The organism is Cyclobacterium sp. SOCE241, assembly GCF_056867545.1.
The window spans coordinates 1,153,429-1,211,099 of sequence record NZ_CP149779.1 but is presented as its reverse complement, the minus strand read 5'-3'; the positions used below and the strand labels follow the sequence as shown (position 1 = coordinate 1,211,099).

56 protein-coding genes and 8 pseudogenes (2 of these 64 only partly in view) are annotated in these 57,671 nt (G+C 36.4%); 48 read left to right on the top strand and 16 right to left on the bottom strand.

The window, feature by feature from the left end; translation table 11 throughout:
* The 13 genes and pseudogenes from WG932_RS05835 to lepB all read left to right on the top strand — a co-directional run.
* A protein-coding gene (locus tag WG932_RS05835; RefSeq protein ID WP_483087302.1) for a T9SS type A sorting domain-containing protein crosses the window boundary here: on the top strand, positions 1–1,241 show its 3' portion. It extends 934 nt beyond the left edge of the window; only the last 1,241 of its 2,175 coding nucleotides appear in the window; the start codon falls outside the window, past its left edge; the stop codon is at positions 1,239–1,241.
* Between the two features lie 799 nt (positions 1,242–2,040).
* A complete protein-coding gene (locus WG932_RS05830; protein ID WP_483087301.1) occupies positions 2,041–2,622 on the top strand; it encodes a hypothetical protein in 582 nt (193 codons plus the stop codon).
* A 38-nt stretch (positions 2,623–2,660) separates the two neighbouring features.
* Positions 2,661–7,133 carry a malectin domain-containing carbohydrate-binding protein gene (locus WG932_RS05825; protein WP_483087300.1) on the top strand — a complete coding sequence of 1,491 codons (4,473 nt, stop codon included), beginning with the start codon at positions 2,661–2,663 and terminating at the stop codon, positions 7,131–7,133.
* 290 nt (positions 7,134–7,423) lie between these two features.
* A complete protein-coding gene (locus WG932_RS05820) occupies positions 7,424–7,969 on the top strand; it encodes a hypothetical protein (protein ID WP_483087299.1) in 546 nt (181 codons plus the stop codon).
* The gene (locus WG932_RS05815) at positions 7,924–8,259 is read left to right on the top strand and encodes a fumarylacetoacetate hydrolase family protein (protein ID WP_483087298.1); all 336 of its coding nucleotides are present in this window, start codon (positions 7,924–7,926) and stop codon (positions 8,257–8,259) included. Before WG932_RS05820 ends, WG932_RS05815 begins: the two co-directional genes overlap by 46 nt.
* 191 nt (positions 8,260–8,450) lie before the next feature.
* Positions 8,451–10,073, top strand: a complete 1,623-nt coding sequence (locus WG932_RS05810; protein ID WP_014022389.1) for a CTP synthase — start codon at positions 8,451–8,453, stop codon at positions 10,071–10,073.
* Between the two features lie 51 nt (positions 10,074–10,124).
* A complete protein-coding gene (gene yidC / locus WG932_RS05805; protein ID WP_483087297.1) occupies positions 10,125–11,945 on the top strand; it encodes a membrane protein insertase YidC in 1,821 nt (606 codons plus the stop codon).
* Between the two features lie 489 nt (positions 11,946–12,434).
* Positions 12,435–13,118, top strand: coding sequence for a metal-dependent hydrolase (locus tag WG932_RS05800; RefSeq protein WP_014022387.1), 684 nt, complete (start codon positions 12,435–12,437; stop codon positions 13,116–13,118).
* A 6-nt stretch (positions 13,119–13,124) separates the two neighbouring features.
* A complete protein-coding gene (locus WG932_RS05795; protein ID WP_014022386.1) occupies positions 13,125–13,904 on the top strand; it encodes a ParA family protein in 780 nt (259 codons plus the stop codon).
* Between the two features lie 13 nt (positions 13,905–13,917).
* Positions 13,918–14,840, top strand: a pseudogene (locus tag WG932_RS05790) (ParB/RepB/Spo0J family partition protein).
* A 143-nt stretch (positions 14,841–14,983) separates the two neighbouring features.
* On the top strand, positions 14,984–15,448 hold the full coding sequence (locus WG932_RS05785) for a DUF5683 domain-containing protein (RefSeq protein WP_483088583.1): 465 nt from the start codon (positions 14,984–14,986) through the stop codon (positions 15,446–15,448).
* A gap of 1 nt (position 15,449) precedes the next feature.
* A pseudogene (dapB, locus tag WG932_RS05780) lies at positions 15,450–16,174 on the top strand (4-hydroxy-tetrahydrodipicolinate reductase).
* Positions 16,175–16,234: 60 nt separating this feature from the next.
* On the top strand, positions 16,235–17,260 hold the full coding sequence (lepB, locus tag WG932_RS05775; protein WP_483087296.1) for a signal peptidase I: 1,026 nt from the start codon (positions 16,235–16,237) through the stop codon (positions 17,258–17,260).
* A gap of 137 nt (positions 17,261–17,397) precedes the next feature.
* On the opposite strand, the gene ung is transcribed toward lepB, so the two are convergent.
* Positions 17,398–18,060, bottom strand: a complete 663-nt coding sequence (gene ung / locus WG932_RS05770) for a uracil-DNA glycosylase (protein ID WP_014022381.1) — start codon at positions 18,058–18,060, stop codon at positions 17,398–17,400.
* 72 nt (positions 18,061–18,132) lie between these two features.
* Between ung and apaG the strand changes: the two genes are divergently transcribed.
* The 6 genes from apaG to rplI all read left to right on the top strand — a co-directional run bounded on the left by apaG (position 18,133) and on the right by rplI (position 21,886).
* Positions 18,133–18,519 (top strand): Co2+/Mg2+ efflux protein ApaG, encoded by a 387-nt coding sequence (gene apaG / locus WG932_RS05765; RefSeq protein ID WP_149394129.1) that lies wholly within the window; start codon positions 18,133–18,135, stop codon positions 18,517–18,519.
* Positions 18,520–18,658: 139 nt separating this feature from the next.
* Positions 18,659–19,264, top strand: coding sequence for an O-methyltransferase (locus tag WG932_RS05760; RefSeq protein ID WP_483087295.1), 606 nt, complete (start codon positions 18,659–18,661; stop codon positions 19,262–19,264).
* Positions 19,265–19,781: 517 nt separating this feature from the next.
* A complete protein-coding gene (locus tag WG932_RS05755) occupies positions 19,782–20,705 on the top strand; it encodes a coiled-coil domain-containing protein (protein WP_149394127.1) in 924 nt (307 codons plus the stop codon).
* A gap of 79 nt (positions 20,706–20,784) precedes the next feature.
* The gene (gene rpsF / locus WG932_RS05750; protein ID WP_014022377.1) at positions 20,785–21,156 is read left to right on the top strand and encodes a 30S ribosomal protein S6; all 372 of its coding nucleotides are present in this window, start codon (positions 20,785–20,787) and stop codon (positions 21,154–21,156) included.
* Complete coding sequence (gene rpsR / locus WG932_RS05745; RefSeq protein WP_014022376.1) at positions 21,153–21,404, top strand: 30S ribosomal protein S18; 252 nt, start codon at positions 21,153–21,155, stop codon at positions 21,402–21,404. Before rpsF ends, rpsR begins: the two co-directional genes overlap by 4 nt.
* A 38-nt stretch (positions 21,405–21,442) precedes the next feature.
* Positions 21,443–21,886, top strand: coding sequence for a 50S ribosomal protein L9 (gene rplI / locus WG932_RS05740; RefSeq protein ID WP_014022375.1), 444 nt, complete (start codon positions 21,443–21,445; stop codon positions 21,884–21,886).
* Between the two features lie 49 nt (positions 21,887–21,935).
* Here rplI and WG932_RS05735 read toward each other — a convergent pair whose 3' ends face one another.
* Complete coding sequence (locus tag WG932_RS05735) at positions 21,936–22,184, bottom strand: hypothetical protein (protein WP_014022374.1); 249 nt, start codon at positions 22,182–22,184, stop codon at positions 21,936–21,938.
* Positions 22,185–22,419: 235 nt separating this feature from the next.
* Between WG932_RS05735 and WG932_RS05730 the strand changes: the two are divergent.
* From WG932_RS05730 to WG932_RS05660, 15 genes and pseudogenes are all read left to right on the top strand, one after another.
* Positions 22,420–23,228: pseudogene (locus tag WG932_RS05730) on the top strand (GSCFA domain-containing protein).
* On the top strand, positions 23,225–23,404 hold the full coding sequence (locus WG932_RS05725) for a hypothetical protein (protein WP_483087294.1): 180 nt from the start codon (positions 23,225–23,227) through the stop codon (positions 23,402–23,404). The pseudogene WG932_RS05730 and the gene WG932_RS05725 overlap by 4 nt, the downstream one beginning before the upstream one ends.
* 17 nt (positions 23,405–23,421) lie before the next feature.
* Positions 23,422–24,243: a thioredoxin domain-containing protein gene (locus WG932_RS05720; RefSeq protein WP_483087293.1), complete on the top strand. Its 822-nt coding sequence runs from the start codon at positions 23,422–23,424 to the stop codon at positions 24,241–24,243.
* Positions 24,216–25,448: a thioredoxin domain-containing protein gene (locus WG932_RS05715; RefSeq protein ID WP_483087292.1), complete on the top strand. Its 1,233-nt coding sequence runs from the start codon at positions 24,216–24,218 to the stop codon at positions 25,446–25,448. Before WG932_RS05720 ends, WG932_RS05715 begins: the two co-directional genes overlap by 28 nt.
* 15 nt (positions 25,449–25,463) lie before the next feature.
* Positions 25,464–27,976 (top strand): annotated as a pseudogene (gene priA, locus WG932_RS05710) (replication restart helicase PriA).
* A 570-nt stretch (positions 27,977–28,546) separates the two neighbouring features.
* Entirely contained in the window at positions 28,547–29,092 is a 546-nt protein-coding gene (locus WG932_RS05705) for an alpha/beta fold hydrolase (protein ID WP_483087291.1), read from the top strand.
* On the top strand, positions 29,092–29,517 hold the full coding sequence (locus WG932_RS05700) for a hypothetical protein (RefSeq protein WP_483087290.1): 426 nt from the start codon (positions 29,092–29,094) through the stop codon (positions 29,515–29,517). Before WG932_RS05705 ends, WG932_RS05700 begins: the two co-directional genes overlap by 1 nt.
* A 50-nt stretch (positions 29,518–29,567) precedes the next feature.
* Complete coding sequence (locus WG932_RS05695; RefSeq protein ID WP_483087289.1) at positions 29,568–30,455, top strand: acetoacetate decarboxylase family protein; 888 nt, start codon at positions 29,568–29,570, stop codon at positions 30,453–30,455.
* 89 nt (positions 30,456–30,544) lie between these two features.
* Positions 30,545–30,967 (top strand): hypothetical protein, encoded by a 423-nt coding sequence (locus WG932_RS05690; protein ID WP_483087288.1) that lies wholly within the window; start codon positions 30,545–30,547, stop codon positions 30,965–30,967.
* A gap of 14 nt (positions 30,968–30,981) precedes the next feature.
* A complete protein-coding gene (locus WG932_RS05685) occupies positions 30,982–31,371 on the top strand; it encodes a patatin (protein WP_483087287.1) in 390 nt (129 codons plus the stop codon).
* Between the two features lie 74 nt (positions 31,372–31,445).
* Complete coding sequence (locus WG932_RS05680; RefSeq protein ID WP_483087286.1) at positions 31,446–32,729, top strand: patatin-like phospholipase family protein; 1,284 nt, start codon at positions 31,446–31,448, stop codon at positions 32,727–32,729.
* A 14-nt stretch (positions 32,730–32,743) separates the two neighbouring features.
* Positions 32,744–32,884: a hypothetical protein gene (locus tag WG932_RS05675; protein WP_483087285.1), complete on the top strand. Its 141-nt coding sequence runs from the start codon at positions 32,744–32,746 to the stop codon at positions 32,882–32,884.
* A complete protein-coding gene (locus WG932_RS05670) occupies positions 32,874–34,001 on the top strand; it encodes a metallophosphoesterase (RefSeq protein WP_483087284.1) in 1,128 nt (375 codons plus the stop codon). Before WG932_RS05675 ends, WG932_RS05670 begins: the two co-directional genes overlap by 11 nt.
* Positions 34,001–34,516, top strand: a complete 516-nt coding sequence (locus WG932_RS05665; protein WP_483087283.1) for a hypothetical protein — start codon at positions 34,001–34,003, stop codon at positions 34,514–34,516. The genes WG932_RS05670 and WG932_RS05665 overlap by 1 nt, the downstream gene beginning before the upstream one ends.
* A 75-nt stretch (positions 34,517–34,591) precedes the next feature.
* Entirely contained in the window at positions 34,592–36,931 is a 2,340-nt protein-coding gene (locus WG932_RS05660; RefSeq protein WP_483087282.1) for a GMC family oxidoreductase N-terminal domain-containing protein, read from the top strand.
* A 30-nt stretch (positions 36,932–36,961) separates the two neighbouring features.
* On the opposite strand, the gene WG932_RS05655 is transcribed toward WG932_RS05660, so the two are convergent.
* The 8 genes from WG932_RS05655 to WG932_RS05620 are packed head-to-tail and all read right to left on the bottom strand — an operon-like array spanning position 36,962 to position 42,233.
* Positions 36,962–37,825: a hypothetical protein gene (locus WG932_RS05655; RefSeq protein WP_483087281.1), complete on the bottom strand. Its 864-nt coding sequence runs from the start codon at positions 37,823–37,825 to the stop codon at positions 36,962–36,964.
* 14 nt (positions 37,826–37,839) lie between these two features.
* Positions 37,840–38,613: a DUF4230 domain-containing protein gene (locus tag WG932_RS05650; protein ID WP_483087280.1), complete on the bottom strand. Its 774-nt coding sequence runs from the start codon at positions 38,611–38,613 to the stop codon at positions 37,840–37,842.
* Positions 38,556–39,056, bottom strand: a complete 501-nt coding sequence (locus WG932_RS05645; RefSeq protein ID WP_483087279.1) for a hypothetical protein — start codon at positions 39,054–39,056, stop codon at positions 38,556–38,558. The genes WG932_RS05650 and WG932_RS05645 overlap by 58 nt, the downstream gene beginning before the upstream one ends.
* On the bottom strand, positions 39,053–39,463 hold the full coding sequence (locus tag WG932_RS05640) for a DUF4230 domain-containing protein (RefSeq protein ID WP_483087278.1): 411 nt from the start codon (positions 39,461–39,463) through the stop codon (positions 39,053–39,055). The genes WG932_RS05645 and WG932_RS05640 overlap by 4 nt, the downstream gene beginning before the upstream one ends.
* A 14-nt stretch (positions 39,464–39,477) precedes the next feature.
* Positions 39,478–39,681, bottom strand: a complete 204-nt coding sequence (locus WG932_RS05635) for a hypothetical protein (protein ID WP_483087277.1) — start codon at positions 39,679–39,681, stop codon at positions 39,478–39,480.
* Entirely contained in the window at positions 39,669–40,409 is a 741-nt protein-coding gene (locus WG932_RS05630; RefSeq protein WP_483087276.1) for an N-acetylmuramidase family protein, read from the bottom strand. The genes WG932_RS05635 and WG932_RS05630 overlap by 13 nt, the downstream gene beginning before the upstream one ends.
* A complete protein-coding gene (locus tag WG932_RS05625; RefSeq protein WP_483087275.1) occupies positions 40,373–41,392 on the bottom strand; it encodes a hypothetical protein in 1,020 nt (339 codons plus the stop codon). Before WG932_RS05625 ends, WG932_RS05630 begins: the two co-directional genes overlap by 37 nt.
* Positions 41,393–41,429: 37 nt before the next feature.
* Positions 41,430–42,233 carry a DUF5675 family protein gene (locus tag WG932_RS05620; RefSeq protein WP_149394115.1) on the bottom strand — a complete coding sequence of 268 codons (804 nt, stop codon included), beginning with the start codon at positions 42,231–42,233 and terminating at the stop codon, positions 41,430–41,432.
* Between the two features lie 357 nt (positions 42,234–42,590).
* Between WG932_RS05620 and WG932_RS05615 the strand changes: the two genes are divergently transcribed.
* The 11 genes and pseudogenes from WG932_RS05615 to WG932_RS05565 all read left to right on the top strand — a co-directional run bounded on the left by WG932_RS05615 (position 42,591) and on the right by WG932_RS05565 (position 50,625).
* A complete protein-coding gene (locus WG932_RS05615; protein ID WP_483087274.1) occupies positions 42,591–43,052 on the top strand; it encodes a (2Fe-2S)-binding protein in 462 nt (153 codons plus the stop codon).
* Between the two features lie 2 nt (positions 43,053–43,054).
* Positions 43,055–45,210 (top strand): annotated as a pseudogene (locus WG932_RS05610) (xanthine dehydrogenase family protein molybdopterin-binding subunit).
* A gap of 465 nt (positions 45,211–45,675) precedes the next feature.
* On the top strand, positions 45,676–45,951 hold the full coding sequence (locus WG932_RS05605; RefSeq protein ID WP_483087273.1) for a hypothetical protein: 276 nt from the start codon (positions 45,676–45,678) through the stop codon (positions 45,949–45,951).
* Between the two features lie 17 nt (positions 45,952–45,968).
* Positions 45,969–47,360, top strand: a complete 1,392-nt coding sequence (locus WG932_RS05600; protein ID WP_483087272.1) for a malate synthase — start codon at positions 45,969–45,971, stop codon at positions 47,358–47,360.
* Positions 47,360–47,764, top strand: coding sequence for a hypothetical protein (locus WG932_RS05595; protein ID WP_483087271.1), 405 nt, complete (start codon positions 47,360–47,362; stop codon positions 47,762–47,764). Before WG932_RS05600 ends, WG932_RS05595 begins: the two co-directional genes overlap by 1 nt.
* A 31-nt stretch (positions 47,765–47,795) precedes the next feature.
* Entirely contained in the window at positions 47,796–48,647 is an 852-nt protein-coding gene (locus WG932_RS05590; RefSeq protein WP_483087270.1) for an L-lactate permease, read from the top strand.
* A complete protein-coding gene (locus WG932_RS05585) occupies positions 48,647–48,802 on the top strand; it encodes a hypothetical protein (protein WP_483087269.1) in 156 nt (51 codons plus the stop codon). The genes WG932_RS05590 and WG932_RS05585 overlap by 1 nt, the downstream gene beginning before the upstream one ends.
* Complete coding sequence (locus WG932_RS05580) at positions 48,781–49,512, top strand: L-lactate permease (RefSeq protein WP_483087268.1); 732 nt, start codon at positions 48,781–48,783, stop codon at positions 49,510–49,512. The genes WG932_RS05585 and WG932_RS05580 overlap by 22 nt, the downstream gene beginning before the upstream one ends.
* Before the next feature lie 92 nt (positions 49,513–49,604).
* Positions 49,605–50,219, top strand: a complete 615-nt coding sequence (locus WG932_RS05575) for a SatD family protein (RefSeq protein WP_483087267.1) — start codon at positions 49,605–49,607, stop codon at positions 50,217–50,219.
* Positions 50,216–50,356 (top strand): DUF3307 domain-containing protein, encoded by a 141-nt coding sequence (locus WG932_RS05570; protein ID WP_483087266.1) that lies wholly within the window; start codon positions 50,216–50,218, stop codon positions 50,354–50,356. Before WG932_RS05575 ends, WG932_RS05570 begins: the two co-directional genes overlap by 4 nt.
* An 11-nt stretch (positions 50,357–50,367) precedes the next feature.
* A complete protein-coding gene (locus WG932_RS05565; protein ID WP_483087265.1) occupies positions 50,368–50,625 on the top strand; it encodes a DUF3307 domain-containing protein in 258 nt (85 codons plus the stop codon).
* A gap of 306 nt (positions 50,626–50,931) precedes the next feature.
* Here WG932_RS05565 and WG932_RS05560 read toward each other — a convergent pair whose 3' ends face one another.
* The 3 genes from WG932_RS05560 to WG932_RS05550 all read right to left on the bottom strand — a co-directional run bounded on the left by WG932_RS05560 (position 50,932) and on the right by WG932_RS05550 (position 53,252).
* On the bottom strand, positions 50,932–51,627 hold the full coding sequence (locus WG932_RS05560) for a 5-oxoprolinase subunit C family protein (protein WP_483087264.1): 696 nt from the start codon (positions 51,625–51,627) through the stop codon (positions 50,932–50,934).
* A gap of 165 nt (positions 51,628–51,792) precedes the next feature.
* Positions 51,793–52,512: a 5-oxoprolinase subunit B family protein gene (locus WG932_RS05555; RefSeq protein WP_483087263.1), complete on the bottom strand. Its 720-nt coding sequence runs from the start codon at positions 52,510–52,512 to the stop codon at positions 51,793–51,795.
* 2 nt (positions 52,513–52,514) lie between these two features.
* Entirely contained in the window at positions 52,515–53,252 is a 738-nt protein-coding gene (locus WG932_RS05550; protein WP_483087262.1) for a LamB/YcsF family protein, read from the bottom strand.
* Between the two features lie 139 nt (positions 53,253–53,391).
* Between WG932_RS05550 and WG932_RS05545 the strand changes: the two genes are divergently transcribed.
* A complete protein-coding gene (locus WG932_RS05545; protein ID WP_339677996.1) occupies positions 53,392–53,970 on the top strand; it encodes a DUF4136 domain-containing protein in 579 nt (192 codons plus the stop codon).
* Between the two features lie 135 nt (positions 53,971–54,105).
* On the opposite strand, the pseudogene WG932_RS05540 reads toward WG932_RS05545, so the two are convergent.
* A pseudogene (locus WG932_RS05540) lies at positions 54,106–54,692 on the bottom strand (Maf family nucleotide pyrophosphatase).
* Between the two features lie 308 nt (positions 54,693–55,000).
* On the opposite strand from WG932_RS05540, the gene WG932_RS05535 reads away from it, so the two are divergent.
* Both WG932_RS05535 and WG932_RS05530 read left to right on the top strand, forming a co-directional pair.
* On the top strand, positions 55,001–56,251 hold the full coding sequence (locus WG932_RS05535; protein WP_014022347.1) for an aminotransferase class I/II-fold pyridoxal phosphate-dependent enzyme: 1,251 nt from the start codon (positions 55,001–55,003) through the stop codon (positions 56,249–56,251).
* A gap of 96 nt (positions 56,252–56,347) precedes the next feature.
* Positions 56,348–56,521 carry a histone H1 gene (locus WG932_RS05530; protein WP_014022346.1) on the top strand — a complete coding sequence of 58 codons (174 nt, stop codon included), beginning with the start codon at positions 56,348–56,350 and terminating at the stop codon, positions 56,519–56,521.
* 60 nt (positions 56,522–56,581) lie between these two features.
* Here WG932_RS05530 and dapA read toward each other — a convergent pair.
* Together dapA and WG932_RS05520 are read right to left on the bottom strand one after the other, a co-directional pair.
* A pseudogene (gene dapA / locus WG932_RS05525) lies at positions 56,582–57,474 on the bottom strand (4-hydroxy-tetrahydrodipicolinate synthase).
* A 1-nt stretch (position 57,475) separates the two neighbouring features.
* Positions 57,476–57,671: pseudogene (locus WG932_RS05520) on the bottom strand (DUF6913 domain-containing protein); it runs 298 nt beyond the window's last position.

The following is a 57,671-nucleotide window of genomic DNA, read 5'->3' as shown; positions in this document are numbered from 1 at the left end:
CCCAATGTAATACCTGCCCTCCTTCGCTGCATCAAATAATTGAAAATATAGCACCCTATGCCCTGTACGGAGATATTAAAGGTAACTATCTGGGTTATAATTTTTTACCGGGAGATTATAAGTTTACTGCCACTCCTTATCAATTTAGAGGTCAAACTGGTAATCAAGGAGTAAGATCTTCAATCAACTTTGAAATATTTTATGATAGCATGATTGAGAGTTTTACCCTTGTCAATGCGACGGATGATAAAGATATTGTGACATTAAAAGACGGTGCCACCATTGATTTGTCAACTTATAAAGATAAAAAATTTAACATCAGAGCCAATGTGCCACATAACCAAACCCAAGGCGGTGTAGAGATTTCAATCAGCGGGCCTGTCAATCTTTCACAATTTGAAAAAGTTGAGCCTTTGGCGCTTTTTACGGATGTTGGTGGAGATTATACCGGGAAAGAATTGCCAGAGGGAGAATATACATTGTCTGCATCTGCTTATCCATTTCCTTCAAGTAGTTTTAGAGGAATAGGAGGAGAATCCTATACTATAAAGTTTAATGTGATTCATAACAGCAAAGTGGATAAGCTGACTTTAGTAAATGCCGATACTGATGAGGATATTATGCCTTTAATTGAGGGAAGTAATATTGATCTCAATCGGTATAAAGATGTAAAGTTGAATATTAGAGCTGAGGGAAAAGGGGAGCAATTAGCTGCTATTGCCTTCCAATTATCAGGAGCAAAGAATTATGTTTGGACTGAAAGAAAGGCCCCATATGCCATTTTTGGTGACTTCCAAGGTGTTGACTATAATGGAAAATACCTTCAAGAAGGCGTTTACAATTTAATGGTGACTCCTTTTAATAGTAATAATGAAAAAGCTGAACCCTTCACGGTAAACTTTACTGTTGGCTATGGTATTGGAGAAAATTTGAGAAAAAGTTACGAAGACCTCAGTCAGAAAGAGGGGATTTTTGATGAAATTGTTGATCAGCATGATATAGAGATCGAGCAGCTCACCATTTTTCCTCAGCCATCTAAAAACTTGGTTCATATTATTTATCCATCCCATATAAATGAAGATGCAATGGTATTGATTTACAAAGGCAATGGCCAATTGATTCATGGTTCCCAAAAGGGTAACACATCCAGCTTTAATTTTGAACCTTTTGGATCTGGCTTGTATTTGATTCATGTAAATAATGAAAAAGAAATAATATCTAAAAAGATTTTTATCCATTAAAAAGTTTTTTCAGTTATAGTTTATTACAGGCTCCGAACAGATGTTCGGAGCTTTTTTATGACCGGATACATATTACCCATTGTTTTTCAATGCCTTGCTCTATTAGGTTTTACGGGAAAAGTAAACGATAGCCGCTACCTCCCAATCGTGTCAAAATAATATGTTTGGTTCAGCTTGAGTGGTTTAAAAATAGAAGTGGGTAGGGATGTTATGGTAGAAAAAGCTATTGATTCACCGGCTGTAAGTCTTTTGAATACATTTATTAGATTGTGTAATGCATCTTTATCATAAGGCTAATGATAAATTGTTTTTTATATACTTAAAAAAGTTTTAAATAATTATATTATTTACTATCTGTTTTTAGATAGTATGAAATATATACAAGTTTTAAGTTTATAGATTAAAAGTTAATTGACACGATATTAAATTTTAATATAGTTAAATAAAATTTTTTTAATTTTTTTTCTTGTCACTTTTTAAGATTACCTGCAAAATTAAGACTTCCAAAAGCAATATCTCAATTACCTGTTGAAATTGTTCAATTTGAAGTCATTTTTCAATAGAGTTGAGATTATCTAAATATTTGTTTTTAAGTATATTATATCGTTAATTATTGAAATGAGATTCATATTTAGAATTTCATTTTGATATATATGAAAATCAAAAAACAAGATTCTTTTAATTGAAATACCGTTTTTAGTTTTCATAAATCAAAAAAAGTAGGATAAAATAAACAAGGCCTTGAATAACAAGGCGAATCCTATTAAGCGAAGAAATATAAACTTTAAAATATTTTACCATGAAAGCTTCACTTTTTACTCTCGTTATTTTGATTTCGTTAGCAATGTCAATTAGTCAGGGATATGCTGCAAATTATTATATTTCTCATGAAAAAGGGGATGATAATCGGACTTCTAAAGAAGCGCAAAACCCAAACACTCCTTGGCGGTCAATTGATAAAATTAATTCTATATTTAATTATTTAAAGCCAGGTGATGCGATTCTATTTAATAGAGGAGAAGTGTTCTATGGTACATTACATATTAAATCTTCGGGGACTACAACTTCTCCTATTAAAATTGGAGCTTACGGTTCCGGTTCCAAACCTGTCATCACTTCATTGAAAACCTTAAGCGGATGGAAATCCATAGGAAACGGTATTTACGAGAGTACAAAGTCTATAGATACTAAATCTGTTGAGGTGGTTTTAATTAATGGTGAAATTCATGAGTTGGGAAGGTATCCAAATAGTGATGTAGCTAATGAAGGGTATTTAAAAATTGAAAGCGTTAATGGAAATTACCTGCTTTCTAGCAGTGAGCTGGGTGGATCACCGAGTTGGAATGGTGGTGAAGTGGTTATCAAAAAAATCAATGGGTAATTGATACCCATGAAATTACTTCACATAGTGGGGGACAGGTGAAGTTTAATGCTAGCAATAGTGCATATCCTGTTGAGAAGGATTTTGGTTTTTTTATCCAAAATCATATCAAAACACTTGACACTTTTGGAGAATGGTATTTTAACCCAACCACTAGAAAAATTAACATCTACTTTGGAAACCAAAACCCATCTTCAATGAAGGTGGAAGTAAGTACACTTGATAACCTATTGATTAAAGACTATAGGGATGCAAATATTACAATAGAGAATTTAAATTTTAAAGGAGTTAATGCTGATGCCATTAGATTAGAAGGAGGAAAAAACATTAAAATCTTTGATTCTGAAATCAATTTTGTAGGAGTAAATGGTATTCTCGCATTAAGTGTGGTTGATTTACAAATAGAGCGAAATAACTTTACTAATACTTATAACAATGGCATGTACCTTAGGTATGGTAATGACAATGCAATCATAAAAGACAATGAAATTAGAAAGACTGCTTTAATAGCGGGTAGGACCCAAAATCAGGATGCTGCAGGAATTGGTATTTTCGCTTATGGAGAGAAAGTATTGGTTCAAAACAATATTGTAATCAATTCAGGGTTTAACGGAATCCAATTTAGTGGTAACTATTCCATTGTTAAAAATAATTATATAGATACTTTTTGCCAGATAAAAGGTGATGGTGGCGGGATTTATACTTTTGGAGGTGTTAAATACCAAGGGTTTAAAGGAAGAAAAATAGAGGGAAATATTGTAGTGAACAGTATTGGTAGTAGAGGTGGAATTCCGGACAAAGGAATGAATTATAGGCCTTTGGCAGAAGGTATTTTTCTAGATGACCATTCTAATAATATTGAGATTACGGGAAATACTGTGGGTAATACTGAGAACAATGGCTTGAAAATGTCAAACGTCAACAATATCCTTGTTGAGAACAATACTTTCTTTAATTCACATACATCCATTACTTTAGGAAATAATGTTATTGGAGATGATACCAGAGGAGTTACCATCAACAATAACCAACTTTTTGCTAAGACTGCAGATCAAAACACCTACAATATCAACACCCACAAAGATGATCTGGAAATAATGGCTGAATTTGATAGAAACTTTTTCAGACCTTTGGGTGATGCCTTCAGTATTTATAATGAATATACTAAAAACGGAAAATCTATAGCTTCCATTGACAACTTAAAACAATGGACTGAAAAATTTGGTAAAGACAAAAATTCTGTAAGCAATTCAGTAGACTTGGCCACTTATTCTATAGATAAAAAAATTGGATCAAGCCTTTACTCTAATTCTTCATTCGATAAGAATACGAATGGTATTTCTTGCAGCAATTGCTCTCAGAAATGGGATGCAAATAGTAAAATGAATGGTGGAAGTATTAAAGTTACTAATTCTGGAAATGGTGCTTTAAAATTGAACTTAGGGAAATTAAAAAAAGACAAAACGTATTTGTTAAAGTTTAAAGCTTTGGCCAATAAAGAAGCAAATATTCAAACTTATTTGAGGTATACCGGAACTCCTTGGGAAAAATTATCCGGGGTGACTACTTTCCAAATTAGGAAGGACCTAGATACTTTTGAGGTATTGGTATCTCCATTTATAGATGCTGAAGAGGTATCCCTCCTGATTACTGCTTCTGAGGATGATTTAACTTATTGGATAGATGACCTAGAGTTTGTGGAAGTTGAAGCGTCTTTTGTTGACCCTGATGAGGAAATTATATTTGAATTTAATCCTACCAAAAACAGCAAGACTATTGCTTTATCCGGTGAATATGTGAATGCTAAACTCGAAAAATTCTCAGGTAAAGTAACCATCCCTGCGTACGGGTCTGTAGTGCTATTGCGTGTTTCCAAAGATCCTCAGGTTGAGAAAGTGGAGGAGGAAGAAAAAAATACAGCAGAAGTTGAGGCTTTTTATTACCATTTTGGAGATAAAGGAGCAATCACTTATAAAGGAAATGTGTTTGAAAAACTAAGCACGGAATACTTTCTTACTTCCGGATCAAATGTTTCCAATGTTATAAATGGAAGTGATGAAAGCCTGTTTCAATCAGAAAGGTTTGACAATGAGCTTCAATTTGAGATCCCTGTTGGAAATGGCAGCTACACGGTGGTGACCTATCACAATGAGTTGTATTATGGTCAAAATGGAAGGTCTCAAAAAGCAGGTCAAAGGGTTTTTGATATTGTGATGGAAGGTGAATTAGTAAAAGATAACCTTGATCTTTTCTTGGAAAATAGTAACCAAGAAACCACACTTTCTTTCGATAAAATACAAGTAGTTGATGGTTATTTAAACCTTGACCTTAAAGCATCTGTCAACAATGCTTCTATTTCTGCGATTGCCATTATTCCGGAAAGCAAAGAGATATTAAAACCTAGTATAAGCTTATCCATTAAAGAGAGTACCTCTCAACTAACCGAAGGCGATAAACTTACCTTGATTAGTGAAATTTCTAACTTGGATGATAATGTAGAAAAAGTTGAATTCTATTGCGGTTTGAAATTGGTTGGTACATGTGTTGAAAAGCCTTTCCAAGCTGTTATTGAAGAAATACCTTCAGGAGAAAATTATGTATGGGCTACAGTTACAGATAAAATGGGAAATGTTAATACCTCTGAAGAAGTGGAATTTACAGCCAAAGAAAAAGTTGTAGTAGTTGAAGAAAACAATTCGAGTGAATTGGTTGAAGGACAATTTTATCATTTTGGTTTTGGTGGAAACATCGTATATAATGGTCAGGACTTTATTAATTTAAATCGGGACTATTTATTGTCTTCAGGATCAAATGTTTCCGTTTATGAGGAAGGAAGTAAGGAAAAATTGTTTCAATCTGCAAGGTTCAACGATGAGCTTTTATTCAAAATTCCTGTAGAAAATGGCACGTATACCGTAGTTACGTATCACAAAGAATTGTATTTTGGTGAAAATGGAAGGGATGAAAAAGCCGGTCAACGTGTTTTTGACATTAGCATTGAAGGTAAAGTTGTAAAAGATAACTTGGACCTTTATTTGGAAAATAATAATCAAGAAACTGAACTCATTTTCAATTCAATAGAAATAATAGACGGTTATTTAAACTTAGATCTTAAGGCTTCTTCCAATAATGCTTTGATTTCTGCCATAGCCATTGTTCCAGAATCAGCAACTCCTCAGGACTTGGGAGGTTTTACGATGCATCTTAACACAAGTGAACAAAGTGAAGTTCTTTACCAGGAAAATAGTTTTGTCTCCGGTGCCAAATATATCAGTTCATCAAGTAGCAATACTTCAAGCAATACAAGTGCGAGTAGTGAAAAACTTTTCCAATCTGAAAGATATGCCAAGCAAATAAATTTTGATATCCCTGTAGCAAATGGCACCTATACTATAAAAACCTACCACAATGAGTTGTACTTTGGTAAAGGTGGTGCTACAGCTAGAGAAGGTAGAAGGGTATATGACATCTTTTTAGAAGACGAAATAGTAGCTGACAATTTTGACATCTTTAAATACAATAATAATAACCAAACCATTCTTACTTATGAAGGTATTGAAGTAAAAGATGGTGTTTTAAATCTTGATTTAATTGCAAGTGTAAACAATGCTTCTATTTCCGGGATATCTATTATTGAAGAGTCTAATAATTCAACCCTACCTACCGGTTCTGATCACATGTTTTTCTTAAATACCGGAAGTGATTCGGATGCATCCTTGAGTGGCATAACATATCTCGCAGAATCAAAGACTGATAAATATTATAATGATGGTACCGGTAGCTACAACAACACCAAAGCAAATGTAGAAAGCCTATTTCAAACTGAAAGAAGTGGAAAAAACTTGGTGTACACCATTCCTGTTCCAAATGGTACTTATACGGTATTTACTATGCACCATGAGGTATGGTTTGGATATGGAGGAGGAACTGCCAAAGCCGGTAAAAGAGTTTTCGATATCGCTTTGCAGGGTGAAGTTTTAAAAAATAATTTTGATTTGTTTGTTGAAAATAAAAATGCTCCCACAATGTTGGCTTTTGAAAACATCCAAGTTACCAATGGTCAGTTGACTTTGGAATTGAATGCATCTGTCAATAACGCAAGTATCTCTGGTATAGCAATCGTAGGAAGTGCTGCCAAAGGTGGAGAAATTGCGGCAAATCTCAGAACTGCTCAGGATGGTTATTCTAGAGGATATAAAGAAATGGGAGAAAGAGGTTATAAAGAAATGGATGTTTATACTGAAACTATTACTCGTGACGAGGTTAGAATTTTTCCAAATCCGGCCAAAGGAAGAGCTACTTTAGAACTTAATGCTGAAATAGGATTGGGAAGAGTGATTATTCACAATATGAATGGTCAATTGGTTAGCCATTTTGATTTGGCAAGCATTAAAACTGGTGATAATCAGTTTAACATTCCTCTTGATAATCTTTCTCAAGGCGTATATCTTGTAAGTATAAGTAATGAGCAGACAGTCATCAATAAACAACGACTTATCGTAAATCCATAATTTTCAGTTTAATTATAGCAAAAAAATGTCCCGAATTCTTTTGGGACATTTTTTTGCTATCAGAAATATTGATGCCAAAATCACCATAAAAACTCAGTCTTCACATTAGCTAATTTTAATGTAATTAGACCACTCCCTACGAGCCCTAGAGTAAAACTCGAGCTAAAAAGTTATTATTAGGACATTTATAAATTATATGACCTATAAAGAAAGAATAAATAGAAAATAAGGAATGGTATAAATCAAATTTAATTCGCTTTTTTACACGACATATTTTAAGTTTGTTCATTATGAAAGTTTATAGAACCAAAAAGGGGATTGTAATAGAAAAAAGCAATCATTTTTATACTTTGCCTGATGAGGATTGGGATGCATTTATCAATGATGACAATCTATATAATAAGGTCAACCATATTATCCAATCTTCTGAGATTTCCAACGATGGCCATCATTGGATCAAGGATGGTTTATTGGCTCCTGTTGACAATCAAGAAGTATGGGCAAGTGGAGTGACCTATTTTAAAAGTAAATTGGGCAGACAAGAAGAATCAAAAGACAGTGGGGGAGGGACTTTTTATGAAAAAGTTTATAATGCTGCTCGACCGGAATTGTTTATGAAAGCCACGGGCCCCAATGTTAGAGGACATTTGCAAAAGGTGCGCATCAGAAAAGATTCTACTTGGGATGTTCCTGAACCTGAATTAACCTTACTCATAAGTTCTACAGGAAAAATTTTGGGCTATACCATAGGGAATGACATGAGCTCTAGAAGTATAGAGGGGAAAACCCCTTGTATCTTCCACAGGCTAAGGTATACAAAGGGAGTGCTGCCATAGGCCCTTGTATACTGGTCACCGATCAACCTTTACCAAGAGATACAGAAATTAAATTAGAGGTTATCAGAGATAGTAATTTGATTTTTAGTGATACCATTACCATAGATCAGATTAAGAGGGAACTCAATGAGCTGGTGAAATATTTGTATGCAGAGTATGATTTTCAATCAGGTTCATTTTTAATGACAGGAACAGGGATTGTACCGGGAAGTGACTTTACTTTGGCCTCTAAAGATGTTGTTAAAATTCAAATAAGTGGAATTGGTACCTTAATAAACCCTGTAGAATAAAAAACAAGTAAATATAGCTTTGATTTGTGCCTAGGATGCTAAAGCTTTGCTAGTGGGCTAGTTAATTTTAGGTGACAACTAAATCACTTTTGAAATCAAAATTTTAAAGCAATTCTAAGCCTTCAAGTCAATTATTTTACCTAATTTTGAATCCCATAAGAATATAAACAAAATTTCATATAACCATTCTTATGGCTGCGTCTACAAAACATATATTTATTACCGGAGGAGTTACTTCCTCACTTGGAAAAGGAATAATAGCTGCCTCATTGGCCAAGCTTCTTCAATCAAGAGGAATTTCTGTTACAATCCAAAAATTTGATCCTTACCTAAACATTGATCCAGGGACTTTGAACCCCTACGAACATGGTGAATGCTATGTTACGGAGGATGGCGCAGAAACTGATTTGGATTTAGGACACTATGAAAGATTCTTAAATTCAACAACTTCTCAAGGAAACAATGTAACCACAGGAAGGATCTATAATAATGTCATCACTAAAGAACGGAATGGTGAATTTTTAGGCAAAACCGTGCAAGTGATTCCACATATTACAGATGAGATAAAAAACAATTTTTATAAACTTGGAAATGATGGAAAGTATGATGTAATCATTACTGAAATCGGAGGGTGTGTAGGGGATATTGAATCCCTTCCATTTGTGGAAGCAGTAAGGCAAGCAAGATGGGATCTAGGCCCCAATAACTTTTTGGTAATCCATCTCACATTAATCCCATTTCTCTCAGCTGCCAAGGAATTAAAAACCAAACCTACACAACATTCTGTAAAGCAATTATTGGAAGCAGGTGTACAACCGGATATTCTTGTTTGTAGAACAGAACACCATTTACCTGTAGATGTTAAAAAGAAAATAGCCCAATTCTGTAATGTTCAATTGAATTGTGTAATAGAGGCAATGGATGCTGACTCTATTTATGATGTTCCATTATTGATGAAAAAAGAGCGTCTAGATGAACGGGTGATGACCAAATTAAAAATCACCTCTAAAACCAATACTGAATTAGAACAATGGAAGGAATTTTTGGGTAAGCTCAAAAACCCTACCATGGAGGTGGATATTGCACTAATTGGAAAATATGTTTCTCTACCTGATGCCTATAAATCCATCATCGAATCATTTATTCATGCTGGAACCTCTTTAGAATGTAAAGTAAACTTACATTTGGTGTCTTCTGAGGAATTGAATGAGGTGAATATTGGAAAAAAGCTGGAATTAATGGATGGTGTTTTAGTGGCGCCTGGTTTTGGAGTTAGAGGGCTGGAAGGAAAACTTATTGCTACAAAGTATGCAAGAGAGAATTTAATTCCTTTCTTTGGCATTTGTTTAGGGATGCAGGTAGCTGTTATTGAGTTTGCCAGAAATGTTTTAGGAAAAGCAGACGCATCTTCCAGTGAATTGGAACCTGATTGTAAAGATCCGGTTATTTTCCTAATGGAAGAGCAAAAAGGAGTTAAACAAATGGGAGGAACCATGCGTCTTGGGGCATATCCATGTGAAATGAAAAAGGGATCTAACGCCTATAAGGCTTATGGAAAACCTAAAATCACAGAGAGGCATAGACACCGATATGAGTTCAATAACAAGTACCTTAAGGAATTTGAAGAAAAGGGAATGTTAGCTTCCGGAAAGAATCCTGATAAGGGTTTAGTTGAGATTATAGAATTAAAAGATCATCCTTGGTTTGTTGGAACCCAATTTCATCCGGAATACAAAAGTACTGTTTTGAACCCCCACCCATTATTTGTGCGGTTTATCAAGGCAGTGAGTGACAATAAAAGGAATAAATCTTAAAATAATTAATTAGTGACAGGTATTTACCTGCATCAAACAACCGATTGAATTATGGATAAAAATCAAGCGACAGGACTAATTCTTTTCGCAGCGGTAATTTTGGTTTATTCGCTCTTTTTTGCGAGTGATCCACAACCAGTTATCGAACCCCAAAAAAGCAATGGAAGTACACAAGTACAATCTAGTGCTGGAGAAACTGAGCAAGGTATTGAGGCAAATGATAATGTAAATGTTGATAGTCTCCAAAATGTTGCAGCAATGCAGAAATATGGTGACTTTTCGAACCTTGTAAATGGACAGGAAAGTGAAACAGTACTTGAAAATGATGATGTAAAAATTACATTGTCAAACAAAGGTGGTGAAATTCAACAAGTCGAAATCAAAGGTTTCAAGACCTATGACCAGAAACCACTTATAATTTTTGATAGCGAAACAGGAACGATAGATTATAGAATTAAAGCTGCAAAAGGAGAGTTAAGCTTAAACGATCTTTTCTTTGAGGTAAATGAATCTAGTGAAGTTATTGACGAAGTAAAGGTTAGTACTGTAACTTTTACTGCCAATGCCGGTTCAGGAACGATAGTAAGAAAATACCATTTACCTGCAACAGGTTACCAGCTTTCTCATAAAATAGAAGGCCAAGGATTGAATAACTTGATTAATGATGATGTATTGACCATCAACTGGCAGAGTGAACTCAAAAGGCTGGAAGAGGATATGGGAGAATCCAGAAGGAAAACCTATATGAATTTTTATACATCTGATGAAACCTACGATTATTTATCTACCGGCGAAGGTGATGATTCAGAACAGGTCGGAGAACCAATAAAGTGGGTGGCTTTTAAGCAGCGATTTTTTACTTCCGGTATAATTGCCAAAGAGCAGTTTAACAATGGTAATTTAGCCCAGGAGACTCCTATAGACTCGTCGTATGTTAAAAACATGTCGGCAACTTTACAACTTCCTATCAATGGAGAGGTGAGTTATTATTTTGGGCCTAATAATTATAAGGTGCTCAAAAATGTTACACCGGAGTTTGATAAAAATGTAGACATGGGCTATATTTTTGTTAGTTGGGTAAATAAATACATCATAGTGAACTTGTTTCATTGGCTTGAGAATTTCTTCAATAACTATGGAGTAATTATCATATTGATTGTATTCATTATTAAGTTGTTCTTATTGCCTTTGACTTATAAGTCCTATATTGGTATGGCTAAAATGAGGGTGATTAAGCCTGAAATAGATGAGTTAAAAGAAAAATACGGGGAAGATCAAACCAAAATGCAACAAGAGCAAATGAAGCTCTTTAGCCAACTAGGTGTAAGTCCTATTTCTGGTTGCTTGCCTATGGTGCTTCAAATGCCCTTTTTATTGGCGATGTTCTTTTTCTTTCCTAATTCCATTGAATTAAGACAGGAGTCCTTTTTGTGGGCACATGATCTTTCTACTTATGACTCAATAGTCAACCTGCCCTTTACCATACCCTTTTATGGTTCACATGTAAGTTTATTTACCTTACTAATGACTGTGTCTCAAATTGCCTATACGCATTTCAACAACCAGTTGACTACTGCCCAAGGGCCTATGAAGAACATTGGCTACGTAATGCCTGTAGTGTTTATGTTTGTTTTAAACTCATTCCCCGCAGCACTTAGTTTCTATTATTTTGTATCCAATATGGTTACTTTCGGTCAGCAATATTTGATCAAACAGTTTGTAGATGATGATAAAATCAGAGCCAAAGTGGAAGAAAGTAAACTTAAAAATGCAAATAAGAAAAAATCTAAGTTTCAGATGAAAATAGAGCAGGCAATGAAAGCTGCAGAAAATAATAAGACTGAAACCAAAAAAAGAAAAGGGAAGAAATAAAAAGATCTTTTCGAATAAATAACAAAAAGGCATGGAAAACACCATGCCTTTTTTTGTTATTTCCAAGTTCGGTTTTACTAAACATTAAATTAAGCATTAAAGATCCTCTATACCATTGCTCTACCTAATGGTAAAATCGGCAAATGCATATAATGTAAATCAGTATTAAATACAACTTGGTATGTTAAAGGTTAAGCATTAGAGTGAAAGCCAATATTCCTTTTGTTGTTTTGGAATAAAATCTGGTGGAATTACTGATTTAATTTAAGTTTTTAAGAGCCCGCTAATGGTTAAGCAAATTCACCACCAATGTAAATCTTTTATGCTAGTGTTAAACCACTAATTATTAAATGGTTACTCTAGTTTTTCTGTTGATTATTCCTTCAATTCCCAATTATTAACTACCGGATCGTTTGGGCTTGCTGGTCATAGTTCGGATTAAAATGATATATTTGTAATCGCATGAAAAATCGAAATTCAATATAATCTATGATTGAACTGAAGTATTTTGGTCATTCGACTTTCTTGGTAACAATAGGAGGAAAATCATTGATATTTGATCCTTTTATTTCACCCAATCCACTTGCCTCCAACATTGAAATAGATAAGATCAAAACGGATTATGTTTTGGTCAGTCATGGACATGAAGATCATGTATTCGATGTGGAAACAATTGTTACAAACAATGAGGCCACTTTGGTTTCAAATTTTGAAATAGTTACTTGGTTTCAGAACAAAGGGGTGAAAAATGTTTGGGGGATGAATCATGGTGGTTCCAAAGTATTTGATTTCGGAAAAATTAAATATGTGAATGCCGTACATAGCAGTGCTCTTCCGGATGGTACAAATGGTGGCAATCCGGGAGGTTTTGTAGTTGAATCGGAGCATGGTACTTTTTATTATGCTGGAGATACTGCATTAAGTTATGATATGAAATTAATTGGAGAATCCTTTGACGTTGATTTTGCAATTTTACCAATTGGGGATAACTTTACCATGGGTATTACCGATGCCTTAAAAGCTGCTGATTTTGTCGGGACTGATAAAATTATTGGCATGCACTATGATACCTTTGAACCAATTATAATTGATAGAGTTAAAGTAAAAAGAGAGGCAGAAAAAAGTGGGAAAGAATTGATTTTGCTAAACATAGGAGAAAGTATTTCGCTATAAAAGACAATGGGAAAAGTAATCGCAATAGCCAACCAAAAAGGAGGCGTAGGAAAAACCACTACTGCCATGAATCTTGCAGCCAGCTTGGCTGTATTAGAATATAGAACTTTGGTGATCGATGCAGATCCCCAGGCAAATACCACGTCTGGGCTGGGCTTTGATCCTAAGGAAATAGAAACAAGCATTTATGAGTGCATGGTCAATGAAAGTGATATTAATGAAATCATCATATCCACTGAAATTGACCATTTGGATTTGGTACCATCACATATAGATCTGGTAGGAGCGGAAGTTGAGATGGTGAACCTAGAGGAAAGAGAGGAGAAAATGCGGAGTGTAATCCAGGAAGTAAGGGATCGTTATGATTTTATCATCATAGATTGTTCACCTTCTCTTGGACTAATCACAATCAATGCTTTGACGGCTTCTAACTCAGTAGTAATTCCCGTACAATGTGAATATTTTGCATTAGAAGGTTTAGGTAAATTATTGAATACCATCAAAATTATTCAAACCAGATTAAATCAAGAACTTGAGATTGAAGGTATACTATTAACAATGTATGACGTTAGACTAAGACTATCGAATCAAGTTGTGGAAGAGGTTCGAATGCATTTTAAAGACATGACTTTTGATACCATCATTCCCAGGAATGTAAAATTGAGTGAGTCACCTAGCTTTGGTATGCCCGTAGTGGCTTTTGATGCTACAGGAAAAGGAGCTGTTGCCTACTTAAATTTGGCCAATGAGATAGCCATTAAAAATGGTATGGCGAAAGAAAATTGAATAAATAATAACAATGGCTGTTAATAAATCAAACATTAAAAAAAGAAGTGCCTTGGGTAAAGGCTTAGGTGCCTTGCTGAAAGATTCTCCGGGAAAGGAGAAAAGTGGTGAGAATAATGAAAAACAAAATCCTGTAGCAGGGATTTTTGAAGTGCCTTTGGATGAGGTTCAAGTAAACCCTTATCAACCAAGGACTCATTTTGACAAGACGGCCTTAGAAGAGCTGTCGGACTCTATAAAAGTACAAGGGATAATTCAGCCCATTACAGTGAGAAGGCTAGCTGATAATGAATACCAGCTGATTTCCGGTGAAAGAAGATTTCAAGCTTCCAAACTCGCAGGTCTTAAGCAAATACCCGCTTACGTTCGTACTGCCAATGACCAGCAAATGCTGGAAATGGCCCTAATAGAAAACATTCAAAGAGAAAACCTTAATGCTTTAGAAATTGCCCATTCTTATCAAAGGTTATTGGCTGAATGTGAACTAAAGCAAGAACAACTAGGAGATAGGGTAGGTAAAAATCGTACAACAGTAAACAATTACCTTCGACTTTTGAAATTACCACCGGATATTCAGGCCGGTATCAGGGATCAAAAAATCAGTATGGGACATGCCAGAGCCTTGATTAATGTTGAGGATGTAGACAAACAACTTGCCATCTTTAAAAAGACGGTGGACGAAGAGTTGAGTGTGAGAAAGGTGGAAGCTTTGGTTAAGGAGTTGAATGACGGATCACCTAAAAAAGCAGATAAAGAAAAAGATTCTTTAGACCCCGTCAAAAAGTATGAAATCAATAAGCTTCAGCAGAAACTGGCTTCTCATTTTGGTACTAAGGTTTCTTTAAAATCAGATAAAAAAGATAAGGGGAAATAAAAATTCCTTTTCACTCGACAAGTGACCTTAACAGGATATTGGAAATTCTAGAATTGATCTAAGTGAAATGCCTAATTTTCTTTATGGCAAATAAAAATAATCCTAAAACAAAGCATTTGCATATTGTTTTAGGATTTTTATGTCTTTTTCTGGTTCATTCCGCAACTGCACAAGAAATAGATTCCAATGACTCTTTAACTACTCCATAGGTTTTGAAGCCCCTAAAAATGTTAAAGATCCTAAAAAAGCGATCTATTTATCTTTAATTTTCCCTGGAGCAGGGCAGGTTTATAATGAAAAAGTCTGGAAATTACCTTTACTTTACAGCGGTGTTTCCACGGCAATTTATTTTTTGAATTTTAACAATAGAAGATACAAAGAATTTATTGCTGCACTTGAGATTGTAAGAGAGGGTACAGAAACCAACCCTTTTCCTAATTTAAATGAAGATGGTATTATAAGAAACGTCAATTATTGGAGGAGAAATAGGGATGCCATGTACATGGTTTTTGGAGCCATTTATGCACTAGGTGCTGTAGATGCATTTGTAGATGCTCATCTCTCCGGATTCGATGTAAGCGATGACCTTACCTTCAAACTTGAACCCAGTATGGAGCCAATGTTGGCAAATAATAATGCCATTGGGCTTTCATTAAAAATAAAATTTTAATATGAATATACTGATATTAGGCTACGGTAAAATGGGTAAAATTATCTCCCAAATGGCAGAGGAAAGAGGCCACCGTATTGTTGCCAAAATTAATATTGAAAATGTAGCAGATCTGGATCATTTGAATACAGATGACATTGATGTAGCCATTGAATTTAGCCAACCGAGTTCTGCGGTGGGGAACATTACCTGGTGCATGCAACACAACGTCCCCGTGGTGGTAGGAACTACCGGATGGATGGAAGAAAAAGAAGCGATGACAGCACTTTGTACCCAAAAGAATGGGGCCTTGTTCTATGCTTCAAATTTCAGCATCGGCGTAAATATCTTTTTAAGGTCAATGCCTTTCTTGCAAAATTAATGAATGAGCAGACGGCCTACCAAGCAGATTTGGAAGAAATCCATCATACAGAAAAGAAAGATGCGCCAAGTGGAACAGCCATTACTTTGGCTGAAGGATTGATTAATAATAACAATAGGTATTCCAAGTGGAAATTAAAAGAAGGGGAGGAAAAAACTGAAGAAGGGGTGCTACCCATTACTTCTAAAAGAATTGACCCGGCACCCGGTACACATATCGTATCCTATACTTCTGACATTGATGATATTACCATCAATCATACAGCACATAATAGAAAAGGCTTTGCTTTAGGTGCGGTATTGGTAGCTGAATGGTTGCCCGGTAAGAAGGGTGTTTTATCAATGAATGATTTTTTGGATTTTTAATAAATAGAAAATGAGTCAAGAAAAAACAAAAAATCAGCCTCCAGAGAATGGATTGATGCATTGCTTTTTGCCGTTATTGCAGCAAGTTTAATCAGGTGGTTATTACTGGAACCTTTTACAATTCCTACAGCATCAATGGAGAAATCTCTGTTAGTGGGTGATTTTCTATTTGTAAGTAAAATGCATTATGGTACCCGAGTGCCAAAAACCATTCTTCAAGTTCCATTAACCCACCAAAAAATTTGGGGTACAGAACTTAAGTCTTATTCTGAAGCCATTCAGTTGCCTTATTACAGGTTACCCGGCTTCACTTCCATCAAAAGAAATGATGTGGTTGTGTTTAACTTTCCGGAGGAATTTCAATACCCTGTGGATTTGAAGACCAACTATATCAAACGAGCCGTTGCTATTCCGGGAGATGTATTGGAAATAAAAGAAGCCCAACTGTTTGTCAATGGTAAGGCCAGTGAAAACCCGGAAGAAATGCAGTTTTCTTACGACGTTATTGTTAATAGACCATTGAATGCTGAGTTTTTTGACAGGTATGGCATCAATCCGGATAGCTACTATCCCTTTTCTGATAATTCAGGGTATTTTGTTTTTGCAACCGATGCAATGATCAAAGAGCTTGAACAATCTCCAGCCATTTCTTCCATCCAAAAAAGAATCAGTAAACCGGGGCAGGGGGATGCAAATATATTCCCGGATGGGGCCTATTTTAAATGGAATAAAGATAATTTTGGCCCCTTAGAAGTACCGGCAAAAGGGCAAACCATTACGCTAAATGAAGAGAATGTCCGAAAATATGCTTTCACCATTGAAAAATTTGAAGGGCATGAAAATGTTACGGTAGAAGACAATAAATTGTTTATCGATGGGGAGGAACAACAGTCCTATACATTTAACCAAAATTATTATTTCATGATGGGGGATAACAGACACGATTCCTTAGATTCAAGGTTTTGGGGATTTGTGCCTGAAGATCACGTAGTAGGTAAAGCTTGGTTTCTCTGGTTGTCTTTAGAAAAACACAAAACCATGTTTAACAAAATCAGATGGGACCGATTCTTCAAGCCCATCAATTAAAAACTTTTTCTCTGGGATATCAAATCAAAAGGTCATTGTGAGAGTTAATGACTGACTAAAAAAACAATCCCCGGGCTATTTAATGGTTCGGGGATTGGTGTTTTATTACTTTTTAACTTTACCCTCAACAGTATAAATTACCATTGAATAGGGGTTAAACCATTTTTGGCCAAGTAAGTATTGGTTTGGCTGAAATGTTTGCAACCCAAAAAGCCTCGATGTGCAGATAGTGGGCTTGGGTGAGGAGATTGTAATTTGAAGTGTTTATTTGCCGGTATTACTACTGCCTTCTTTTGGGCATAGGCCCCCCATAGTAAAAAAACAAGGTTTGATTTATGTGCTGCTAGCTTTTCAATCACCGCAGTAGTAAAGGTTTCCCAGCCTTTCTTTTGGTGGCTTCCAGCCTTGTGGGCTTCCACAGTAAGGGTAGCATTAAGTAACAATACTCCTTGCTTTGCCCACCTTTCCAGATTTCCATTGGAAGGAAATGGTAGATTAAGGTCGCTCTTTAGCTCTTTAAAAATATTTAGCAGAGATGGCGGAAAAGGTACGCCCTCATTTACAGAAAAAGCTAAACCATGAGCTTGTCCGGGACCGTGGTAAGGATCTTGTCCCAGAATAACTACTTTGACTTTTTCTACCGGACACAAGTCAAAAGCCTTAAATATGGAATCACCTTTGGGATAGATCGTTTTGGTTTCATATTCTGATTTAACAAAACTCACCAAAGATTCAAAGTAGGGCTTTGAAAATTCATCTCCCAATAAATCTTTCCAACTATTTTCTATTTTGACGTTCATAAAAAGGTTTTCTATTGGTATATTTGACTTTAGGATTCAAATTTCGGATAAGTTTTGTATTTAAAAAACTAAATGGCTACTGCAATAACAGAAGGGATAAAAATAAGTGTGGAAGCAAGCTACCAGAAAGAGTTTTCGAACCCTAATATGCATCATTTTGTATTTACCTATAAGGTTACCATTCAAAACTGTAATCCCTTTACCGTACAATTGCTTAGAAGAAGATGGGAAATACATGATGCTGCAGAAAGCCTTAAACTTGTGGAAGGAGAAGGTGTGGTTGGTCAGCAACCTGTATTGGAGCCTGGAAATTCACACACTTATTTATCCGGATGTACCATCAAATCCGGAATGGGTAAAATGAAAGGGTATTTTTATGTTGAAAAGTTAAATGATGGTAAAATGCTTACCGTAACAATTCCTGAATTCCAGTTGATAGCCAATATTTTCAACAATTGATTTTTTAACAATGCTTTTCCATATTCGGGAATATTTTCTTTATTTTTTAAACAAAGAAGATCAACACAGTATACATTCTCCCTATTATTTTAATCTGTATAAAGATCTAAAATTATACCTGAAAGAGAATAAGAAGGGTATGCAAAAAATTGAATTGGTGAGAAAGAAATTTCTTGTCTCTAATCAAGAAATTTTGAGAATTGATTTCGGAGCAGGTTCCCGGTGGAGTCGTGGAAATAAGCAAAAAATAAGCGCTATTGCAAAGCATGTAAGTTCTCCACTGAAATTTTCACTGATTTATCAGTTTCTTTGTAAACTTAGCCCTGCTCATACTGTCTTAGAATTAGGAACATCTTTAGGAATCAATACAGCGTACCTGTCAGCCGTGACCAAAGGAATGCTGTATAGTTATGAAGGAGACCCTGCTTTGGTGGATTTAGCACGTGAGCATCTGAGCAAAGAATCAAATATAAATCTTGTGTCAGGAAACCTAAATGAAACCTTGAATATATCACTAAGAGCTTTGAAAAAAGTAGATTTTGTATTGATAGATGCCAACCATAGATATGAACCAACAATTAATTATTTTAATCAAATAGTTCCAAAATTGCATGCGGAAAGTATTCTTGTAATTGCAGACATTCATTGGTCTAATCAGATGAAAAAAGCCTGGCAAGAATTGAAAACTCACTCTTCAGTAACAGGCAGCATGGACTTTTTGATTGTGGGGTTTTTTTTTTGGTAACCATGGGGTAAGAAATGATTTTATTCTTGAAATTTAAATTAGGCAAGATTAAATCTCACATTGCAAATTAGGTGCAATTGCTACTTCCAACTAACAGTTTTGAGCACAATTTAAAAATGTTTGAGCCCGGATCAGGTAATAGGGAAAGTAGTTGTGTCATTTTTCATATTTTGTGTTTATATCAGGCCATGAACATGACAAGACTTTGGAGAACCTTATGGGCCTTCTTTTCATGTATATGGACAAGCCAACCTAACTTGGCTTTAATGGTAGTTGCAATCTATATAAAATCATTATAATTTGGTCATTTTAGCTTGATTCCTTGATATCCTATGTAAATTGCTATTTATTCAAAAGGCCATTTTTGTGCTAAGTAGGAACAAAAGGAAGAGAATTTTAACACAGAAAGTGAAATAAATATTGGTCTGATAATTGATAGGCTTAGTAAGTTATATATGGACGTAAATAAATGTCGTGCTAAAAATGAAATATGCAATTGTAAAGTGTTTTTATTTGTATGAGTGAAGGAGAAAGAAATAATAAAAGCAGTATAAATGTCGACAAAGGAAAAAACATTCTAATTATCGTTTTGGTAATTTTAGTAATTCTTAGTGGCTGGAGACTTCTAAATGATCATAGGGAAAAATCTAGAATTAATGAAGAGGTATCACATTTAACTGACGAAAATAATCAGCTGAATACCAGGCTTGACTCTATTACCAGAGAATTGGATGTCAGAATTAACGAAATAACAAGCCTGAATGGGGATGTAGAGGCACTGGTGAAAGTCAGAGAGCAGTTGGAAAAGGAGCGCAAGCTTGATAAAAACAGATCAGCGAATGATATTGCCAGATTGAATGCGCAAATCGACAGTTATTTAACCTTATTAGAAGAGAAAGATGCTGATATTGTTCGATTAAAAGCTCAGAATGTCCAGCTCTTTTCTGAGAATAAAGAATTGAAAACGGATAAGTTTGAGATTGAGGAGGAGATGGCTAAAATCAGTAAGAAGACAGACGATCTCGAAAAGAAAGTGAATTTAGCGTCTCAATTGAAGGCAGAAAATATTGTGGTGGCTGCGGTTAATTCTAGGGGGCGAGAAAGGGAAGGAGAATTTAGAAACAGGCAACTTTCAAGATTGAAAGTGTCGTTCAATATTTCTGACAATAAGGTGGCAGAGCCGGGTATGAGAGATGTTTTTATTCAGGTACTTTCTCCAAATGGACAAGTGATATTTGACATCGCAAAGGGTTCCGGTACCTTTGAATTGAATGGAAAAGAACATTTTTATACTTTAAAACAAGATTTCGTTTTTAATAACACCCGGCAACAATTGACCTATTTTTATGAGAAAGGCTCCGACTATGTCAAGGGGAATTATGTGGTTAAAATTTTTTCTGATGGATGGGAAATAGGTGAAAGTAGATTTGAAATAAAATAAAAGTGTATTCTTTTGATTATTTGGGCATTTAGCTTAATTTTGCAAACTGTTTTAAATTATTAAACAAAAGTTAAAAAGAATGTTCCAAAAAAATTATGAAACGGTATTCATCCTTACTCCCGTTTTGTCTGAAGTTCAGATGAAGGATACCGTAGACAAGTATGTAGGCTTGTTAAAGGAATTGGGAGCAGAGGTAGTAAATGTTGAAAACTGGGGCCTAAAAAAATTGGCTTACCCTATTCAAAAGAAAACTACCGGGTTTTATGTATTGGTTGAGTACAAAGCTGATCCATCTGCAATTAAAAAGTATGAAGTAAATTTCAGAAGAGACGAGACTGTATTAAGGTTTCTAACAACTGTAATGGACAAACATGGTTTGAAATACGCAGAAAGAAGAAGAAAAGGTGAATTCAATAAAAAATCTGAAGCTAAGGAGGAGCCAGCAAAATGACATTAAAAAACGAACCAATCAACAGAGAGCAAAACAGAAAAAAATACTGTAGGTTTAGAAAATTAGGTATCAAGTATATCGATTACAAAGATCCTAACTTCTTGCTTAAATTTGTGAACGAACAAGGTAAAATTCTTCCTAGAAGATTGACAGGTAACTCTGCGAAATTTCAGAGAAAGGTTGCTCAGGCCATTAAAAAAGCCAGACATTTGGCATTATTGCCTTACGTAGCAGACGGCTTGAAATAGTTAGTCTGTAATCCTTCACCTAATAAAATATTATAACAATGGAAGTTATCTTAAAAACAGATATAAAAGGACTAGGGTATAAAAATGACTTGGTAGATGTGAAACCAGGTTACGGAAGAAATTACCTAATTCCTCAGGGCTTTGCTTTACTTGCAACCTCTTCAAACAAGAAGATCTTGCAAGAAAATATAAAGCAAGCGGCTCATAAAGCAGAAAAAATTAAAACTGAAGCAGAAGCTGTAGCGGCTAAGTTAGAAAGCATCACTTTAGAAATTAAAGCGAAAATAGGCGATTCCGGAAAGATTTTTGGAAAAGTTACTACTTTGCAACTTTCTGATGCTTTGGCAGAAAAGAGCATTGATATCGATCGTAAGAAAATCTCTATCAATCAGCCGGTTACTACTTCAGGAGAATATGAAGCTGAAATTGACCTTCACAGAGAAGTTAAAACCAACGTGAAGTTTGTAGTTGTAGCTGAATAGTTATTTCTAACAATATTAATTAGAAAAAGCCAGGTTTTTCCTGGCTTTTTTAGTTTACAATAGCTTTCTCCAGATCCGCTATTAGCTTTTTTGAAACAGAACGACTGCTCTTACTTTTTACCTCCTTCAAAAGTTCCAATGCAAGCATTGATTTCATTTTTAGACCATCAGGATTGTGGTCAAACCGATAACTACCCAAGCACCATTTTAACTCAGCTGCTAAATCTTCATTGATTTTTAATTTGTTAAGTTTTTCGATGGTGTGCTCTACAGATTTTTCTAAAAGTGCTGAATCCATTTTCTTAATTTGTTAAAGGTTATAGTAAATCTTTCAACAATATTATCAATAATTATTAAATATTGAAATTTTACGTAAAAAATATTTATTATCTATATTTATTACAGGATATGGTTGTTGATAATATAAATAAAGATTCCTTTTTAACTTTGGTTTCCATTCCCTCATATTTTCGTTAATTTGATCATTGATTCTTACCCTAAGTTTAGGTCATTTTATTTAATTGATTGTACCAATGAAAAGTTTTAGAACTACTTTCCGCTTTAAGGAATGTGAAAAAGGAATTAACCATTCGTCAAATATAATTACCATAGGATCTTGCTTTTCAGAAGTAATAGGAGAAAGGTTACTTCACAGTAAATTCAATACTTTGGTAAATCCTTATGGGACAACATTTAACCCGGATTCTATTTTTAATCTCTTGGTAAAGACAATTACGGGTAAGCCTTTAGATGCCGACTTGTACTTGAATAGACATGATCATTTTTTTCATTACCAGCTTCATTCTTCCTTCAGTGATACTTCAATCGAAGCACTGGAAAAAAAATTGAGGAAACTCAGTCAAAGGTGAATGCGAAACTTGAATCTGCTACTCATATATTTATAACCTTAGGTACCGCCTTTGTTTATCGCTTATTAGAAAATGGAAGTTCTGTGGCAAATTGCCACAAACAGCCCCAAAAATATTTCTCAAAAAGCCTATTGGGTTTAAGTGAAATGCTGGATGGTTTCAATGCTTTTTACCAAAGGATTCTCCTGATCAATCCAAAAATTCAGGTGGTTTTAACAGTGAGTCCGGTGAGGCATATCAAAGATGGAATTACACAAAATCAGCTGAGCAAAAGCCTATTAAATGTCCTTTGCCACCAATTGGTCGCAGCCTATCCGGAGATTTACTATTTTCCAGCCTATGAAATTATGATGGATGATCTCAGGGATTACCGCTTTTATAAAGATGATATGATTCATCCTAGTACCATGGCCGAGGAGTATATTTGGGAGCAATTTCAGACTGCTTTTTCAACGACGAAACCAAAGAATTGATTCAGCATGTAGATCAAATCCAACGTAACCTTAATCATCGTCCATTCAATCCTCAATCTCAGGCGCATTATAGTTTTCTATTAAAACTACAAGAATTGATTTCTTTGATGCCTGAAAACCTTGATTTTACTTTGGAAAAACGATCCATAAAAGAACAACTTATGTTGTTTAAATGATTAGACATACCGAAGTTATGAAAGCGAATCATCTCATAAATAGTAAAAGTATATATTTACAACAACATGCCTATAATCCGGTGGAATGGTACCCTTGGTCAAAAGAAGCCCTAGAAAAAGCGAAACTTGAGAACAAGCCTATACTCGTTAGTATTGGATATTCAGCTTGTCATTGGTGTCATGTTATGGAAAGGGAAAGCTTTGAAGCCAAAGATGTAGCTAAGTTGATGAACGCACATTTTATTTGTATAAAAATTGATAGGGAAGAACGCCCCGATTTGGATAATATATATATGGAGGCTGTACAAGTCATGGGCTTGCAGGGGGGCTGGCCACTAAATGTATTTTTGCTTCCCAATCAGAAACCTTTTTATGGTGGAACCTATTTTTCAAAAGAACAATGGATACAAGTGCTTTCAGGAGTTGCTCAGGCTTTTTCCCAACAATACGATGATCTAGTAAAGAGTGCAGAGGGTTTTGGCCAAAGTATTGAGCGTTCTGTGATAGAAAAATATGGTTTAAAGAAAGGAAAATCAAAATTTTTCCCTGAAACCATAAGGCAGATTGCCAAAGACCTTATAGGTAAAATTGACCCGGTATGGGGAGGGATGAAAAGAGTACCTAAGTTTCCAATGCCTGTTATATGGAGTTTTTTATTGGACATGGCCATTTTAGATGATCATGAAGACTTGGGTGAAAAGGTTTGTTTTACCTTGGAAAAAATGGCTATGGGAGGCATTTATGATCACCTTGGGGGAGGTTTTTGCCGGTATAGCGTAGATGGAGAGTGGTTTGCCCCTCATTTTAAAAAATGCTTTACGACAACGGGCAGTTGCTAAGCCTGTATAGCAAAGCTTACCAATACAGTGCGAATGCACTTTTTAGAGAAAAAATTACTGAAACGATAAGCTGGTTACTTAATGATATGTGTGGCCCTGAAATGGGTTTTTATTCAGCATTAGATGCCGACAGTGATGGTGAAGAAGGGAGGTTTTATACTTGGACATTCTCTGAGTTGAAGGATCTGTTAGGGGATGATTTAAATTGGTTTTGTCAATTATACGGTATTAAAGAGCAAGGGAATTGGGAAGCCGGAAAAAATATACTTTATCAGACCCTACCTTATGTTGAAGTTGGTGAAAACTTTGGTTTTACGCAAGAAGCTTTGCTTTCAAAATTGCGAGAAGTAAAACTAAAACTCAAAGTAAAAAGGGAATCAAGGACCCGGCCGGGATTGGATGATAAAATCATTAGTGGATGGAATGGTTGGGTAATCAAAGGCTTGTGTGATGCCTACTTGGCCTTAGGTGAGGAAGAAATTAGAAATACCGCTGTAAGAACCGGTAATTTCATTTGGCATCATATGGTTATTGAAAATGAATTGTATAGAAGTTACAAAGGGGGACAAGCCTATACCCCGGCTTTTTTGGAGGATTATGCGGCTGTTATTCAATCCTTTATTTCGCTTTATAAAATTTCATTTGACTCATTCTGGCTTAGAAGAGCAGAATTATTGGCACAAAGGGTTTTGCGTAATTTTCACGATGAGGAAGATGAGATGTTTTATTTTAACGATCCTAAAATTGAAAAGTTGATAGCCAATAAGAAGGAACTATTTGACAATGTAATCCCCTCCTCTAACTCAGTAATGGCAAGAAATCTTCACCAGTTGGGGCTTTATTTATACAATGATACTTATCTTGCGCAAGCAAAAAGCATGTTACAGTTGGTCAGCGATATGTTGATAAAAGAACCTGATTTTCTAGCCAATTGGGCAAGCTTTTATTTAGAGCAATCAGTACCGACGGCTGAAATTGTAATTGCAGGCAAGGAGGCAAGTACTCTGGGCTTATCATTTCAGAAAACCTATCACCCCAATATTATTATTGCTGCTGAAGTTAAAACAACTGATGTACTTCCAATATTGGCGGATAAAGTGGGAGGTAAAACCACTTTTTACGTTTGCTTTAACAAGACCTGCAAACAACCTGTTGAGACCATTGATGCTGCCATTCGCCAACTGCCAAAATTGCCCAACACTTAAACAATAAGACTAATAGTGGAAGATCTCTTTGGACATAGCTACCCTTCAACAAATAAAACCCTGTTTGCAGACATTATCCTTCCTGTACCTATACCTCGTTCATTCACTTATAGTGTGGATCCTGAAATTCAGGATGAGATTGGAATTGGATATAGAGTAATGGTTCAATTTGGAAAAAAAGGATTCTAACGGGGATTGTGGCCAAAGTTCATCAAAAGGCTCCTGAGGCCTATAAGGCAAAACCTATACTTGATTTGCTGGATGATTTTCCTATTGTCAATGCATTACAAATAAAGTTTTGGGGCTGGATGGCGGGGTATTATTGCTGCCATATTGGTGAAGTTATGAATGCAGCATTGCCAAGTGGTTTAAAACTTTCCACTGAAAGTAAGGTTCAAATTCACCCTGATTTTGATCTAGAGAATCCTAGTTTTCCGATGGATGAAAGGGAATTGGTGATTTTAGAAGCGTTAGAGAAAAATCCGGAGATGAATGTAGATCAGCTTGAGCCACTGGTGGCGGCTAAAGACCTGCATAAAATCATAAAAAGCCTTTTGGCAAAAAAGGCTATTCTTGTTTATGAATCCGTAAAGGAAAAATACAGCCCCAAAATAGAAACCAGGGTGCGATTTTCTTCAGAATACTTATCTGAAAGTCATAAGTTAAATGAGCTATTCGAAAAAATCAAAGGTAAAGTAAAACAAGAAAATGTGCTGCTCAAATACCTTCAACAAGTACCTGTTTTTAATGACCAAGCTCTTAATGAACAGGGCTTAGCAAAAAAGGTTTTGACAGATGCAGGGTGTTCTTCTTCATCGATTGATACACTGGTGAAAAATAAGGTGTTTGAAACTTTTAAAATTAAAATTAGTCGGTTTGATCCCATTAAGGTTGAAGAGAAATCCATCGAACTTTCTCAAGATCAATTGGAGGCCTATGAATCCATACAACATGAATTTGGCACCAAATCTACTGTGCTTCTCCATGGTATTACCGGCTCAGGTAAAACAGAAATTTACATAAAATTAATCAATGAGGTTTTAGATAGTGGTTCTCAAGTACTGCTCTTGTTGCCGGAGATTGCGTTGACTACACATTTGGTTTCAAGGTTACAAAAGGTTTTTGGTGATACGATGGGTATTTTTCATTCCCGATATTCAGACAATGAGAGGGTTGATGTTTGGCAAGGAGTATTATCAGGTAAGTACAATTTCATTATTGGTGTAAGGTCATCTTTATTCTTACCCTTTGATAGTTTGGGTTTGGTAATAGTAGATGAGGAACATGAATCATCCTATAAACAATTTGATCCTGCACCTCGATTTCATGCACGAGATGCAGCCCTTATGTTAGCTTGGTTGCATCAGGCAAAAACGGTTTTGGGAACGGCTACACCGGCTTTTGAAAGCTTTTATAATGCTCAAACTGGTAAATATGGATATGTGAAAATGGACAAACGCTATGGAGGAGCGGAATTGCCGCATTTTCATCTCGCAGACATTCTAAAAGACAAAAAAAAGAACTTGCTCAAATTGGATTTTACAAGACTGATGAGAGAGAAAATTCAAGAGGCACTCAATAATCAAGAGCAAGTGCTTATCTTTCAAAATAGGAGAGGATATGCCCCCTATATTTCTTGTGAGGAATGTGGTTGGATTCCTGAATGCGAACATTGCGATGTGAGTTTGACTTACCATCAATACCAAAATGAATTGAGATGTCATTACTGTGGGTTTAAAGAAAAGGTACCCAATAAATGCCAGGCGTGTGGGAGTGAGAAAATCACTACTGTTGGTTCCGGTACCGAAAGAATAGAGGAGAATCTTTCTCTATTATTTCCGGAAGCTAGAATTCTAAGAATGGACTTGGATACCACACGTAGTAAATACGGCTACCAAAAGATTTTAGAGGAATTTGGTTCCGGCAATGTTGATATTCTGGTTGGGACTCAAATGATAACCAAGGGACTTGATTTTGACAGGGTTTCTTTGGTAGGAATTGTTGATGCTGATCGAATTTTATTTTACCCTGATTTTAGGTCAGGTGAAAGGGCTTTCCAACAAATTACTCAAGTAGCAGGAAGAGCGGGGAGACGCAATAAAACAGGTAATGTAATTGTTCAAACAAGAAGACCTGATCAATTGATTTTCAATCATATAATAGAAGGTAAGTATACTGAATTCTATCAACAGGAAATGGGAGAAAGGCGGCAGTTTTATTACCCTCCATTCGTCAAAAATATTAAAATTGTAGTCAAGCATAAAGATTTTAAAATTACAGAAACAGCTGCTTTCCAATTAAAAAATCTACTCGTAGAAATAGAGGGTAGAAAGATAATTTTAGGCCCGGAAAAAGCCTTGATAGGTAAAATTAAAAATTTATTCCATTTCGAAATATGGATTAAACTTGAAAGAAGTACACAAGCACAAGAACATTTTAAGCATGAAATGGCCCAGAAGATTTCAGAATTGCATGGAGATAAACGTTTTCGATCAGTTAGATTTTTAGTGGATGTAGATCCATCTTAATGTGTTTTCGGGTAAACTTAAATTTTTATTTAGACAATTATCCCAAAGTATCCAATAGACAATCCGAAGCTAAACTTTAATTTCCAAGCATTTTATTTGCTTTGATGTTTCAAACATCCCGGTAAATGCACAGGAAATCCTATTGGTATCATCCGGGAAGGAGGTACTTATTCAATTTTCCAAAATAGGGCTGGTTGAACATTTTCCCCTTGATACCATTTTAAAGAGATTAATATTTAAACGATTTCACGGTTTAGCAATAGCCATATCCAGGCTATTTTTTAAGTCAATTTTTATGAAGTGATTGGTATTCAATTTTCAGCAACTTGGAATTAAAAACCAGAATGTTCTTAGGCGTACTTTAGAAAATAGAAAGGGATAAGTTTGTTTTTAAAAAATTTCAAAATTAAGCCAATCCAAGTATTATTAAACCAATCTTCGGATAATTGTTTATCTCCAAAAATAAATATATAAATAGCATATTATTGAGTATTTTTAGTTATTTTTTTTAATAAAAGTCATTTGATGTTAATTTTATTTTGTTAAATTTATGAAGATAAAATTTTATACATGAGCCATTATTTTGAGACCATAACTTTTGAATCTTTGGATGGCTTCCACTGTGACCTGAAGCATCTAAAGTCTTCCAATGTCACCAAAGGTCCTGTGCTTTTGGTGCATGGTGCCGGGGTGAGTAGTAATATATTCAATCCACCATCCAAGAATAATATTATATATGCTTTGGAATCTGCTGGCTACGATGTATGGTTAGAAAACTGGAGAGGAAGTATTCAATTTGAGCCCAATGAATGGAATTTGGATCAAGTGGCACAATATGATCACCCTGCGGCTGTGAGAAAGGTGATAGAGATGACAGGAGCGAAAGAAATAAAGGCCATTATTCATTGTCAAGGAAGTACTAGTTTTATGATTTCCTCAATTTTAGGGCTTATTCCGGAAGTGAAGTTAATCATTAGCAATGCGGTTTCTTTACATCCTGTGGTTCCCTTTTATTCCGGCATTAAATTGAATTTACTCGTGCCTATGGTGAGTAAGTTTTTAAATTTCTGGACCCACAATGGGGTTTGCGAGCCCCTGATTTTAAGTCCAGATTGATGCTTAATGTAGTAAAAGCTACACATTGGGAGAAAGATTCTTTAGTGGGTAAAATGGTTAGTTTTACTTATGGGTCAGGGTTTCCTGCATTATGGGAATTAGAGAATATAGATGATCAAACAAAAAATTGGATTCAGTATGAGTTTGCTCATGTGCCACTTTCTTTTTTTCATCACATACAAAAATGTGTAAGAAATGGGGCCTTGGTAGAAAATGAAAAGGGAGGAAGGGATTATACAGTAGAAGCGCCAAAGACATCAGCTAGGTTTGTACTATTTGCTGGAAAGCAAAACAAATGTTTTTTGCCTAAAAGTCAGGAAAACACTTATGAGTATTTGAATAAATTACAACCGGGTTTGCATAAACTATATCTATTGGATAATTACAGTCACTTGGATGTGTTTTTGGAAAAAATGCTCATATAGATGTGTTTCCCAAAATGATAAATGAACTTGAACTTGGATGATAAATCGTTATGCTACCAAAAAGGATAAAAAATTATACAGGTAGGTACGCACTTGTAGATGGTATTCCCTATACCATGCCTGTCAGTTCTTCTGATTCTCCCGCCTTGATGGCAGGTTTTTCTTGTGACTGGGAAAAAGCCAATGCCTTACTGCCGGGAAATGAAATACATGCAATGAAATTGCCAAATGGTAGGGCGGCCCTGATGATCACTATTATTAATTATCTGGATACGAGTATAGGTAAATACATTGAGTACAGTATTGCCATCGCCTGCACACATGGCTCAAAACCTGCACCACGAATTCTAAATACATTGTTATTGGGACCATATGGGACGGGTCAATATATTTTAGACCTTCCGGTAAGCAGTGAAATCTCTGTGAAAGGTGGAAAGGGAATTTGGGGAATGCCCAAACATAAAGCGAATCTCGATTTTAAAGTTACTGATGATCAGGTGACAAGTCAGTACGAAAAAGATGGACAATTTGCATTTCGAATAGAAATAGACAAGCCAAAATCTCCTTCAATTAAATTAAAGGTTGGGGCAACAAACTATTGTAGATTTAGAAACATGTTGATGGCCTCCTATATCTATTTTGAAACCAAAGCGGGAATTAATCTTTTTGGCAAAGCCAAAGGAAGCCTTTTCATAGGTGACCACCCGAAAGTTGCACCCTTAAAGGACATAGACATAAACCCGGATCCATTTTTTACCACATTTATGCCGAAAACCAACGGTATCCTAGACGACCATTTTGAATGCTGGTTTATGACTTATGATGAACCTCCTAAAGAAATGACTGAAGGCTTGGAATCAGTGTTCCCACTTGGGTATTCAGAGGATTGGTTGGCCCCACCTTCGATTACTGATTATGAAAAATACCGTATCAAATAATAAATAATTTATAAGATGAGTCCTTTAAAAAAAACATTATTAGACATCAATAATGCTTACATATTTTTTGTGCATCTATTTATTTAGGCATGTTTTGGTCCTTACATTATTTCTGGTTTCCAAATTATCCGAAGACTTTAAATCTATCAAATTATTATGATGCCATTATTCCACAAACTGACCTGGCCACAAAGTTTTTCTTTGTGTCGATTCCTATCATGGCAGTGGCATTGGTGATAATGCTAATCACGGAGTGGAAGACAGGGCTTCGATGGGTGCCTTTGGCTTGGATCCCGGGTCTTTTAGCACCGGTTTTGGTGCAGCAGTTATATATTGAAGATGTTAACAATCAATTTAAAGCGGGATTGACAGATGAGGCCACCTTGCAAGCATTGTTGGATGAATGGATGTTTCTTAACGATGTCCGCTGGATTATTCTAACCATTATGTGGCTCATCACCATGTATTTCTTCATTGCAAAAGCAAAACCAAAGCACCAATACAATGGCTGAAAAAAATATTTGGATTGACTCCTAGGTACACAGAATTGTTGGTGGTAGCCGTTGCATTTATCACACTGATCTCCGGATTGGTACAAATGTTAGCCCCTTCTTTTATGTTGGGCTTCATTGGGAAGGAATTGCCAACAGCATCCTCGGCACATTTCTTTGGCATAGTAGGCATGTTTATGGCCTTATTTGGAGGAATGCTAATTCATGCGATATACAGTGCTGTAACAAATAAACAAGTAGTCTTATGGTCTGCACTTCAAAAATTTGGGGCCTTTATTGCAGTTTCAATAGGCGTATTTAATGGCTTGTTTTCAATCTTAGCGATGTCTGTTGCTGTATTTGATTTGTTTTCGGGTCTGCTTTTTATTGTTTATTTACGTGTACTCAATAGCAATAATGCATAACTTCCTAAATGCGAAATATAAGCAAATGAATATTTTTATAAATCAGGGAAACTGTATTCTATAAATAATTTATAATGTTAGTGACTAAGCAAGCATCTAAAGACCAACCAAACCGTGCATTAATTCTTGCGGGAGGTGGAATGCGTGTTGCTTATCAAGCAGGGGTTATGAAAGCCATGGAGGAAGAGGGTTTGGTCTTTTGTCATACAGATGGAGCTTCGGGTGGAATATTCAATGCCGCCATGTTGGCTTCAGGATATCCGGTTGAAAATATCATGGAAAAATGGAAAACATTAAACTTTAACCATTTTACCTCTTTTATAAAACTAAAGGAATATTTTAGGCCATGGAACCTTAGAGCTTTAGGAGATGCAGATGGAATTAGGGACAAAGTATTGCCACATTTTGGTGTGAATGCGAAGAATATAAATAAATTAAATTTACCAGTCACATTCTCGGTTTGCAATTTTACCAAGAAAAAGGTGGAAGCCATACCAACTGACCAAGTAGAAGAAAACCATTTATTGGCAGGGGTTTCCTTACCTATTTTAATGCCGGCATTAAAGGTAAAAAATGATTGGTTGATTGATGCAGTTTGGATTAAAGATGCCAATTTATTGGAAGCTGTGAAAAAAGGAGCAGAAGATTTATGGTTGATTTGGGGCATTGGCAATTACCCCAGTTACTTATCAGGCTCCCTTAATCAATACGTTCATTCAATTGAAATGAGCGCCAATGGAGCACTTTTTGAAGAATTTGAACAGATAAAATGGATCAATAAACTTATTGAGTTAGGCCATTCTCCATATGGTCAAATCAGAAAGATAAAAGTATTTGTGGTAAAGCCTAAGCTTCCGCTACCCTTAGACCCTGAATTGTTTCTAAAGAAATTAACGGCAAGAGCCCTGATTAATATGGGTTATCAGAATGCCAAAAACTATTTTAAAGAGTTACCGGAAAATGGTGACGCGCTAGACTTTAGCGCTACTCAGACCATCGATTCAGGTGATTATTTATGCTTGCCAATGGAATTTTCAGGAGAGATTTTGGAAGGAACAAAAAGTCATCAAGTGATTTTTTATCTTTTCCTGAGGCTTTCCCATAGCGATGAATTCAAAATTCTGGAAGCCTTTTCAAGTCTTTGTTTTGTGGAAAATGGGGAGGAAATGATTGGTGGTGAAACTTTGGTGGAGATGGTCAAAAGTGTTGAGGGCAATGACTCAATAGCAATAGAGACAGCTTTACAAGGTAAATCGGCTACTTATGTATTGAAAACTAAATTAAGGTGTTCCGGCCCTCGGTATTGGTTATTAGGTCTTGCCTTCAAATCCATTGATTTGAAATTGTTTTCCCCTTAGAAAAAAATGATTTAATGGCAGGAACGCTTTATCAATCCTTTGTTTCAAGGTTAAAAGGAGTAATATTAAGTTTAGCCAAAAAGAGAAATGGAACCAATGCAGGTATCGCGTTTAAATACAGGATGTTACAAAAACTATTGAAGAATGAAGTTTGAAAGAAAACCAATGGTCAATTGGTATGACCCTAAGCAATTGGCTTTCACAAGTGTTAAAACAGTCTTGTCTTCTGTTTTTGGAAATTTTGCAGACCGTAGGGAGCTTCAGGCAGCACTAGACCAAGATTGCAAGCCTTTTGATTATTCGAAAAAAGAAGCATTATGGTTTGACTATATTTCAGATTTAGGAGATGGGTTTAATTCTACCTATACAATAGCGAGCTTATTGGCCAGAGAGCAATTGGAACTAAGAGGGAAAGCCCTTAAAAGAGGAGATGTGCTTATAATGGGTGGTGATGAGGTATATCCCACACCGGAGAATATAGAATATGACAATAGGTTAAGGGGGCCCTATACCGCTGCTTTTCCAAAAGATGAAAAAGCCATAGAACGACCTGATGTATTTGCCATTCCCGGAAACCATGATTGGTATGATGGATTGACTAATTTTTTGAGGTTGTTTACCCAAAAGCGTTCTTTGGGCAATTGGAAAACACAACAAAATAGAAGCTATTTCGCACTCAAACTCCCCTATGATTATTGGGTTATTGCCATTGATATTCAGTTGAATGCTGATATTGATTTCCCTCAAATATGCTTTTTTAAAAAGATAGCCAAGGAACATTTTAATCCCAATAGTAAAGTGATTCTTTGTACTTCTGAACCTTCTTGGGTTTATAAATCATTTGATACAAAAAATAATTCTTTCGATAGGTTACAATTTTTTATCGACAGGGTATTATTGGGGCAAGGTGAAAAGGATTATGAAGAGAAAAACAAGTCCGTAAACATCGAGGCAATATTGACAGGTGATTTGCATCACTATGCAAGGTATGAAACAGTGAAGGACGAAGCCAAACCATGTCATTTTATTACAGCCGGAGGTGGTGGGGCCTTTATGCATCCTACCCATACGTTAAGTGAAGAAATAATTGGTACCCATGAAAGAAAGGCCGAATTAAAAAGACTTTTCCATCAAAATCAAGTTCTGCCAAACTTAGCTTACTTAATCTTGCTTTCCCCTTTTTTAGCCTTACAATGTTGTTCTTTTTTGGGACCTACAATGTCTTCACAACTTGGATCCTCCAAACGAAATCAACAGAGGGAAAAAGTTTGATGGAAAAATTGTCTGAATTTAACCTGTTTGATGGAGAATTGTCTCAAATTTTGGGCGTAATAAGTTCCAATTTGTTGCACTTTCCCTCCGCTCTTTTTCTAAACCTTTTATTATTTGTAGGTTTAATTTTATTTACCGATACCAGTTCAGGTAAGAAGAAGCTTAACTATATCGCCGGTTTGGTCCATGGATTGCTTCATGTGATTAATTTTTATTTTCTATTGTGGTTATTTTCCTACCTGAACCTGAACGTTTGGGGATTTGAAGTGAATCAGGGAAAACAAATTGCCCTCTTTACAGCTGAGATGATAATGATGGGTGGGTTTATTAGCTGCTTGATTTTTGGCCTTTATTTGACTATAAGTGTAAGCCTATTAAAGAACCATATTACTGAGGCATCTTCTTCTTACAGGTGGGAAGGGTATAAAAACTTTTTGAGAATTTCGGTCACTAAAGAAGGGCTTACCATTTACCCAATAGGAGTAAAAAAGTGGTTAGCAATTGGAAGGTGGTAGGAACAGAAAAAAATCCTCGTTTTGAAGGAGGACCCATTAACTATGAATTGATAGAGGACCCAATATTTATAAAAAATGAAAAAACTAGCTAAACCCCTCGGCAGTATACAACCGGAATATGACTATGTGGTTATAGGTTCCGGATATGGAGGTAGTATTTCAGCCTCTAGAATGGCCCGTTCCGGACAGTCTGTTTGCCTCTTTGAAAAAGGGAAGGAGTTTTTGCCCGGAGAATTTCCTGATTCCCTATTGGATGCCTCCAAGGAAATGAATTTCATAAAAGGAAAATCAACAAGTCTCGAAAAAAATGGACTATACGAATTTACCATAGGAAATGGAATTAATGTATTTAAGGGTTGTGGTCTGGGAGGAACTTCATTAGTAAATGCAAACGTCTCAATAAAGCCTGAAAAAAGGGTAATGCAAGATGAAATGTGGCCCTTAGCCTTAAGGCAAGACCTTGCCTCCTTTGAGGAAGGCGTGAACAGGGCGTGGGAAATGTTAAAACCAAACCCTTACCCGGAAAATAAAAATGGTTACCCTGTCCTAAAAAAGACAGAGGCCATGCGGAAATCCGCTGATTTTATGTCAGCACCTTTCGGGTTATTGGATATAAATGTAAATTTTGAAAATAAAATCAATCATGTTGGCATCAAGCAACCAAAATGTACAAACTGTGGAGATTGTGTCACCGGCTGTAATGTAGGGGCAAAGAATACCACTGCCATGAATTACCTTCCGGATGCGTTTAACCATGGGGCAGATATTTTTACTTCCATCAATGTTCGCTATGTCAAAAAATTTAAATCACACTGGCAAGTATACTACCATCCAATCGGTATAGGCAGAGATAATTTTGATGCGCCCTTAATGTTTGTCAGAGCAAAGAATGTGGTGCTCAGTGCCGGATCCTTGGGCTCAACGGAAATTCTATTCCGTTCTGCCAAAAAAGGGTTAAAGGTTTCCCAAAGATTGGGAATGAGATTTACAGGAAATGGTGACGTTCTTGGTTTTGGCTATAACAATGACGAAAGAATCAACGGCATAGGCTTAGGTAAAAAGGGTACGGATCAAATAGCAAACGTAGGACCTTGTATTACCAGTATAATTGACCTGAGGGAACGTGAAGATTTGGCCTCGGGAATGACCCTTGAAGAAGGAACAGTTCCCGGCCCAATTAGAAGTTTAATGCCAAAGGCATTGATTGCATTTTCTAGGTTGGTAGGAAAAGACACTGACAGAGGAATTAAAGATTACTTTAAAGAAAAGTTAAGGGAGTTTAGAAGTCTTTTTTTGGGAGCTTTTCATGGGGCTGTTGCCCATACCCAAATTTATTTGGTGATGACGCATGATGATGGAAATGGTGTCATGAAAATGGATGATGAAGGAAAGTTAAACTTAAGTTGGGAGGGCGTAGGTAAACAGGAAATTTTTAAGAAGGTAAGTGGAGAAATATTTAGTGCTACACAGGCATTGGGAGGAACTAAAATTCCAAATCCTACATGGAATAATCTGATGAATTATGATTTGGTAACTGTACATCCTTTAGGAGGGTGTGGCATGGGAGAGAGCATTGAATCCGGAGTAGTGGACCATAAAGGGCAAGTGTTTTCCGGAGAAAGTGAAACCGCCTTACATGAAGGTTTGTTTGTTTTAGATGGAGCAATTATTCCTAGGCCGGTTGGTACCAATCCACTTTTAACGATAAGCGCATTGACTGAAAGGAGTTGTAAATTAATTGCTGAGGAGAAAGGTTATGACTTAAACTATGATTTAGTCAGTCCCTCCAATCCGGTTGGTAATGAATTTACAGGGACTGGGGTCCAATTTACCGAAACAATGAAAGGCTTCATAGGTATAGGTGAAATGGAAGATTTTGAAAAAGGTTTTGCTAAAGGAAAACTTGAAAATACAACTTTTGAGTTTACATTAACCATACAAACAGAAGATATTGATGCATTTATAAGCAATGAAAAGCATGCAGGTAAAATGGTTGGAAGTATGAGTGCTCCTAGCGTTTGCCAAGAAGCCCTTTCCGCCTATAATGGTGATTTTAACTTGTTTATTCAAGATGAAGGGGATAGTGAAAGGAAACGAATGAATTACACTTCAGCACTCATTAGTCCGGAAGGTGGTAATTATTATTTTGAAGGCTTTAAAGACATATATAATGATAGGGTAGTGGATGCTTGGAAAGATACCACTACACTTTTTATTACGCTTTATGAAGGGGATTCTCCTGCCGGAAATATTGTTGGCAAGGGCAAGTTGGTAATTAAAGTTTCGGACCTACTTAAGCAACTTAGAACTGTCAAAGCCATTCATCCCAAATCTAAAGAAGAGGGAAGGAAAGCCATAGGTTCTTTTGGTAAGTTTTTTGCCGGTAATGTTTTTGAAACCTATTTTAAACCTTAGTTATTATTTTAGATAATGTAGTATTTGGTTTTATTTGAATTTTTCAAATATAGCGGATTTACTTTCCATTTTCTCACTTAACCATTGATTGGCCTTGGTGAGAAAATCCCTGTTATGGTAAGCTTTATGTTGAGTATAAAGTTTAATTAAGTGATTTTCAAGATTATTTAGCTGACTTTCGGTCAAACCGGAAGCTTGGCTTGATTTGGACTGTTTTATATCCTTTAATAGGTTGTCTGAAGACTTAAATACAATATGGTTGCCAATCTCCAAATTGTATTGTATGTCAAGTAATGATGAAAATGTTAATTTTTCCAAAGGAATATTTACTTGCATAATATGATTTGGATCACGCTTATCAATCAACCAGAACCTTGAGGAGTCATTGGCCAAGGAAGTCACGGAATCTTTCTCGCCAAACAAGACAATGGTTTCTTTTTCACTTATCCAATTTTCCCATTCTTTAGGTTTATATTTCTCTAAGCTTATCAAATGTAAGAGACTGTCTCTAAATTCTTTATTGTGATGAAACTGGTCAAAAGAAACTATTGAGTCTGTCAGGTTTAAAGCAATGTTTTTAACAGGGATACTCAAATCTCTCTTTTCCCATTCACTCCAATTCATGGTTTTTGGCTGATATTCTCCGATGGCTATTGAATCGCTTAGTAATTGATACAAGCCTACATTCCATTGAGATTGTAACAATAAGGTATCCATGCCTGTCCATAATGCAGCGGTTCGATCCTTCAGCATATCTCTACCTTTCTTATTAATCATCAACCATTCCTTCTCATCTATCAGACCATCTTCACTGATTTGGTACCAAAAAGTGGCAAAATGGTTATAGTTCAGTTTTTGGTCCTCAAATTCATTGGTTTGTAATTGCTTGAGCATTTGAACCATTGTGCTTAACTTATTTTCAGCCAATTGCCTGTTATTGTACCTGTCTTCCTGCGCTTCATTAAGGAGTCAATTTTTTGTAATTCTTCCTCTAGTGTCCTTTCGAACAATGCAGCCTCCTCATAACTGATGTAATGATCCTCTTGTATTTCCTTGGTAAGGTCTATGATTTCATCATGGTGGAAAATCACCTTCTTAACCTCTACTTCTGTAAGTAAATTGACCAGCCGACTAATAGTTTGACCACCGTTTAATTCGGCTTGTTCTATTATTCCTGCGGTTCTGGCATTTGTTTTTAGTTTTTGTATGGCATAGATTTTTACTTTTTTGCTATCCTTAAAGTTCACCTTTCCATTGTAGGTAAGTAGGTCAAAACCAGGAATTCCTTTTTCAGGAATAAACCAAGGATTAATGTCAGCATTTAGAATTTTAGGAGCCAAACCAAAAATATGCAATTCACCTACCTCTTCATTAAGAAAGTACATATGGCTTTGTAAATCATTGAAATCAAAACCTGCTTTTACTGTCCCTCTGCCGATCATGGCTAACTTTTTCTTTGCCTCTCCTCGAGGGAGGTCAGACAGTTTACTTGAAAAATAGTCAATAGTAAATGCTTCTGTGGACCATTGGGTATTGGAATCGTCCATGAACCACTTTTCCAATGTTTTCCTTAATCTATTTTCTCTTAAAGGTTCTGTGATAACATCCTCTTTTTCATTTTGCTTTAGGTAAATAAAGGATAATACTTCATTGAAAAAAGCATGCGACTTGTGTTTTCCCAATCCCCGAGATAATTAAGTTTCTCAAGAATATTACTTTTCCCTACTTCATTAACCAATGTTTTTGTTCTGGCCCTTCGTTTAAGTTTATTATCCGGATCCCCAATCTCCAGACGTTGGTCTACTTCCAGTTTATGAAAATCTCTTAGGTTATCAATTTCTTCCTGAATTTTATCAAATGTAGCTTCTGCCTGAAGGTTAATTTCAGGTCCCTGTTGAAAATCAATTTGTACTTCATCAATCGATGTCAATACCTCACCATAGTATTCAGCAGTAATCATTTCGCCAATTTCCCTAATTTCTGAGACCATATTCGCTGTCGGCTTCAAAGTGGCTTTTCCACCAAATAGGTTCATTGGGTTCCACATGTACACCAAAACCACTACAGCAACCACGAGTAGTATTTGAATGATAAGGCGAGCACTACCAAGTATTTGACCTATCATGGATTGAGGGTGTTGTCTGAAAGTTGAATTTGCCGTACTATCAAGGAATCACTTTTGAAATGGATGAAAATTTCCTCAAAATCAAAGTTTTTCAGCAATGTATGCATCAATTTCCTGGTATGGTTTTGACTTGTTTCTACCAAACCCATATAGGGAAGTTGATCCCTAATATCCATTTCTGCTAACCTAAAGAAAGTTTCCTGATCTTCCAGGTTAATGGAGTTCAAAAAACGCTTTGGGTTTGAAACCAATGAATCTTCTATAAAATCTTCTGGAGGATAGGAGAAATTAATTACCTCAATCGAAGGAAGATTAAGGGTTATCTTGTTCCCGTCAATCAAAATATCCTCTTCTTTAATTCGCTCGAGGTTGATTCCTGTTTTAATTTTAGCCCTAGAGTAAGCCAAAAAGGAGGCTTCATTTACAGGTACAAAAAGTATGTTTTTTCTTTCTTTCCGAAAACGACCTTGTCTACAACAAATTCAGTAACTACAAGGTCACTGGCTTGTTGAATTTTCCCTATAACCAACCCTCTTTTTTCTTCTTTGCAAGCGGTAATGCAACAAAGGATTATACTACCAACGAGTAAGGCTAAATGGGGCAATTTCGTTTTTAAGCTTTCCATGTGTGCTCATTTTTGAATTGCTCGTAAAAGTGTTTCATTTTGAGATGATACTCATTGACTTTATAGCCACTTCCATTGTATCCATAGGCAAAAGATTCCCAATCGTAATTTCCTTCATTCGCCTCAGAGATATACTCAATCAATGCTTTTCCACGAACTTTCTTGATCTTTATAAATGCAAGAAAATCTAAAAAATGGTAATACTCTGATTCATGCTGTTTGGCTTCAAATTCTTCTACATCTTGATAATTTCGTGATTTTATATTGTGTTCCATATTTTCACCCAAAATTTGAAACAAGCCCCAAGATGTGGCATATATGGCCGCTTTTGGATCAATTTTCCTAGCTGCTTCCAACCTGTCATATTCTTTAATACCGACCCTGTAATGGGTTCTTGTCCATTTTTTATAGATGATGTCTTCATTGCCTACACTTAATGCTTCCGGGTCTTTTCCGAATTGTTTGAGCCAATACCAAAACTTATGTCCTTCAAATAAAATTTTTGCCATACCATCGCTCAGGTGTCCACGACCCGCAGATTCCACCTTTACTAATGCTTTGATTACCGGTAAACTAATTTTAAGGTTTTCTTCTGCTTCCAATTCATCCAATGCGATTCTTATGTCCATATCGCTTAATATTTTACTATTGGTATTGTCTTTGATTTGAACATACTCTTCTCTTTGTAAACTTATTTCGGGTTGCACCTCAAAAGAGGTGGATAACATAGATCTTTGTTGGCTGGCAGGTGAAACTTCTTCAGTTTGAAGACCGTTTTCAAGGGAAAAATTCTGTCCTCATTGTCAAAATAAGCATTGTCTATTTCGAGATTGTCCATTGGAGCAATGGCATTGTCTCCCTGAGCTACGGATTGGTTGTTTTGTACTTGTCCTGCGGTTTGGACATTGTTTTGTTTGGGTACCCACCTTTCACGTAGGTATTTCAAAGACTTGTCTCCAAAATAGAAAGCAATCATCATTAGGAAAGCTGTTTCAAAAAATTCAAATTGTTGACTCAATAATGCTGCATCTACTCCTGAATATTGGGTACCAAAGCTAACGATCAACAATGACATACCTCCCATTAAGAGTGTAAATGCGATCATACCCCTTACAGTGCCGGGTGGTAAACCGAAAGTTTGGCTTTTATAGGGATTGTATTCAGGCATTTCTAGGTCTGATGGCTTTACAGGAATGCCTTTGCTGTGCATGTCTCTGAAATCATAAATGCGTTGCCAATCTTGGTCTGTCAAGCCATAATTTATATTGTAATGATAAACCGACCACATGAAGTAAATTAAAAATAAAGCTATCCAGATTACCGTTGTTGCAAGGCCAACCGCTTGAAAAAGATTGTCGTGTTCAATGTAAACAAATAGGGCACCGAGTATCGCAAAAATGACTAAGATAACAGAAAGAATTACTGTTCCCTTAAAGAAAAAGGTATGGTAGGGATTAAAGTTTGGATTCCTATCTTTTACTTTAGGGCTTATATGTCTTGCAATCAATCCATAAATAAAGCTTAAAGCTACTATAATAACAAAGCCGATCGCAAAAGCATGGTTAGCATTTTCCATGCTCGGAACAATAAATATCAGGGCAGCAAGTGCGATTACTACTATAGAAATGATATGGATGACCAAATAATTTCGTTCTGATATAAAGGAAGACTTAGTGTCTTGGTTTTCGACGGATGAGGGGCTTTTTTCCATGGAATTAATTCGTCAGTAGTTGTTTTTAAATTATGCTTTAGGCATTTACTAGTTGCTGCTTTTTTGTAAGTATTTCAAACCAATTTTCATTTAGAATATTGATAGTCAAGGGCTCATTTTGATTTATCTTTGGTAATACCATTTTATAAAATCGTTCGTAAGCTTTTTGAGACTGTAGGATCATTTTTTCTGTGCTGGCAGCATTCACTCCGTCGGCTATTAAAATACAGCCTTCTGTGTCCCGATGGGAATTTCCTATATGTACATAAACCTTGTCATAATTAGGGATTTCTTTTATCTCAATATGGTGTGAAAACCAGGGGAACCTATTTCTGTACCTTTGAGTCAAAGGACTGAGATTTTCATTGATTCCCAGTTTATAATGTCCCTCAGGAATTCTTGTTCCTCCGGGGACTTTCTCATCTCTGTGAGTATCTTCCAAGGTGTAGGCGAAAAATTTCTTTTGAATAAACATAAGGCCCAATGTTGTATTCCCATCATCCAAATATCTTAAAATAGTTATCAAAGCCTCGGGAATTGTTGCTACATCTTCGTTTTCAATCAAAGATTTAATACTTTCCAGATCGGAAGCTTGGGTTTCCTTTAAGTGCTTAATTTTATGGTTAATGTTTTCCTTTGGTGTTGTTGGATTAGGAGAAGGATTATTTTCTATAAACAAACCTTTAATTTTTTCATATCCTTTTCCAAGTAGAACGATTAAATAACCTATAAACCCAACCAGCCATAACCATATTTTGTCCAATACTTCAGGATTGGAATAAAAGAAAAGAACAAGTAAAATAACCCCGGCCAAAACCAGTAAGCCCGGTAATCTATTCATTTAAATAATAATTTAGGGTTTGAGGTAGAAAAATTGCGTTGGTTTATTGTACCTCAAAATTTAATTATTTATTTTTCAATAACAAAAAAATAAACAGCTTATTTTAAGGGTTTAAGTAGAGATGCGAAATTTAAAATCACCCAACTCTATTGGCATTTAAAAAATAGATTGGCTTGATCAATTTTATTTCTTCTCTTTATGCGATTCCAATACTTAGAGAAATTAAATATTTGTCTAAACCTATCTAAAATATTACTTTAAGCAAGCAATTGAATCCATGATTGAGATAAAAGGTGGATAGAAAAAGGACTTAAGGGTTTGAAAATTTAAGGAGAAATTAACTATACCTAATTTAATATGGCGAACTACAAAATTCAAGTCAACAACAAAAACTATGAAGTGGATGTTGATTCGGATACCCCTTTACTTTGGGTACTTCGGGACAACCTAGGTTTGGTTGGAACCAAATATTCTTGCGGAATTTCACAATGTGGTGCTTGTACAGTTCATCTTAATGATGCAGCTGTTAGGTCATGTGGCCTACCAATTGCATCTGTTGGAGATGCTAAAATCACTACGATTGAAGGACTATCAGACTCGGGAGATCATCCGGTACAGCAAGCCTGGAAAGAAGTAGACGTTGCTCAGTGTGGCTATTGTCAGGCGGGGCAGATAATGACAGCAGCAGCTATGCTAAAGAATAATCCTTCTCCTACTGAGGAGGAAGTAATAGAAGGGATGAATGCCAATCTGTGTAGGTGCGGCACGTACCACCGTATCAAAGAAGCAGTTTTATTGGCCTCATCAAAAATTAAATAACCATGGATAAAGCACTAAAATCAAACAGAAGGGATTTTTTAAAAATCGCGGCAACTGCAGGTGGTGGTTTACTGATTGGATTTAATTGGTCGGCTTGTGATTCTCCCAAAATGAAAGTTGTCAGCAATGAGGAGATTTTTGATAAAGCTATCAATTACAATAGCTTTCTTTCTATTTCCCCGACAAACCATGTAGTAATTTATTCCCCCAATCCTGAATTGGGTCAAAATATCAAAACATCCTTCCCAATGATTGTTGCAGAGGAATTGGATGTTGATTGGTCATATGTAAGGGTAAAGCAGGCCTTTCTGGATACTGAGAAATATGACAGACAGGTAACCGGAGGTTCAGGAGCCATGCCACATTCTTGGCAAAGGCTAAGACAGGCTGGCGCCACAGCAAGACAAATGCTCATGGAGGCTGCAGCAAAACGCTTGGAGGTACCTCTATCTTCCCTGACAACAGACAATGGCAATGTTGTTCACGGATCAAAAAACTTAGCTATGGTGAGCTTGCCACTGAAGCAGCGTCACTGCCGGTGCCGGAAAATGTAGCTTTGAAGGATATTAATGATTTTAAAATCATTGGTACGGCAGTCAAAAATGTGGACAATGATGCCATGTTTACCGGGCAACCTTTGTATGGATTGGATGTATACCGAGAAAATATGCTTCATGCCATGATTCAAAGACCACCCTTTGGCATGAAGCTGAAGCAAGTGGATGCAGAAGCGGCGAAAAAAGTAAAAGGGGTAAAGGATGTTTTGACATTTAAGGATAACGTAGCCGTTATAGGAGAAGGTACTTGGCCTTTGATGAAAGCAAGAAAACTACTGAAAATAGCCTATGAGCCAATAGGAGGTACTTTGGAATCCACAGCCTTTCACGATAAGAAATTTGATGAGTTACTGAATTCCGGGGCCGGTGAAGTCAAGAGAAAGGATGGAGATGTTAAGACGGCTTTTAAAAGTGCTTCAAGAATAATAAAAAGTGAATATCAATGCCCTTTTCTCTCTCATAGCCCCATGGAACCTATGAACTTTTTTGCCAATGTAAAGGAGGATAGTGTGGAGTTAATAGGTCCATCACAAACTCCGGATCGGGCTAGAAATGCTGCAGCAAAGATTTGTGGAATTGATCCTAAGAAAGTAAGTGTAGCATTAACTCGATTGGGAGGTGGTTTTGGTAGGAGGCTAAGGGCAGATTTTGTAGAGGAAGCGGTTGAACTATCCAAAATGCTTAAAGCACCTGTAAAATTAACATGGTCGAGAGAAGATGACATTACAGGAGGTGCCTACAGACCTGCTGTTAAGTATAGATTTGAAGCAGCATTGAATGATAAAAATGAATTGATTGGCTATAAATTGAGTGGTGCAGGAATAAATGCAGGAAATACCACAAGAGAAAACAATTTTCCTGCAGGAGCCATTGAAAACCTTGAAATAAGATCTGCAGAATATAAGTCACCGATAACGACCAATGCTTGGCGTGCGCCAATAACTAATTTTCTGGCTTTTGCAGAGCAGTCGTTTCTTGATGAAGTTGCAGAAGCCATGGGTAAGGATCCCGTTGAATTAAGGTTAGGACTTTTAGACAAAGCCAAGGAAAGACCGGTTGGAGAAATTCATTATGACATTGACAGAATGAAAGGTGTAATCAAGACTGTAGCAGAAAAGTCTAACTGGGGCAAAAAAGAAGGGGTTTCTCAAGGCTTCAGTGTGTATTTTTCCCATAGGTCTTATGTGGCCCAAGTTGCCGAGGCCAAAATTAAAGATGGTCAAGCTGTATTGGATAAAATTTACGCAGTTACAGACTGTGGAATTGTGATTAATCCTACCGGGGCAGATCAACAAGTTAGGGGTGGCATGTTAGATGGTATGGGACATGCAATGTTTGCCAATCTTACCTTTACAGATGGAGTTGCTGACCAAAAGAATTTTGATAGCTATCGTTTGATTCGAATGAAAGAAATTCCTGAAATTGAAACTCATTTTATTGACAATGGAATTGATCCGACAGGGTTGGGAGAACCGGCACTTCCACCAACAGGTGGAGCAGTAGCCAATGCCATTTATAAAGTGTCCGGACAACGCATGAGAAATCAGCCCTTTATCAATCAGAAAGGCATAAATAACTTTAATCTGGGCAGTCCGGCTTAGGTAAGTCTTTGTATTCAATAATGGTTTTAAAAAATAAAGATGGTATGATTAGCCACGGGTTGTTTTCCCGTGGCTTTTTATTTCATAATAGTATTCACTTAACTGGAGTTTCAATTGTATCAGAATTTGTAATGTGATTTCCTGAGCACTATCAGAAAGTGTTGTCATCAAAAAAATAATCCAGGCCTTTTAGAGGTTTTAGCATAACATTGCTTGGTGAAACTGTCAGCAGACAGGCAGGCTTAAAAATAAAATTAAATGGCTGATTTTGAGGGAAGTTTAGGGAGAGATTGATTGTTTATAGTCCATTTCGGGTTTAATTATTCGGATGAAATATTGTTTTTTTATTTATTTTGAAAAATTCGACACAATTTATTTGTATAGTTTTTATGTTTTCTTGGGTTTTCCTTTGAGCAATTTTTATACCTTGGTTCTATTAATAGATATTTATTAATTAGCTGCTTATTGGGTGATGAAAAAATAAGGAGTGAGGTAGATACATCTGTATGGTTTTCCTTCATTTGTGTTTTCTATCCACATTCTATTTTAATGTACCCCTTGTTAAAAGAAGAAGTTAATTTTATTTATGAGTATCATTCCTTTTACCATCTAGGTGGAGGTCTAGGTAAGGGTAATCCATTAAACTATAACCAAGAAGAAATTTTAGAGATGAGCAATTCCGAAATAATTATTAGGAATAATTTAAGAGAGACCTATGAGGATGTTTTTCTCCCGGAGTAATTGAAGCCCTTTCAATAATGGCTCCCTTTAATGAAGAAGTAAAAAAACTAATGAATATCCGGTTACGAAGGAGAAAAGAACGAAGCCGAAAGGGAAGTAAATTGACATTTTTAAATCCGGACACCAATATTCCGGGTACCAATATCTTGGTATCTGATGCCAGAGCCGGAAATTTTGAAGGGGCCGAAATACCTAAAGATCTTCAACAACAATGGATCCAGGGTACAGGTCCAGGGGCCAAACCCAATACAAGTTTAGAAAATAGTATTCGGAATGTAGCTTATGCCTTGCTTTCCGGTGCTGACGGGTGGATGTTTGATGGAGAAGATGCTTTAGGCCAAGTGTCTACCATGTCCTTAGACAATCAAAGAAACCTTAAATTGGCTATTCAGGACTCACCGATATTTTTGACGGTGGCCGAAGAAGTAGCTTTCCGAATGAACAATTGGAGTAAAAGTTTTTTTGGTCATGGAAAGATCACTGATTGGAAAACTCAGCTAGGCTTTACCACTAAGATTTTTAGAGCCAGAGGATTGCATTTAGACGATCGACACATTCGGTTAAGCAATGGTGCTTCATTTTCGGCTTCCATTGCTGATTTGGTGCTTTATGTCGTGAATAATTTTCAGGCTTTGATAGGTGCTGGTGCTTCCATAGTGCTGTATCTACCCAAAATTCAAACGGCAGAAGAAGCAGCCTTGTGGAACAGGATGATTAGTGCTTTGGAAAAGCATTTGGGAATGGAAGATGGTACCCTAAAGGTTTATGTTTTGGTAGAGCAGCTAGAAGCTACATACCAACTAATGGAAATTAGGGCGGCTTTGGGAAAACATTTTGTTGGGTTTAATACAGGTCGTTGGGATTATATCAATAGTGTCTCAGATGCGATGGCTTGGGATCAGTTCTTTATCAATCCTAACATAGAATCCATAGGGATGACTTATGGATACATGAAAAATTATGAAGACAGGGTAAGAAGAGCGGTCAATACACCTGATAGCAAAGGTAACTATGCCTTGTGGCAAGGTGGTATGGAACCTAATATACCTGTTGGATCTACAGAAGGTGTAAGTGCAAGTATGGAGAAAGCTTTGGCCGGGGCAGAAAGAGAGCTTAAGGAAGGGGCAAGTGGAAAATGGGTAGCGCATTGGAAAATGGTTCATATTGTTCGCCCTGTTTGGGAAAAGTCAGGAAAAGCCAACCAAATGGGAAGAAGTTTTGAAAAGCTTAGTTATACTCAAGAAGATGCTGATGGCTTGATCCACCTAGATTCTGCTCCTAGGACAATTAGAGGTGCAAGAAATCTATTAAGTGTTGGCTTGCAATACGGCAATGCATTTGGGCAGGGCATGCAAGCGGCTGCTTTGAAACCGGCTGACTTTTTGGGAATGATAATGTCCTTTACCTGATGGAAGATATGGCAACAGGTGAAATTCGACTGAGTATCCTATGGGAGTGGCTTCACAAAAAGGCTGAAATTACAGATGCTGATGAAATCTCAGGAGTCAATCAGGGAGCTATTTTTACCCAAGAATTATTCGATAGGCTATTGGAAGAGGAATATCATAAGCTATTAGTAGCCGATAGCAAAGATGTTCATGAGGCTTCCAAGACTACTACACTTCCCATTGCCAAGGCCATTGTAAAGAAATATGTTGAGCAAGAAGAGAAGATTCCATGGTTTATCGATTTGTTGAATATTAACCTAAACAATGTTGATTTAAAGCTTGCTGAAAAAAGAATTGACCGTTATATCAACCACTTGAATAAAAATGGGGAGCGGATTACAGAAAATTTAGATTTTATTGTTTAATGCTTTTATTGATTGTATACATTTGTTCTAAATGATGTCTCAAACCCTGTTGTTTTTTCTGGCCGTTTTTCCAATTTTGGTCGCATCTGTAATGTTGGTAGGATTTCGTGTTGCTGCCAAAATTACGATGCCTGTTACTTTCGTTCTTACCTCAATTTTGGCATTTCTTTTCTGGGACATGTCCATGTTGACAATTCTGGCTTCCTCTATTCAAAGTTTGTTTATCACTTTTGATATACTTTACATTGTTTTTGGTGCGATTTTATTACTTAATTTCCTGAAGTATTCAGGAGCTGTTAACCGCATTCGAGATGGCTTTTTTGGAATTAGTAAAGACCGAAGAATTCAGGTAATTATTATTGTTTGGCTTTTTGGGTCTTTTCTGGAAGGAGCTGCCGGTTTTGGAACCCCCGCAGCTATAGTTGCCCCATTGTTGGTTGCCTTAGGTTTTCCTGCTTTGGCAGCGGTTGTTTTGGGGATGATGGTGCAAAGCACTGCTGTAACTTTCGGTGCGGTGGGCACACCTATATTGGTTGGTGTCAAAGGTGGTCTGGAAAATCCTGAATTGACTTCTAGGTTGGATTTGATGGGTTTAGATATTGCTGATGTCTTGGCTGCTGTTACCGGAAATGCGGCTATTGTTCATGCCCTTGTGGGAAGTTTTATGCCCTTTTTAATGGTTTTGATGCTTTGTAGGTTTTTTGGAAAAAATAGGTCATGGAAGGAAGGTTTTCAGGTTTTTCCTTTTGCTATTTTCGCAGGGCTTTCTTTTACCATTCCTTATCTGATTACCGGCCTTTTTTTAGGGCCTGAATTCCCTTCTCTTATCGGTGCTTTAGTGGGCTTGGCTTTGGTCGTTTATTCGGCCAAAAAAGGATTTTGATGCCTAAATCAATTTGGGAAATGGAGGAAGTTAAGCATTGGCCTGAAGACTGGTTGGGTGCTGCCAATTTTAAAAATAATGAAGCCGAACTTGATTTGGCTTTAGATAAGCCAAAAATCTCCTTAAAATTGGCTTGGTTACCGTATGTTTTTTAGCCGTTTTACTGGTTTTAAGTAGGTTGCCTCAATTGCCTTTTAAGAATTGGCTTACCGGCTTTTCTTTTGGAATTGATCCTATACTAGGAACAAACATTGCTGGCACTAGTACTCCCCTGTATTTGCCGGGTACATTATTACTTATAGTTTGTGTTTTTACTTACTTTCTTCATGGGATGAGTGGTAAAGGAGTGAAAGCAGCTTTTTCTGAAAGTAGCCAAATGATATTTAAAGCAGGAGCAGTGTTATTGTTTGCTGTAGCCATGGTCAGGGTGTATATTAATTCAGGGGAGAATGCTTCAGGCATGCTTTCCATGCCTATATTGATGGCGGAATGGTCGGCAAATAAAGTAGGGATGGTTTATCCTTTCTTTGCACCATTTATAGGGGCTTTAGGTGCCTTTATTGCCGGTAGTAACACCATTAGTAATTTAATGTTTAGCTTGTTTCAATTTGGTGTTGCTGATAACCTTGTAATGTCGCCCACCTGGATTTTAGCCCTTCAGGCAGTTGGTGCGGCAGCCGGTAATATGATCGCCATACACAATGTTGTAGCAGCCTCAGCCACGGTAGGGCTTTTAGGCAAAGAAGGAAGTGTCCTTAGGAAAACAATCCTTCCTACCTTGTATTACCTTTTGGTGACAGGTTTGATTGGCTTCTTTCTGATTGGAGTAGTGGGGGTTATGGATCAATTCATGCTAAATTCATAAATTTATCTTCTTTTTAGTCAATAATTTTGATTATCTACTAATTAATCGATAAATTGGTTTATCTTGTAAATGGTAGATAAATAAAGCGTTCAATGATAGGGATCATCACAGCAGACTTGATCAATTCACGTAAAGTTCCGGCAGCTCAATGGATGCAGGAATTAAAGAAGGAATTGAAACAATGGGGAAAGGAGGGAACCGACTGGGAAATCTATCGGGGAGACAGTTTTCAATTGAGGATAAAGGAACCAGAACAATTACTATTTGTAGCCATATTACTAAAAGCTGCCATCAAGTCAATGGCACCATTGGATATACGGATGGGGTTGGGCGTAGGAGAGGAAAATTTTATATCAGATAGGCTTTTGGAAAATAATGGAACTGCTTATGTTTACTCAGGAGAGATATTTGAAGCGCTTGAAAAAGAACAACAGGGGATTATGTTCAAAAGTGAAAACAAGGAGTTGAATGAAGAAATAAACCTTATGCTTCGGCTGGCATTGACAATCATGGACGATTGGTCAATCAATTCTGCAAAAATGGTCTGCCTTGCATTCAAGCATCCTGAGAAAAATCAAACAGCATTAGGTGCAATGGAGAAAATCAGTCAAAATTCTGTAAGCGCACGGCTTTCCAGAGCACATTTTGAAGTAATTAATACATTGGTGAATTATTTTCCAAAACGAATAGCAAGGTTTACCTCATGATAGTATTTATAAAGCTGATTTTAGCACACTTATTAGGAGATTTTGTCTTCCAACCCAACCGGTGGGTGAAGGCAAAAGAAGCAAAAAGTTTAAGGCCTACCAACTTTATTTACACTTGCTGGTGCATGGCTTACTAATCATGATAATTATGGCTGATTTAAGTTTTTGGCCGTATGCAGTAGGGATTATCTCTGTTCATGGACTTGTAGACCTGATTAAGTTATATGCACAAAAAGCGAGTACCAAAAGGTATTGGTTTTTTATAGACCAATTGGCCCATTTATTAACCATAGGAGGAGTAGTAGTTTGGATAGATCCGGGATTTATTAACCTATTGTATCCAATTTCCGAAAAATTTTGGTTGGTGCTAACTTTGTTGGTTTTTTATCGCTACCAGCCTCAATAATAATCAAGACAATCATTTCAAAATGGACCCCTGTAGCGGACGATGAAATTGGATCATTGGAAAAAGCAGGTCAATACATTGGTATACTCGAACGTTGGTTTGTTCTAATTTTTATTATTGCGGGGAAATGGGAAGCCATTGGTTTTTGGTGGCAGCAAAGTCTGTGTTTAGGTTTGGAGATTTGAAAGAATCTAAAGACAGGAAGCTCACCGAATATATTTTGATCGGAACCTTGGTAAGTTTTGGTTTGGCCATCTTGTGCGGGTGGTTGTACGACCAATATTGACAAAAAAGAGCCGATTTCAATTAAATGGAAATATCCTTTTGGGGAACAAAGTGAAATTTAAATTTAGCTTGTGGCCTGAGTTGAGAAAGTCTTGAAATGCCTATGCTTGTTAATTGTAAAACTCGCGGATATCCTCCGGTTACTTGAGCATCTTTCATTAGGATAATGATTTTTCCGGCTTGAGTCAATTGAACGGTCCCAGGGTAAACAGGACTTGAAATCAACTCTGGAAGGGTATGTTTTATTTTTTCTACCAATTGAATCCCCATTCTATTTTGGATAGGGGAAAGTGTCAAACAAGAATCAGTCAAGGCATGTTGCTGTGTTTTGCTCAAGCAAGAAAAGGATGGCCCTGGAAATACTGGAATTTGAGGAGATTTTGGAAAACCTCTTGGTTTTATCTTGGAGAAGTCAGTAGGTATATGGTTAGGAGAACTAGCAAAAGTTAAAATATCGTTGTCTTTAAATTTAGCCAAAGGTGTGACTTCCTGATAAAAGCTTTGACTACCCATAATACTTTCACTTTCAAAAAGCCCATTAATAGCCAAGTAAAGCCACTGTCCTTGACGAAAAGAAGCGATGTTTACCTTTGAATAGGCAGAAATATTGATAATTTCATTGGTGCCATATAACTTAGAATCCACTTGGATTTTAGCATCGGCTCCTGTACAAACAATTTGGCAATTTTCAGTAAAATAAAGCGAAACATTGCCCATATATATCTCCAGACATGCTGCACCTGGTTTTTTCGTACCAGCAAATTGGCCAAGTGAAAAGAAGATTCATCCATAGGCCCTGAAGTTGGGATTCCCTTATCTACAAACCCAAACCTCCCCTGATCTTGGATGGTGGTAAATAAGCCGGCTTTGATAAAGACTATTTTACCCATGATATATGGTTTTTTTCCAATGATAATTAGTTGAGCCTTGGATGTCGGTAAATTCCTTTGAAGAAATGGCTTCAAACTGAATTTTATCTCCGGGATTAAAAGGTAAATTTAGTTTGCCATTGCCAAATATGGGAATAGGCATTTTACCCACAACATACCATCCTCCAGGACTGTCTATTGGATAAATACCCGTCTGTGCACCACCTATGGCCACACTTCCTTTGTTGATTTTTCTATCAGGAATATCCCTCCTAGGTATATGCAAAGTTTTGGGAAGGCCACCTAAATACATAAAACCAGGTAAAAAACCATAAAAATATAGAAGGTATTGCCTGGCACAGTGTTGTTCGATGAATGTTTGCGCATCCATATTTTTCTTCTCCAAATAAATGTTAATGGAGGGGGCAATTTCCTGTTCGTAGCATACGGGGATGGTCCAAATCCACCTTTGAGGTAAGTCCAGCTCAGGTAAAGGTTCATTCATCAACTCTTCTAACCAAGCTATAAAAACGGTGCTATTGGCCACAAGCTTTAAGCGAACACTTAAGATTTGGTAACTATGGTAGATGGAAGAAATAATGATGTGCCATTTTTTTAGAATTAAATTTTTCAAGGTAATCATTTCAACCAGTAAGTCTTCTTCAATGATTTCCGGCCAGTGGAGTTCTATGATATCGTTTCCAATATATAGTATTTTAATGGGGTATTTCATTATTAGTGGTTTAAAGTGGACTTGGTGGCAAGCAAGGGGCCTAATAATTGGGCAATTTCCAAGGCTTTAGGATGGTCTCCATGAACACATATAGTATCCACAACTATATCATGTTTGTGATTGTCATAAGTGGGGACTTTTCCTTGGTTTACCATTGATAAAACCTGATGTTTTACTTCGTTTAGGTTGGTCAAAAGTGCGTATGATTTTTTTCGACTAACCAACGTGGAACTGGTTAAATAGGCCCTGTCAGCAAAACCTTCATTTTTTAATGGGATTTCATATTTTCGCGCGGCTTCTGCCATGCATGACCCATAGGGCGCATAAATGTATATTCCATTAAAATTATTGGATAAAAAAATGGCAAGTCTTTCTGCCAAATTGAGAGAAGTGAGGCTTTTGAGGTATAAGGCACCGTGAAACTTTATGTGGTTCAAGGTTTTGTTTTCAGTGAACGCTAATTTCTGCACTAAATGAATTTGTTGGAAAAGGCTTTCTTCAAGTTTAGAAAAAGAGATATCCATAGGCTTTCTCCCAAAATTTTCTTGATCGGGATAGGAAGGGTGTGCTCCAATATTTACTTGATGTCTTATTGCTAACTTAATGGTTTCAAGGATGGTTTTTTCATTTCCGGCATGTCCACCAGCTGCAATATTACAACTTCCTAAAAAAGGCATAATGGCATTGTCATTTGCCATTCCTTCTCCCAGATCACAATTTAAATCGACATTTTTACGCATAGGTACAAGGATACAAGTTTTTTGTTACAAAAGAGATAATTTCAAGGGAGGCTTGTATTGAGTTTTGTTTCAAATTATACTTTCATGCAACATTTTACGTTTTGTCTTCGTCTTGAAGTTAAAAATTAAGGTAAAAATTATGAAATATTCAATTGGCATAGTCACATTAATGCTTGGGATTTTCTTTTCCTCCTGTAGTCCTGTTAGGGTTTTTATGGAAAAGAATGAAGTTGCAAGTTTTGATACCTACAATACATTCTTTGTTATCAACCAATATTACGATAAAGATGCATTTGAATCACCTGTTCTCGAAGAAAATTTAAAGCATAGACTTTCAGAAGGAATGAGAGAAATGGGATTTGTGGAAGATGAAACCAAGCCGGATTTGATTGTAAGGTACAATACCAATCTTACGGATAGGCAAAAGGAGGTTAACAGAATGCCTATGATGAGCCCATACTATGGATATGGTATATACAGCCCCTACATGATGCCTTATCCTTACGGTGGAGGTAGAAGCACTTACAGTGTGGAAAAATATGATATGGGAGAGTTGGTGATAGACTTTATTGATACCAAAAAAGATAAAGTTGTTATGAGAATCAGTGCTGTAGGAGAAATAACCAAACCAAAGCAGAAAACCAAAAACCTCTTTACCTCAGCAGAAAAAATTTTAAAAGAGTTTTCTAAATATGTAGAAAAACAAGTAGGTAAATGACCCAAAGATAAGTCTGTTGCCTATGGTTTGGTGAATAAAATTAGCGTACAATTATATGTACTTAGAGAGTAAGGGCTTAATGAAAAAATCCCATCCATTAATATGATTGAGTTTATAAGTCAAGGAAAACATGACTTATAAACTCAATGTGTAATTAGATTTTAAGCTTTTATATACCAAATTAACAGGAAGTCCCATTACATTGTAATAAGAACCATTAATATTGTCTATACCCACCATTCCTATCCATTCTTGAATACCATATGCGCCGGCTTTGTCATAGGGTTTGAATGTACGTACATAGAAGGAAATCTCTTCCTCACTCAGTTTTGAAAAAGTCACTTCAGTCAGATCAGAAAAGGTTGTTTTTTGTTCGTATCCACAATGCAAACACCGGTTACGACCATATGAGATTTACCATTGATGGAATGGAGCATATTTATTGCCTCTTCTTCATTTTGAGGTTTATTAAGAATGGTTTGATTGGCAATGACAATGGTGTCAGCAGTAATCAGTACTTGCTGGTCTTTTAAATGAGGAAGGAAAGTATTGGCCTTTTTCTCCGCTAGATAGGCGGCCACTCGAGTAGCTTCCATATCAGCAGGGAAACTTTCATCCGTATGCATGGTTTTTACTTCAAAGGAGAAGCCCAAGTCCCTTAGCAATTGTTGTCTTCTTGGTGAATTTGATGAAAGGATGATGGTTTTATCTATTATTTTCATAAAAAAGATAGCATGTTGAGCCTGGAAGCTGCTTTATAAAGATTAGAAGTACTTTAAATTGTTGGCTAAACCAGAAAATTGAATGTTTGGTAAAATGGAATCTATTTATTTTTGCCACTTAGCATTTGCAAATCTACAATTTAAAAGTAAACTTAAACCAGCAATAAGCAATAGATATTGGGTTAAGGCAATGAATGAATTCACCAAAAATCAACGTAATTTTGTTGAATCCACTTAAAACTCTTATTTTTGAGGGTTTTATTAGCCTATTGAGTTAGTAATTTGTTGAACATCAAAGTAAATACACATTGGATATATTTGAAAAACTGAATACCAATCTTGGTCCGTTAGGAAAACATTCCGAGTTATCAGAAGGATATTTCATGTTCCCTAAATTGGAGGGTGAAATTGCGCCTAGAATGAAATTTAAGGGCAAAGAAGTTCTGAATTGGAGTTTGAACAATTATTTAGGGTTAGGAAATGATCCCGAAGTTAGACAAGCAGATGCTGATGCTGCCACAAAGTGGGGAGCAGCGTACCCAATGGGGGCGAGGATGATGTCAGGAAATACTGATCTTCATGAGCAGCTCGAGAGTGAATTGGCACAATTTGTGGGTAAAGAAAAGGCATATTTGCTTAACTACGGTTATCAAGGCATCATGAGTGTGATTGATTCATTGATCGATAGAAAAGATGTTATTGTATACGATAGTGAATGTCATGCTTGTATTATTGATGCTTTGCGGATGCATATCGGTAAGCGATTTGTATATCCTCACAATGACATAGAAAGCTGTGAGAAACAGTTGAAAAGAGCAGAAAAGTTAAGCAAAGAAACCGGTGGTGGTATCTTGGTAATTACCGAAGGTGTATTTGGTATGACCGGTGATATGGGCAAGTTGAAAGAAATAGTAAAGTTGAAAGAAAAATTTCAATTTCGCCTGTTGGTAGACGATGCGCATGGTTTTGGAACAATGGGTAAAACCGGTGCCGGTACTTGTGAAGAACAAGGAGTACAACAAGAAGTTGATTTATATTTTTCAACTTTTGCCAAGTCAATGGCAAGTATTGGCGCGTTTATTGCAGGTGATGCGAAAGTAATTCATTACTTGAAATACAATATGCGTTCTCAAATATTTGCGAAAGCACTGCCACTTATAATGGTGGAAGGCGCATTGAAACGACTGGATTTAATCAGGAGTCGACCTGAATATAAAAATAACCTTTGGAAGATTGTAAATGCTCTTCAGAATGGTTTGAAAGAAAAAGGGTTCAGCATCGGCACCACCAATTCACCGGTAACTCCGGTAGTGTTGAACGGTACTGTGGGTGAAGCGGCTACATTAAGCAAGGATTTGCGTGAAAACTATAATATCTTTTGCTCAGTTGTGATTTATCCTGTTGTTCCAAAAGGAATGATTATATTGCGTTTGATACCAACTGCGGTACATAGTATAGCAGATGTGGAAGAGACAATTGCAGCATTTGAAGCAATTAAAGAAAAATTAAGTAGTGGTTATTATAAAACTACGGAGTTGGCTACATCTTTTGGTGAATAAATCTAGAAAAAAGGGCCAATCCTGTACATTAATAAACTATTTACCTATATTGAGTAAAAAAACAATTTCATCATTAACCTAAATAAACTTTTAATTATGAACAGATTTAATGAAATCAAAGATCTTATAATGTCTCTTGAAGCTGATTTTGACAAATTCTACGATAAGAAAAATCAAGCTGCAGGAACAAGAGTAAGAAAAGGCATGCAAGATTTAAAAAATATGGCTCAGGATATCAGAAAAGAAGTACAGGATATCAAAAATTCTTGAGTTAAGGAGTAAAAAAAGGGGGACTTATTATATAAGTCCCCTTTTTTTATTTTATATATGTTATTCTAAATGTGGCGAATAAAATTGATTCGTATTAATGCGATCTGCTGCAGAAATAATTCTGCTTCTCAATTCATTGGAGGCCTTCTGTAAGGGTAGTCTAACATGGCTCTCACAGAGACCTAAATGCTCCATAAGACATTTTACACCTACAGGATTGCTTTCCTCATACATCAGAGGGTTGATATCTAACAAACTGAAGGTTCCTTTTTTGAATATTCTCCATTTCCGTGAATAATTGCTCCCATAATTTCAGGGTAAGCATTGGCCATAACAGAAATAACACCTTCTGCTCCAATACTTCTCATCGGAGTGGTGTTCATGTCATCCCCGGAGATTAATAGAAAGTCATCAGGTTTACTGTTTACAATACGCATGCATTGTTCTAAATTTCCACTGGCTTCTTTGATCCCAATAATGTTTTTATGTTGTGCTAATTTTAAGGTTGTAGCAGCACTTAGGTTAGACATAGTTCTTCCCGGAACATTGTATAAAATTATGGGAACAGGGCATTTATCCGCAAGTGCCTCATAATGGGCAATGATCCCGGCCTGGCTGGGTTTGTTGTAATAGGGACTTACTGAAAGCACCCCTTCAATTTCCGAAAAATCAATGGTATCCATTGCAGCCAATAGTGCTGCAGTATTATTACCTCCAAGTCCATAAACAATTGGAACTCTAGAGCGATTGATTTTCTTTGTGAAGGCTAAAACTTCCATTTTTTCTTCTTCAGAAAGTGTAGCTGATTCTCCTGTGGTGCCTTGTACCACCAAATAATCAACATTTCCCAGAATAACATGCTCAATAACTCTCTCCAAAGCAGGATAATCAATAGCTCCATCTGCTTTAAAGGGAGTTACTAAGGCTACTCCGGTACCTGTAAACTTTTTCATTTTAATTGATCTGCTTTAAATATTTTATCAACAGTGCGGTTCCTGATTGAATATCTTTTTCTTCATTGTTCAACATCAAGTCCAAATAGGGCTTCGTCTCCTCATTATAAAACCCCATACTATATGATGCCGATTGTAACTGTAGTAAAAATAGGGTAAAGTAATTCAGCTTTTCGGGGTAAAAATAATCAAATCTG

What these genes read in the sequence shown, in the direction of transcription:
- WG932_RS05830 (WP_483087301.1), top strand. Translation starts at nt 2,041, where the DNA reads ATGAAAGCTTCACTTTTTACTCTCGTTATTTTGATTTCGTTAGCAATG.
- WG932_RS05820 (WP_483087299.1), top strand. Translation starts at nt 7,424, where the DNA reads ATGAAAGTTTATAGAACCAAAAAGGGGATTGTAATAGAAAAAAGCAAT.
- WG932_RS05810 (WP_014022389.1), top strand. Translation starts at nt 8,451, where the DNA reads ATGGCTGCGTCTACAAAACATATATTTATTACCGGAGGAGTTACTTCC.
- yidC (WP_483087297.1), top strand. Translation starts at nt 10,125, where the DNA reads ATGGATAAAAATCAAGCGACAGGACTAATTCTTTTCGCAGCGGTAATT.
- WG932_RS05800 (WP_014022387.1), top strand. Translation starts at nt 12,435, where the DNA reads ATGATTGAACTGAAGTATTTTGGTCATTCGACTTTCTTGGTAACAATA.
- WG932_RS05795 (WP_014022386.1), top strand. Translation starts at nt 13,125, where the DNA reads ATGGGAAAAGTAATCGCAATAGCCAACCAAAAAGGAGGCGTAGGAAAA.
- ung (WP_014022381.1), bottom strand. Translation starts at nt 18,060, where the DNA reads ATGAACGTCAAAATAGAAAATAGTTGGAAAGATTTATTGGGAGATGAA.
- apaG (WP_149394129.1), top strand. Translation starts at nt 18,133, where the DNA reads ATGGCTACTGCAATAACAGAAGGGATAAAAATAAGTGTGGAAGCAAGC.
- WG932_RS05760 (WP_483087295.1), top strand. Translation starts at nt 18,659, where the DNA reads ATGCAAAAAATTGAATTGGTGAGAAAGAAATTTCTTGTCTCTAATCAA.
- WG932_RS05755 (WP_149394127.1), top strand. Translation starts at nt 19,782, where the DNA reads ATGAGTGAAGGAGAAAGAAATAATAAAAGCAGTATAAATGTCGACAAA.
- rpsF (WP_014022377.1), top strand. Translation starts at nt 20,785, where the DNA reads ATGTTCCAAAAAAATTATGAAACGGTATTCATCCTTACTCCCGTTTTG.
- rpsR (WP_014022376.1), top strand. Translation starts at nt 21,153, where the DNA reads ATGACATTAAAAAACGAACCAATCAACAGAGAGCAAAACAGAAAAAAA.
- rplI (WP_014022375.1), top strand. Translation starts at nt 21,443, where the DNA reads ATGGAAGTTATCTTAAAAACAGATATAAAAGGACTAGGGTATAAAAAT.
- WG932_RS05735 (WP_014022374.1), bottom strand. Translation starts at nt 22,184, where the DNA reads ATGGATTCAGCACTTTTAGAAAAATCTGTAGAGCACACCATCGAAAAA.
- WG932_RS05720 (WP_483087293.1), top strand. Translation starts at nt 23,422, where the DNA reads ATGAAAGCGAATCATCTCATAAATAGTAAAAGTATATATTTACAACAA.
- WG932_RS05715 (WP_483087292.1), top strand. Translation starts at nt 24,216, where the DNA reads ATGCTTTACGACAACGGGCAGTTGCTAAGCCTGTATAGCAAAGCTTAC.
- WG932_RS05705 (WP_483087291.1), top strand. Translation starts at nt 28,547, where the DNA reads ATGAGCCATTATTTTGAGACCATAACTTTTGAATCTTTGGATGGCTTC.
- WG932_RS05700 (WP_483087290.1), top strand. Translation starts at nt 29,092, where the DNA reads ATGCTTAATGTAGTAAAAGCTACACATTGGGAGAAAGATTCTTTAGTG.
- WG932_RS05695 (WP_483087289.1), top strand. Translation starts at nt 29,568, where the DNA reads ATGCTACCAAAAAGGATAAAAAATTATACAGGTAGGTACGCACTTGTA.
- WG932_RS05690 (WP_483087288.1), top strand. Translation starts at nt 30,545, where the DNA reads ATGTTTTGGTCCTTACATTATTTCTGGTTTCCAAATTATCCGAAGACT.
- WG932_RS05680 (WP_483087286.1), top strand. Translation starts at nt 31,446, where the DNA reads ATGTTAGTGACTAAGCAAGCATCTAAAGACCAACCAAACCGTGCATTA.
- WG932_RS05675 (WP_483087285.1), top strand. Translation starts at nt 32,744, where the DNA reads ATGGCAGGAACGCTTTATCAATCCTTTGTTTCAAGGTTAAAAGGAGTA.
- WG932_RS05670 (WP_483087284.1), top strand. Translation starts at nt 32,874, where the DNA reads ATGAAGTTTGAAAGAAAACCAATGGTCAATTGGTATGACCCTAAGCAA.
- WG932_RS05665 (WP_483087283.1), top strand. Translation starts at nt 34,001, where the DNA reads ATGGAAAAATTGTCTGAATTTAACCTGTTTGATGGAGAATTGTCTCAA.
- WG932_RS05660 (WP_483087282.1), top strand. Translation starts at nt 34,592, where the DNA reads ATGAAAAAACTAGCTAAACCCCTCGGCAGTATACAACCGGAATATGAC.
- WG932_RS05655 (WP_483087281.1), bottom strand. Translation starts at nt 37,825, where the DNA reads ATGCTCAAGCAATTACAAACCAATGAATTTGAGGACCAAAAACTGAAC.
- WG932_RS05645 (WP_483087279.1), bottom strand. Translation starts at nt 39,056, where the DNA reads ATGATAGGTCAAATACTTGGTAGTGCTCGCCTTATCATTCAAATACTA.
- WG932_RS05635 (WP_483087277.1), bottom strand. Translation starts at nt 39,681, where the DNA reads ATGGAAAGCTTAAAAACGAAATTGCCCCATTTAGCCTTACTCGTTGGT.
- WG932_RS05630 (WP_483087276.1), bottom strand. Translation starts at nt 40,409, where the DNA reads ATGTTATCCACCTCTTTTGAGGTGCAACCCGAAATAAGTTTACAAAGA.
- WG932_RS05625 (WP_483087275.1), bottom strand. Translation starts at nt 41,392, where the DNA reads ATGGAAAAAAGCCCCTCATCCGTCGAAAACCAAGACACTAAGTCTTCC.
- WG932_RS05620 (WP_149394115.1), bottom strand. Translation starts at nt 42,233, where the DNA reads ATGAATAGATTACCGGGCTTACTGGTTTTGGCCGGGGTTATTTTACTT.
- WG932_RS05615 (WP_483087274.1), top strand. Translation starts at nt 42,591, where the DNA reads ATGGCGAACTACAAAATTCAAGTCAACAACAAAAACTATGAAGTGGAT.
- WG932_RS05600 (WP_483087272.1), top strand. Translation starts at nt 45,969, where the DNA reads ATGGCTCCCTTTAATGAAGAAGTAAAAAAACTAATGAATATCCGGTTA.
- WG932_RS05595 (WP_483087271.1), top strand. Translation starts at nt 47,360, where the DNA reads ATGGAAGATATGGCAACAGGTGAAATTCGACTGAGTATCCTATGGGAG.
- WG932_RS05590 (WP_483087270.1), top strand. Translation starts at nt 47,796, where the DNA reads ATGATGTCTCAAACCCTGTTGTTTTTTCTGGCCGTTTTTCCAATTTTG.
- WG932_RS05585 (WP_483087269.1), top strand. Translation starts at nt 48,647, where the DNA reads ATGCCTAAATCAATTTGGGAAATGGAGGAAGTTAAGCATTGGCCTGAA.
- WG932_RS05575 (WP_483087267.1), top strand. Translation starts at nt 49,605, where the DNA reads ATGATAGGGATCATCACAGCAGACTTGATCAATTCACGTAAAGTTCCG.
- WG932_RS05570 (WP_483087266.1), top strand. Translation starts at nt 50,216, where the DNA reads ATGATAGTATTTATAAAGCTGATTTTAGCACACTTATTAGGAGATTTT.
- WG932_RS05565 (WP_483087265.1), top strand. Translation starts at nt 50,368, where the DNA reads ATGGCTGATTTAAGTTTTTGGCCGTATGCAGTAGGGATTATCTCTGTT.
- WG932_RS05560 (WP_483087264.1), bottom strand. Translation starts at nt 51,627, where the DNA reads ATGGGCAATGTTTCGCTTTATTTTACTGAAAATTGCCAAATTGTTTGT.
- WG932_RS05555 (WP_483087263.1), bottom strand. Translation starts at nt 52,512, where the DNA reads ATGAAATACCCCATTAAAATACTATATATTGGAAACGATATCATAGAA.
- WG932_RS05550 (WP_483087262.1), bottom strand. Translation starts at nt 53,252, where the DNA reads ATGCGTAAAAATGTCGATTTAAATTGTGATCTGGGAGAAGGAATGGCA.
- WG932_RS05545 (WP_339677996.1), top strand. Translation starts at nt 53,392, where the DNA reads ATGAAATATTCAATTGGCATAGTCACATTAATGCTTGGGATTTTCTTT.
- WG932_RS05530 (WP_014022346.1), top strand. Translation starts at nt 56,348, where the DNA reads ATGAACAGATTTAATGAAATCAAAGATCTTATAATGTCTCTTGAAGCT.